Source organism: Sphaerisporangium dianthi, assembly GCF_042654065.1.
In the GTDB taxonomy this organism is placed as follows: domain Bacteria; phylum Actinomycetota; class Actinomycetes; order Streptosporangiales; family Streptosporangiaceae; genus Sphaerisporangium; species Sphaerisporangium dianthi.
Map to the genome: position 1 here is coordinate 1 of NZ_JBHSFP010000021.1, position 56,642 is coordinate 56,642.

Annotated in this window: 50 protein-coding genes and 1 tRNA gene (1 of these 51 running past the window's edge); 34 read left to right on the top strand and 17 right to left on the bottom strand. The window is 71.7% G+C overall.

Translation table 11 applies throughout. From position 1 onward, the window contains the following. Positions 1–720 (top strand): dolichyl-phosphate-mannose--protein mannosyltransferase (locus ACFO60_RS25840; RefSeq protein ID WP_465269888.1); only part of this gene is annotated, 720 nt, incomplete at its 5' end. A gap of 37 nt (positions 721–757) precedes the next feature. Here the strand turns inward: ACFO60_RS25840 and ACFO60_RS25845 are convergent. Continuing rightward, the gene (locus ACFO60_RS25845) at positions 758–2,296 is read right to left on the bottom strand and encodes a hypothetical protein (RefSeq protein WP_380844390.1); all 1,539 of its coding nucleotides are present in this window, start codon (positions 2,294–2,296) and stop codon (positions 758–760) included. Positions 2,297–2,425: 129 nt separating this feature from the next. Here ACFO60_RS25845 and ACFO60_RS25850 point away from each other — a divergent pair, with 129 nt between their 5' ends. The 4 genes from ACFO60_RS25850 (at position 2,426) to ACFO60_RS25865 (ending at position 7,727) form a co-directional block, all read left to right on the top strand. Then, positions 2,426–3,631: a glycosyltransferase family 2 protein gene (locus ACFO60_RS25850; protein WP_380844750.1), complete on the top strand. Its 1,206-nt coding sequence runs from the start codon at positions 2,426–2,428 to the stop codon at positions 3,629–3,631. A 114-nt stretch (positions 3,632–3,745) separates the two neighbouring features. After that, complete coding sequence (gene metG, locus ACFO60_RS25855; RefSeq protein ID WP_380844393.1) at positions 3,746–5,539, top strand: methionine--tRNA ligase; 1,794 nt, start codon at positions 3,746–3,748, stop codon at positions 5,537–5,539. 28 nt (positions 5,540–5,567) lie between these two features. Then, on the top strand, positions 5,568–6,422 hold the full coding sequence (locus ACFO60_RS25860; RefSeq protein WP_380844396.1) for a TatD family hydrolase: 855 nt from the start codon (positions 5,568–5,570) through the stop codon (positions 6,420–6,422). A 423-nt stretch (positions 6,423–6,845) separates the two neighbouring features. Then, entirely contained in the window at positions 6,846–7,727 is an 882-nt protein-coding gene (locus tag ACFO60_RS25865; protein ID WP_380844399.1) for a resuscitation-promoting factor, read from the top strand. Here the strand turns inward: ACFO60_RS25865 and ACFO60_RS25870 are convergent. Together ACFO60_RS25870 and ACFO60_RS25875 are read right to left on the bottom strand one after the other, a co-directional pair. Further along, on the bottom strand, positions 7,717–9,300 hold the full coding sequence (locus tag ACFO60_RS25870) for a hypothetical protein (RefSeq protein WP_380844402.1): 1,584 nt from the start codon (positions 9,298–9,300) through the stop codon (positions 7,717–7,719). The genes ACFO60_RS25865 and ACFO60_RS25870 overlap by 11 nt on opposite strands. Positions 9,301–9,371: 71 nt before the next feature. Further along, complete coding sequence (locus tag ACFO60_RS25875) at positions 9,372–11,513, bottom strand: protein kinase domain-containing protein (protein WP_380844405.1); 2,142 nt, start codon at positions 11,511–11,513, stop codon at positions 9,372–9,374. A gap of 144 nt (positions 11,514–11,657) precedes the next feature. On the opposite strand from ACFO60_RS25875, the gene rsmA reads away from it, so the two are divergent. Further along, a complete protein-coding gene (gene rsmA / locus ACFO60_RS25880) occupies positions 11,658–12,518 on the top strand; it encodes a 16S rRNA (adenine(1518)-N(6)/adenine(1519)-N(6))-dimethyltransferase RsmA (protein WP_380844753.1) in 861 nt (286 codons plus the stop codon). Between the two features lie 30 nt (positions 12,519–12,548). On the opposite strand, the gene ACFO60_RS25885 is transcribed toward rsmA, so the two are convergent. Together ACFO60_RS25885 and ACFO60_RS25890 are read right to left on the bottom strand one after the other, a co-directional pair. Then, positions 12,549–14,240, bottom strand: coding sequence for a hypothetical protein (locus ACFO60_RS25885; RefSeq protein WP_380844408.1), 1,692 nt, complete (start codon positions 14,238–14,240; stop codon positions 12,549–12,551). Between the two features lie 17 nt (positions 14,241–14,257). Continuing rightward, on the bottom strand, positions 14,258–15,847 hold the full coding sequence (locus ACFO60_RS25890; protein ID WP_380844756.1) for a serine/threonine-protein kinase: 1,590 nt from the start codon (positions 15,845–15,847) through the stop codon (positions 14,258–14,260). 142 nt (positions 15,848–15,989) lie between these two features. On the opposite strand from ACFO60_RS25890, the gene ACFO60_RS25895 reads away from it, so the two are divergent. Continuing rightward, the gene (locus tag ACFO60_RS25895; RefSeq protein WP_380844758.1) at positions 15,990–17,048 is read left to right on the top strand and encodes a 4-(cytidine 5'-diphospho)-2-C-methyl-D-erythritol kinase; all 1,059 of its coding nucleotides are present in this window, start codon (positions 15,990–15,992) and stop codon (positions 17,046–17,048) included. 183 nt (positions 17,049–17,231) lie between these two features. Then, positions 17,232–19,055 (top strand): ABC-F family ATP-binding cassette domain-containing protein, encoded by a 1,824-nt coding sequence (locus tag ACFO60_RS25900; RefSeq protein WP_380844411.1) that lies wholly within the window; start codon positions 17,232–17,234, stop codon positions 19,053–19,055. A gap of 189 nt (positions 19,056–19,244) precedes the next feature. Here the strand turns inward: ACFO60_RS25900 and ACFO60_RS25905 are convergent, their stop codons facing one another. Beyond that, positions 19,245–19,787: a MarR family winged helix-turn-helix transcriptional regulator gene (locus ACFO60_RS25905; protein WP_380844414.1), complete on the bottom strand. Its 543-nt coding sequence runs from the start codon at positions 19,785–19,787 to the stop codon at positions 19,245–19,247. A 55-nt stretch (positions 19,788–19,842) separates the two neighbouring features. Between ACFO60_RS25905 and ACFO60_RS25910 the strand changes: the two genes are divergently transcribed. Together ACFO60_RS25910 and ACFO60_RS25915 are read left to right on the top strand one after the other, a co-directional pair. Next, complete coding sequence (locus tag ACFO60_RS25910; RefSeq protein WP_380844417.1) at positions 19,843–20,634, top strand: trans-aconitate 2-methyltransferase; 792 nt, start codon at positions 19,843–19,845, stop codon at positions 20,632–20,634. Positions 20,635–20,671: 37 nt separating this feature from the next. Further along, positions 20,672–22,180, top strand: coding sequence for a CYTH and CHAD domain-containing protein (locus ACFO60_RS25915; RefSeq protein WP_380844420.1), 1,509 nt, complete (start codon positions 20,672–20,674; stop codon positions 22,178–22,180). Between the two features lie 78 nt (positions 22,181–22,258). Here the strand turns inward: ACFO60_RS25915 and ACFO60_RS25920 are convergent, their stop codons facing one another. The 4 genes from ACFO60_RS25920 to ACFO60_RS25935 all read right to left on the bottom strand — a co-directional run bounded on the left by ACFO60_RS25920 (position 22,259) and on the right by ACFO60_RS25935 (position 27,540). Continuing rightward, a complete protein-coding gene (locus ACFO60_RS25920; RefSeq protein WP_380844423.1) occupies positions 22,259–23,149 on the bottom strand; it encodes an NUDIX hydrolase in 891 nt (296 codons plus the stop codon). Next, positions 23,142–25,235: an RNA degradosome polyphosphate kinase gene (locus ACFO60_RS25925; RefSeq protein WP_380844426.1), complete on the bottom strand. Its 2,094-nt coding sequence runs from the start codon at positions 25,233–25,235 to the stop codon at positions 23,142–23,144. Before ACFO60_RS25925 ends, ACFO60_RS25920 begins: the two co-directional genes overlap by 8 nt. Positions 25,236–25,292: 57 nt before the next feature. Further along, entirely contained in the window at positions 25,293–26,432 is a 1,140-nt protein-coding gene (locus ACFO60_RS25930) for a TetR/AcrR family transcriptional regulator (protein ID WP_380844429.1), read from the bottom strand. A 163-nt stretch (positions 26,433–26,595) separates the two neighbouring features. Further along, the gene (locus tag ACFO60_RS25935) at positions 26,596–27,540 is read right to left on the bottom strand and encodes an acyl-CoA desaturase (RefSeq protein ID WP_380844432.1); all 945 of its coding nucleotides are present in this window, start codon (positions 27,538–27,540) and stop codon (positions 26,596–26,598) included. Between the two features lie 638 nt (positions 27,541–28,178). Here ACFO60_RS25935 and ACFO60_RS25940 point away from each other — a divergent pair. The 5 genes from ACFO60_RS25940 (at position 28,179) to pth (ending at position 32,780) form a co-directional block, all read left to right on the top strand. Beyond that, positions 28,179–28,251, top strand: a tRNA-Gln gene (locus ACFO60_RS25940). 204 nt (positions 28,252–28,455) lie between these two features. After that, complete coding sequence (gene glmU / locus ACFO60_RS25945) at positions 28,456–30,093, top strand: bifunctional UDP-N-acetylglucosamine diphosphorylase/glucosamine-1-phosphate N-acetyltransferase GlmU (RefSeq protein WP_380844435.1); 1,638 nt, start codon at positions 28,456–28,458, stop codon at positions 30,091–30,093. Positions 30,094–30,192: 99 nt separating this feature from the next. Further along, entirely contained in the window at positions 30,193–31,170 is a 978-nt protein-coding gene (locus ACFO60_RS25950) for a ribose-phosphate diphosphokinase (RefSeq protein WP_380844761.1), read from the top strand. A gap of 217 nt (positions 31,171–31,387) precedes the next feature. Beyond that, positions 31,388–31,981, top strand: coding sequence for a 50S ribosomal protein L25/general stress protein Ctc (locus ACFO60_RS25955; protein WP_380844438.1), 594 nt, complete (start codon positions 31,388–31,390; stop codon positions 31,979–31,981). Between the two features lie 202 nt (positions 31,982–32,183). Then, the gene (gene pth, locus ACFO60_RS25960) at positions 32,184–32,780 is read left to right on the top strand and encodes an aminoacyl-tRNA hydrolase (RefSeq protein WP_380844441.1); all 597 of its coding nucleotides are present in this window, start codon (positions 32,184–32,186) and stop codon (positions 32,778–32,780) included. A 19-nt stretch (positions 32,781–32,799) separates the two neighbouring features. Here pth and ACFO60_RS25965 read toward each other — a convergent pair whose 3' ends face one another. Then, positions 32,800–34,383, bottom strand: coding sequence for an FAD-dependent oxidoreductase (locus ACFO60_RS25965; RefSeq protein WP_380844444.1), 1,584 nt, complete (start codon positions 34,381–34,383; stop codon positions 32,800–32,802). 637 nt (positions 34,384–35,020) lie between these two features. Between ACFO60_RS25965 and ACFO60_RS25970 the strand changes: the two genes are divergently transcribed. The 4 genes from ACFO60_RS25970 to ACFO60_RS25985 all read left to right on the top strand — a co-directional run bounded on the left by ACFO60_RS25970 (position 35,021) and on the right by ACFO60_RS25985 (position 39,584). Continuing rightward, positions 35,021–36,382 carry a sugar transferase gene (locus ACFO60_RS25970; protein WP_380844764.1) on the top strand — a complete coding sequence of 454 codons (1,362 nt, stop codon included), beginning with the start codon at positions 35,021–35,023 and terminating at the stop codon, positions 36,380–36,382. A 40-nt stretch (positions 36,383–36,422) separates the two neighbouring features. Then, entirely contained in the window at positions 36,423–37,298 is an 876-nt protein-coding gene (locus ACFO60_RS25975; protein ID WP_380844767.1) for an inositol monophosphatase family protein, read from the top strand. Between the two features lie 23 nt (positions 37,299–37,321). Continuing rightward, the gene (cysD, locus tag ACFO60_RS25980) at positions 37,322–38,236 is read left to right on the top strand and encodes a sulfate adenylyltransferase subunit CysD (protein WP_380844447.1); all 915 of its coding nucleotides are present in this window, start codon (positions 37,322–37,324) and stop codon (positions 38,234–38,236) included. 85 nt (positions 38,237–38,321) lie between these two features. Beyond that, positions 38,322–39,584: a sulfate adenylyltransferase subunit 1 gene (locus ACFO60_RS25985; protein ID WP_380844450.1), complete on the top strand. Its 1,263-nt coding sequence runs from the start codon at positions 38,322–38,324 to the stop codon at positions 39,582–39,584. 125 nt (positions 39,585–39,709) lie between these two features. Here ACFO60_RS25985 and ACFO60_RS25990 read toward each other — a convergent pair whose 3' ends face one another. The 3 genes from ACFO60_RS25990 to ACFO60_RS26000 form a co-directional block, all read right to left on the bottom strand. Further along, complete coding sequence (locus ACFO60_RS25990; protein ID WP_380844453.1) at positions 39,710–40,153, bottom strand: type II toxin-antitoxin system VapC family toxin; 444 nt, start codon at positions 40,151–40,153, stop codon at positions 39,710–39,712. Beyond that, on the bottom strand, positions 40,123–40,365 hold the full coding sequence (locus ACFO60_RS25995; protein WP_380844456.1) for a ribbon-helix-helix domain-containing protein: 243 nt from the start codon (positions 40,363–40,365) through the stop codon (positions 40,123–40,125). Before ACFO60_RS25995 ends, ACFO60_RS25990 begins: the two co-directional genes overlap by 31 nt. Positions 40,366–40,665: 300 nt before the next feature. Continuing rightward, entirely contained in the window at positions 40,666–41,223 is a 558-nt protein-coding gene (locus ACFO60_RS26000; protein WP_380844459.1) for an ATP-binding protein, read from the bottom strand. A gap of 236 nt (positions 41,224–41,459) precedes the next feature. Between ACFO60_RS26000 and ACFO60_RS26005 the strand changes: the two genes are divergently transcribed. The 8 genes from ACFO60_RS26005 (at position 41,460) to ACFO60_RS26040 (ending at position 47,551) form a co-directional block, all read left to right on the top strand. Beyond that, positions 41,460–42,296 (top strand): helix-turn-helix domain-containing protein, encoded by an 837-nt coding sequence (locus ACFO60_RS26005; RefSeq protein ID WP_380844462.1) that lies wholly within the window; start codon positions 41,460–41,462, stop codon positions 42,294–42,296. Continuing rightward, on the top strand, positions 42,284–42,496 hold the full coding sequence (locus tag ACFO60_RS26010) for a DUF397 domain-containing protein (protein ID WP_380844465.1): 213 nt from the start codon (positions 42,284–42,286) through the stop codon (positions 42,494–42,496). The genes ACFO60_RS26005 and ACFO60_RS26010 overlap by 13 nt, the downstream gene beginning before the upstream one ends. 171 nt (positions 42,497–42,667) lie before the next feature. Next, on the top strand, positions 42,668–42,988 hold the full coding sequence (locus tag ACFO60_RS26015; protein WP_380844770.1) for a TetR-like C-terminal domain-containing protein: 321 nt from the start codon (positions 42,668–42,670) through the stop codon (positions 42,986–42,988). A gap of 547 nt (positions 42,989–43,535) precedes the next feature. Further along, positions 43,536–44,156: a TetR/AcrR family transcriptional regulator gene (locus ACFO60_RS26020; protein ID WP_380844468.1), complete on the top strand. Its 621-nt coding sequence runs from the start codon at positions 43,536–43,538 to the stop codon at positions 44,154–44,156. Next, complete coding sequence (locus tag ACFO60_RS26025; protein ID WP_380844471.1) at positions 44,153–44,353, top strand: ferredoxin; 201 nt, start codon at positions 44,153–44,155, stop codon at positions 44,351–44,353. Before ACFO60_RS26020 ends, ACFO60_RS26025 begins: the two co-directional genes overlap by 4 nt. A gap of 1 nt (position 44,354) precedes the next feature. Next, positions 44,355–45,626: a cytochrome P450 gene (locus ACFO60_RS26030; RefSeq protein WP_380844474.1), complete on the top strand. Its 1,272-nt coding sequence runs from the start codon at positions 44,355–44,357 to the stop codon at positions 45,624–45,626. 222 nt (positions 45,627–45,848) lie between these two features. Continuing rightward, a complete protein-coding gene (locus tag ACFO60_RS26035) occupies positions 45,849–46,451 on the top strand; it encodes an RNA polymerase sigma factor (protein ID WP_380844477.1) in 603 nt (200 codons plus the stop codon). Continuing rightward, positions 46,439–47,551, top strand: a complete 1,113-nt coding sequence (locus ACFO60_RS26040; protein WP_380844480.1) for an LCP family protein — start codon at positions 46,439–46,441, stop codon at positions 47,549–47,551. Before ACFO60_RS26035 ends, ACFO60_RS26040 begins: the two co-directional genes overlap by 13 nt. Before the next feature lie 177 nt (positions 47,552–47,728). Here ACFO60_RS26040 and ACFO60_RS26045 read toward each other — a convergent pair whose 3' ends face one another. Beyond that, positions 47,729–48,589 (bottom strand): nitroreductase/quinone reductase family protein, encoded by an 861-nt coding sequence (locus ACFO60_RS26045; RefSeq protein WP_380844483.1) that lies wholly within the window; start codon positions 48,587–48,589, stop codon positions 47,729–47,731. A gap of 579 nt (positions 48,590–49,168) precedes the next feature. On the opposite strand from ACFO60_RS26045, the gene ACFO60_RS26050 reads away from it, so the two are divergent. From ACFO60_RS26050 to ACFO60_RS26060, 3 genes are read left to right on the top strand one after another with little or no spacing between them, the layout of a single operon-like run. Next, entirely contained in the window at positions 49,169–50,128 is a 960-nt protein-coding gene (locus ACFO60_RS26050) for a sulfotransferase (RefSeq protein ID WP_380844486.1), read from the top strand. Then, positions 50,125–51,021 (top strand): glycosyltransferase family 2 protein, encoded by an 897-nt coding sequence (locus tag ACFO60_RS26055; protein WP_380844489.1) that lies wholly within the window; start codon positions 50,125–50,127, stop codon positions 51,019–51,021. The genes ACFO60_RS26050 and ACFO60_RS26055 overlap by 4 nt, the downstream gene beginning before the upstream one ends. Next, entirely contained in the window at positions 51,021–51,956 is a 936-nt protein-coding gene (locus ACFO60_RS26060) for a WecB/TagA/CpsF family glycosyltransferase (protein WP_380844492.1), read from the top strand. The genes ACFO60_RS26055 and ACFO60_RS26060 overlap by 1 nt, the downstream gene beginning before the upstream one ends. A 9-nt stretch (positions 51,957–51,965) precedes the next feature. Here ACFO60_RS26060 and ACFO60_RS26065 read toward each other — a convergent pair whose 3' ends face one another. Together ACFO60_RS26065 and ACFO60_RS26070 are read right to left on the bottom strand one after the other, a co-directional pair. Next, on the bottom strand, positions 51,966–53,312 hold the full coding sequence (locus ACFO60_RS26065; protein ID WP_380844495.1) for a sensor histidine kinase: 1,347 nt from the start codon (positions 53,310–53,312) through the stop codon (positions 51,966–51,968). Further along, positions 53,309–53,959, bottom strand: coding sequence for a response regulator transcription factor (locus tag ACFO60_RS26070; protein WP_380844498.1), 651 nt, complete (start codon positions 53,957–53,959; stop codon positions 53,309–53,311). Before ACFO60_RS26070 ends, ACFO60_RS26065 begins: the two co-directional genes overlap by 4 nt. 122 nt (positions 53,960–54,081) lie before the next feature. Here ACFO60_RS26070 and ACFO60_RS26075 point away from each other — a divergent pair, with 122 nt between their 5' ends. The 4 genes in view from ACFO60_RS26075 to ACFO60_RS26090 are tightly spaced (each overlapping or abutting the next) and all read left to right on the top strand, a layout consistent with a single transcriptional unit that may run on beyond the window. Then, entirely contained in the window at positions 54,082–54,621 is a 540-nt protein-coding gene (locus ACFO60_RS26075; RefSeq protein WP_380844501.1) for a hypothetical protein, read from the top strand. After that, positions 54,618–55,751, top strand: a complete 1,134-nt coding sequence (locus tag ACFO60_RS26080) for a peptidoglycan-binding protein (protein ID WP_380844504.1) — start codon at positions 54,618–54,620, stop codon at positions 55,749–55,751. Before ACFO60_RS26075 ends, ACFO60_RS26080 begins: the two co-directional genes overlap by 4 nt. Next, positions 55,748–56,563, top strand: coding sequence for an ABC transporter ATP-binding protein (locus tag ACFO60_RS26085; RefSeq protein ID WP_380844507.1), 816 nt, complete (start codon positions 55,748–55,750; stop codon positions 56,561–56,563). The genes ACFO60_RS26080 and ACFO60_RS26085 overlap by 4 nt, the downstream gene beginning before the upstream one ends. After that, positions 56,560–56,642, top strand: the 5' portion of a protein-coding gene (locus ACFO60_RS26090) for an ABC transporter permease (RefSeq protein ID WP_380844510.1). 1,135 nt of this gene lie beyond the right edge of the window; 83 of the gene's 1,218 nt are visible here — the first part of the coding sequence; it begins with the start codon at positions 56,560–56,562; its stop codon lies off the right edge, out of view. The genes ACFO60_RS26085 and ACFO60_RS26090 overlap by 4 nt, the downstream gene beginning before the upstream one ends.

Sequence of the window (56,642 nt, forward strand, 5' to 3'; positions counted from 1 at the left end):
ACCGGTCTGCTGGGTTTGGCGGCGGCTCCGGCCATCGCCTACACCGCCAGCTGGGCCGGCTGGTTCGCCAGTGCCTACGGGTACGGCCGCAACTGGGACCAGGCCACCTCCAGCGGATGGCGGTACTGGGTGTTCAGCTCGGCGCGGTCGTGGGTGGACTACCAGTTGCAGGTGCTCACCTTCCACACCGGCCTCGCCCGGCCGCACGCCTACCAGTCGTGGCCCTGGGAGTGGCCGCTGCTGCTGCGTCCGGTCGCGTTCTTCTACGAGAGCCCGAACGGCTGCGGGGCCGCCAAGTGCTCGCAGGCGGTGCTCGGGGTGGGCACGCCGGTGATCTGGTACGGCGCGCTGGTCGCGTTGATCGCGCTGGTGGCCTGGTATGTGGCCACCCGCGACTGGCGGGCCGGCGCGGTGCTGCTGACCTACGGCGTGGGACTGCTGCCGTGGGTGTACTACGCCATCACCGACCACCGCACCATGTTCCTGTTCTACATGGCACCCATAGTGCCCTTCATGATCCTCGCGCTGGTGCTGGCCGCCGGGCTGCTCATCGGGCCCGCGCGCGCGCAGGGGAGGCGCAGGGCCGTCGGGGCCGCGGTCACCGGGGCGCTCATGCTGCTCGCCATCGCGAATTTCGCCTGGCTGCACCCCGTGCTGTCGGCCGAGCTGCTGCCCTACGACGAGTGGTACCGGCGCATGTTCTTCCCCCGCTGGATCTAGCCCGGCGGATCCAGCCGCGTCTGGAAGGACGGCGAGGCTACGCGGCGGGGTCCAGGCGCGCCTCTTCGGACGGCGCCGCTTCGCGGGAGCGGGACGGGCGCAGGCCATGGCGTACGACGATGGCGGCGGACAGGAAGGCCAGCGGCGCGGCGGGCAGCAGGTAGCGGTAGTCGAACTCGGCGGTGGCGGCCGGAGCGACCACCAGGGCGGCCGCCGCCACCAGCGGCAGCAGCGCGGGCCCGCCCAGCCGGCGCCAGCGCACGACCACCCCGGCCGCGCCCACCAGCATCACCAGCCCGAGCACGAGGCCGGGCATGGCGGCGACGCGCTGGTAGCGCTCCATGAACGTCGCCCACGGCCAGTACACCTTGGTGCTGGCCCTGCCCTGCTCGTAGGCCACCATGTCGCGGTCGGTCCAGCCCAGGTAGCTCGGCCAGTGGGGCAGCGACGTCAGCAGCCGCACCGGGTCTCTGCCGCTCACGCCCTTGCTGTCGAACTGGTACTGGTTCCAGGTGATGGGGTCGGGGAAGACGGCGGCCTGCGAATGGCGGTCCCAGCGGAAGCTCCGCAGCAGGTCGCCGACGACGGCGGACAGGTAGTCGCCGGGCTGGGCGAGGATCGCCCGCCTGGCGAACCTGCTCGCCGCTTCGTTGATCGAGCGGTCGAACTTGTCGGTGCCGTAGCGGTGCAGGACCTCGCCCAGCCCGTTGTTCCACAGATAGAGCTGGGAGAACTTGCTGCGCTCGACGTTGGGGTTGTTGCACAGCGGGATGAGGTCCTGCTCGCGCTGGAGATCAGGCTTGATCTTGGTGCAGTCGGCGAACTTGGCGGTGCGCATGTACAGGATGAGCCCGTCGCTCTGCGTCATCGCGAACTGGCCGTTGACGGCGTTGAACCACCCCATGTAGGCGACCACCGGCACCGCGCAGGCGATGACGACGGCGGCCACGGGTTTCCAGTGGGTGCGTTTGATCAGCAGGAAGACCACGACGACGGCGAGGATCGGCAGGCCGATGCTGCGCGTCAGCGCCGTGAGCGCCAGCAGCAGGCCGATGGCGGCGCCCGCCTTCCACGACAGCCGCCTGTGCCACAGGATCAGCGTGACCACGCCCACGATGAGCAGGGTGAACATGGTGTCCGACATGATCATGTGTTCGAGCTGGATCTGGTAGGCGTCGAACAGCACGGGCACGGTGGCCAGGGTCGCCCCCCAGTCGGGGAGCCCAAATTTGCGCCTCAGAAGCGCATAGACGAGGACCGCCGTCGCCAGGCCCATGAGGTGCTGGGTAAAGACCACCAGTGCGAAGCTGTGGAACGGTTTGAGCATGAGCAGCCAGAACCCGTACCCGTCCGGGCGGATGGGGTGCGGGCGGGGGTGCAGGGCGACCGAGACGTACTCATAGGAGTCGTTGAACCACATCGCCGGCCCGTAGCCCAGCATGGCGATCACGCGCAGGACCGCGCCGAGCGCGCAGGCGATCACGAAGAGCCGCCGCCGCCTCAGAAACCCCAGGAAGCGCGCACCCCTGCGCGGCGTCGGCAGGCCGGCCTGTGCCGGGTCGGCAACGGTCACCATGGATTACAGGATGCCAGCCCTTTCGACGTCTTGACCCGAGCACCGGGGGGCAGAGGGCATCATGGTTGAACTACGCAGACGATGATCGAGGCACGAACGAGGGGTTTCGACGTGGAACTGACCGTGGTCATGCCATGCCTGAACGAGGCGGAGACCGTCGAAACGTGTGTCCGCAAGGCAGTGGCGTGCATGGCGGAGCATGGCATCGAGGGTGAGGTGGTGATCGCCGACAACGGCAGCACCGACGGATCCCAGCAGCTTGCCCGCGACGCCGGAGCCCGGGTGGTCCACGTGGACGCCAAGGGGTACGGCAACGCTCTCATCGGCGGCATCCGCGCCGCGCGCGGCCGCTACGTGATCATGGGCGACGCCGACGACTCCTACGACTTCACCGCGCTGCTGCCCTTCGTGGAGGAGCTGCGCGCCGGCGCCGACCTCGTCATGGGCAACCGCTTCCGCGGCGGCATCGCCCCGGGCGCCATGCCCCCGCTGCACCGCTATCTCGGCAACCCGGTGCTGTCGTTCATCGGCCGGCTGTTCTTCCCCAGCGCCATCCGCGACTTCCACTGCGGCCTGCGCGGGTTCCGCCGCGACTCCATTCTCAAGCTCGGCCTGCAGACCGGCGGCATGGAGTTCGCGAGCGAGATGGTCGTCAAGGCCACCCTGCAGGGCCTGGCCGTGCGCGAGGTGCCGACGACGCTCAGCCCCGACGGCCGCTCCCGCCCGCCGCACCTGCGCTCCTGGCGCGACGGCTGGCGCCACCTGCGCTTCCTGCTCCTGTACAGCCCGCGGTGGCTGTTCTTCATCCCCGGCCTGGTCCTGATGGCCATCGGCCTGACCGTCGGCACGGCGCTGACCTTCGGCCCGGTCTACATCGGCAAGCTCGCCTTCGACATCGACACCCTGGTCGGCGCGTCGGCGGGGGTCGTCATCGGCTTCCAGGCGGTGCTGTTCGCGCTGTTCACCAAGGTGTACGCCGCCGAAGAGGGCTTCCTGCCGGAGGACAGGCGCATCGCGCGGCTGGTCGACGTGGTGACGCTGGAGAAGGGCCTGGTGGCGGGCGGCCTGCTCGCTCTCGCCGGCCTCGGGGGCCTGGTGGCCTCGCTGGCCCACTGGCAGGTGCGCAACTTCGGCGCGCTCATCCCGGCCGAGTCCCTTCGCCTGGTCGTCCCGTCGGCGACCGCGCTCATCATGAGCTTCCAGACCATCTTCGCGTCGCTGTTCATCAGCATCCTCGGCATCCGCCGCACCAAGGAGACCCCGGTCGACGTCGCCGCCTCCGCGGCCGAGGAGGCCGCCGAGGCCGTGCAGCGCGAGGCCACTCCGGCCGCCTGACCCGCCGTTCCTCCGCCAGAGCCGCCCGGCAGCGTGCCGGGCGGCTCTGCGGCGTCTTGGCGCCACTCGTGCAAACGGTTCGAGACGTTCCGCCGGGGCATCTAGGCTTGTGCCATGTCCCAGCACATCTTGACCGCCGTCGCGTGGCCGTACGCGAACGGCCCCCGCCACATCGGGCACGTCTCGGGTTTCGGCGTGCCGTCCGACGTCTTCAGCCGCTACCAGCGGATGGCGGGCAACAAGGTGCTGATGGTGAGCGGCACCGACGAGCACGGCACGCCCATCCTGGTGCAGGCCGACAAAGAGGGCGTGAGCCCCCGCGAGCTCGCCGACCGCTACAACCGGGTGATCGCCGAAGACCTCACCGCCCTCGGCCTTTCCTACGACCTGTTCACCCGCACCACGACCAGCAACCACTACGCCGTCGCCCAAGAGATCTTCAAGGGCCTGTACGCCAACGGCTACGTCTTCCCGAAGACCACGATGGGCGCGGTCTCGCCGACCACCGGCCGCACGCTGCCCGACCGCTACATCGAGGGCACCTGCCCCATCTGCGGGTACGACGGCGCGCGCGGCGACCAGTGCGACAACTGCGGCAACCAGCTCGACCCGATCGACCTGATCAACCCCCGCAGCAAGGTCAACGGCGAGAAGCCCAAGTTCATCGAGACCGAGCACTTCATGCTCGACCTGCCGGCCTTCACCGAGGCGCTCGGCACCTGGCTGCAGTCCAAGCAGGGCGAGTGGCGCCCCAACGTGCTCAAGTTCTCGCTGAACCTCCTCGGCGACCTGCAGCCGCGCGCCATCAGCCGCGACCTCGACTGGGGCGTGCCGATCCCGCTGGACGGCTGGAGCGACCGCGGCGACAAGCGGCTGTACGTCTGGTTCGACGCCGTCATCGGCTATCTCAGCGCCTCCGTCGAGTGGGCCCGCCGGTCCGGCGACCCCGACGCCTGGCGGCAGTGGTGGCAGAACCCCGACGCCCGTGGCTACTACTTCATGGGCAAGGACAACATCGTCTTCCACTCCGAGATCTGGCCGGCGATGCTGCTGGGCTACAACGGCGAGGGCGCGCGGGGCGGCACCCCGGGCTCCCTCGGCAAGCTCGCCCTGCCGTCCGAGGTCGTCTCCAGCGAGTTCCTCACCATGGAGGGCCGCAAGTTCTCCTCCAGCCGCCAGGTCGTGATCTACGTCCGCGACTTCCTCGAGCGGTACGACGCCGACGCCCTGCGCTACTACATCGCCGTGGCCGGCCCCGAGAACCAGGACACCGACTTCACCTGGTCCGAGTTCGTGAACCGCAACAACGGCGAGCTGGTCGCCGCCTGGGGCAACCTGGTCAACCGTTCGATCTCGATGGCCGCGAAGAACTTCGGCGCGGTGCCCGAGGCCGGCGAGCTGACCGACGCCGACCGCGTGCTGCTCGAGCGCAGCCGCGCGGCGTTCCCCGCCGTCGGCGCCGAGCTCGGCAGGTCCCGGCTGAAGAACGCCGTCACCGAGGCGTTCGACGTCGTCCGGGACGCCAACCGCTACCTGGCCGAGCAGGAGCCCTGGAAGCTCAAGGACGACCCCGAGCGGGTGAAGTCCATCCTGCACGTCGCGCTCCAGGTCGTCGACGACGCCAAGACCCTGCTCACCCCGTTCCTGCCCGGCTCGTCGAACAAGGTGCACGCCATGCTCGGCGGCGAGGGCGTGTGGTCGGGCATGCCGCAGATCCGCGAGGTGGACGACGAGGACGGCCGTCACTACCCGGTCATCACCGGCGAGTACGACGGCGCGGCGACCTGGGAGTCCAAGCCCATCCGGGCGGGCGTCCCGCTGGCCCCGCCGACGCCGCTGTTCGCCAAGCTCGACCCCAAGGTCGTGGACGAGGAGCTCGCCCGCCTCGACACCCCGCCGTCCGAGTGACGCGCCGCAGCACGATGGGGGAGCACCGGTGACCGACCTTCCCTCCGCGCCGAGACCGCTCGGCGCGGAGGTCTTCGACAGCCACTGCCACCTGGACATCATGGTCGGCGACCGCAAGGCGTCCTCCGGAGACCCGGTGGCGCTCGCCGCGCAGGCCGCGAGCGGCGGGGTCGAGCGCATCCTCGCCGAGGCGCGGGCGGTCGGCGTCACCCGGCTGGTGACGGTCGGCTACGACCTGCGCTCCTCACGGTGGAACGCCGAGACCGCCCGCCGGCACGAGGACGTCTACGCGGCCGTGGCGATCCACCCCAACGAGGCGCACGCCGCCACGCCCGAGGTCCTCGCCGAGATCGAGAAGCTCGCCGGCGAGCCGCGGGTGCGCGCTGTGGGCGAGACGGGCCTCGACTACTTCCGCGACTGGGCCTCGCATGACGACCAGCAGGCGTCCTTCCGCGCGCACATCGAGATCGCCAAGCGCACGGGCAAGGCCCTGGTGATCCACGACCGCGACGCCCACGACGACGTCCTGCGCGTCCTCGCCGAGGAAGGCGCCCCCGACGTGGTGGTGTTCCACAGCTTCTCCGGGGACGCCGCCATGGCCAGGCGCTGCGTCGAGGCGGGGTACGTCATGTCGTTCTCCGGGCCCGTCACCTACAAGAACGCCGCCAACCTCCGTGAGGCGGCCCGGGTGGCGCCGCCCGAGCTCATCCTGGTCGAGACCGACGCCCCCTACCTGCCGCCCACCCCGCACCGCGGCAAGCCGAACGCGCCCTACCTCATCCCGCTGACGCTGCGCTGCCTGGCCGAGGTGAGATCCGCGGACGTGGACGAGCTCGCCCGCACCATCAGCGCCAACGGCGAACGCGTCTTCGGCGCCTGGTGACCCCGGGGGCAGAACGACGCCTCGGCGCCTGATGACCGCAAGGCAGAGCCGCCGCTCCGGCGCCTGGTGATCGCGAGGGCGGAGCGCCGTTCCGGTGCCTGGTGACCGGCCTGGCGCGCCAGGTGGTGCGAGACCGCGGGCGATTCGGTGCGTTAGGCGGCTCGTGTACCCGTCGGCCGCATTCGACGACCTCAAGCCGAGCCAATGTCACGGATTGGTTTCGGTGTTCTGGTTGAGGGGCGTGACGCCCCCGCGCTAGCGTCGGCAGCCGGTCTCCGGTGGGGCCTGACCGCGCGGCCCACCGGCCCCTACCGGGTCTTCGGTCTACCTGAAGGACGCGCTGTGGTTCGATCTTCCGCCTCGAGACGAGGCGTGCGCCGTGCCGGGTCGCGTGGCGCCCGCCGCCGGCGCCCGCCTCGGCGGGTGTGGGCCAGGGTGGCGGGCGCGGTCGTGGCGGGCGTCGCGGCAGGCCTGCTGACCGGCCACGGGCTGACCAAGGAGGTACGGCTGGCCGTGGACGGCAGCGAGACGACGGTCCGCAGCTTCGGCGGCACGGTGCGGGACGTGCTCACCGCCGTGAAGGTCGAGGTCGGCCCGCACGACGAGGTGTCCCCGCCGCCCGCCGCCCCCGTCGCGGACGGCGGGTCCATCGTCGTGCGCCATGCCCGGCCGCTCGCGCTCACCGTGGACGGCAGGAAGAGCATGCACACGGTGACCGCGCTCAACGTGGGGGAGGTGCTCCAGCAGTTCGACCTGAACGACCGCAAGGCGACCCTGTCGGCCTCCCGGATGCGGCAGATCCCGGTCTCGGGGTTCGCGCTCGACGTCCGCACGCAGCGCCGGGTGACGGTCGTGCGGGGCGGGGTGCGGCTGGAGGCGGTGACCACAGGGCGCACGGTGCGCTCGGTGCTGGCCCAGGAGAAGATCACCCTGGGCAAGGGAGACCGGGTGCGTCCCCCCATGGACGCCTTCCCCGAGGACAGCGAGGTGATCCGCATCATCCCGGCGGCGCCCGCCGCGCCGGTCCACACGGTGGCCGTCAGCCCCGCCGTGGCCGCGCTCAACTGGGCGGCCCTGGCGCGGTGCACGACCTTCGCCAATGTGAAGGCGTTCGACCCGGCCGGACCCTACTACGGGATGTACCTGTTCAGCCTGCCCATGTGGCAGACGGTCGGGGGCACAAGGACGCCGCTCGACTGGCCGGCGGCCGAGCAGACCTACCGGGCCCAGCTCCTCTACCAGAGGCTCGCCGGCCGCTGGCGCGTCCAGTGGCCGATCTGCGGCTACCGGCTGTTCACCCGCTGACGGCGGCGCCGAAGTCGGCGGACCCGCCGCCGGGGACGACGGGCACCCCGTCGCGTCCCGGGACGAGAAGCCGGGCCGCCGCGCCGTCGCGCAGCACCGCGACCGCCCCGCCCGGAGCGTCCCGCCGGTCCGGAACCCCGGCCAGCAGCCCCACACCGGGACCGAAAGAGTCCGCGGCGCCGAAGGCGGCGATCGACCAGCCGAAGTGGTCGTACGGACGTTCCGGGCTCCCTCGCAGCACCCCGGCGGCGGGCCCTCCGCTGAGCGGCACCTGCCTGATCGCGCCCGCCTGGGGCGCGCCGGCGGAGTCGAACGGGCCGCCGATCGCCAGCCGCAGCGCCGTGGCGGACCCGACCATGGCGAGCGACCAGCCGAGCGCGGCCCCGGCCTTGGCGGGCTGGTCCGCGAGGCCCTCGCCGCCGAGCCGGATCGTCCGTGCGGGAGCGGGCTTGCCGTCCTTGCCCAGGCCGAACACCTGCACCAGACCGGCGTCCTTCACCCCGCCCACGTCGGCGAGCGGGGCGCCGGCCGCGAGGTACGGCCTGCCGCCGGACTCGGCGTAGGCCAGGGCGTACCCGTACCGGTCGCCGGCGTGCTCGGCGACGCCCCGCACCGAGTCGGGGATGCTCCACTTGATGCTGGTGTAGGTCTTGCCGGCCTCGGCGGCGTCGAAGATGATCTCGACCGCTCCGGTGTCGGCCTTACCCGCGTCGCCGACCTGCTTGCCGGCCCCGTCGTCGTTCTCGTACGGCGTGCCCACGACGAGGTCGACCGAGTCGGCGCGCCCGCCGAAGCGGCCGAAGACCAGCGACCAGCCGTACATGTCGCCTTCCTCGCTGTTGCCGACGATGCCCTCCGACTGCTGGGTGACCCGCATCGCGGGCTCGGTCCCGCCCTCGGGCTTGGCGCAGTACAGGTAGACGGCGCCGGAGTCGCCGGTGCGGTCGGCGTTCTCGTACGGCGCCCCGACCGCGATCACCCCCGCCGGGCGGCCGGCGGACCGGGCGGCGGCCAGTGACCAGCCGAAATGGGCGTCGCGCTCGGGCTCGGGAGCGGAGATCTCGGTGATCGCTCCGGCCGGCACCCGGTCGTCGTAGGCGCCGCCGCGGATGACGTACACCGCTCCGGCGTCGGCGGCGCCCCCGGCGTCCGCGTACGGGGCGCCGACGATGACGTCCAGGCAGCGGTCACCGTCGTAGTGCGTCGTGCGCACGGTCCAGCCGAAGGCGTCACCGGGGTGAGGGACGGGCGCGGTGATCACCAGGCCGCCGCCGGGGCCGTCGCCGCCGCCGATCGGCAGGATGTGCACCGCTCCGGCGCCGCTGACGCCCCCGGCGTCGGCCAGGGGGTCGCCGGCGACCACGTCGTCGCGGCCGTCGCCGTCGAAGTCGGCGGCGCTCGCCTTCGCGCAACCGGCCGCGGCCTCGGCGCGCTGGGCGGCCGGCGCGGTCAGGGAGGCGGCGAGCAGCCCGGCCGCCAGCAGCGCGGCCGATAAGGACCGCCGGCCCCCGGCCGTCAGACGGGCGGCCGGCAGGCAACGCGAGGCCCTGGCCGTCAGGCGGGCGGCCGGCAAGGACCGTAAGACGATGGATAAGGAGCGCGAGGCCCTGGCCGTCAGGCGGGCGGCCGATAAGGAGCGCAGGGTCACAGCCGCACCTCGATGGTCGTCGTGTCGGAGATCGGCACCTTCAGGGTGGCCGGCCCCCGGGCGGGCGGCAGGTCGTAGACGAGCACGCCGTCGAGCCGGCCGCCGGGCGCCAGAGTGCCGGGCGCCGGGGTGGCCGCCGGGAGCGGATCGTGCTCGCCGCCGCGGTCGTCCACCAGCACCGGCGGCGTGGCCGCGACGGCCACGGGGAGGCCGCCGGGGTTGACCAGCGTCCACCTGATCACGCAGAACCGGCCCTCGTCGGGCGTGGCGTCCTCGTAGGAGGTCAGGCCGCACCGGGGCCGGGCGGGGACGACGAACTGCGCGCCGTCGAGCGTGTCGCCCGTCGTGTAGCGCCGGTCCACGTCGGTCTCGCGGGTGGGAGTGGGCGCGGTGACGGCGGCCACTCCGGTCGCGCGGACCGCGGTGCGGTCGGGCAGCACCATCACCAGCACGCCCGCCGTGACGATGAGACCGCCCAGCACCGTCAGCACCGGCACCAGCCACTTACGGCCCCTCGACCTACGCGGGGACTCGGCCGCGGTCGCGGGCTGCAGTGAGGGCACCGTGGCCCCGGTCCCCTCCGCGGAGGGACGGGTGTCCTCGTTCCGCGGCCCCATGGATGCGCCGGAGGGCGCCACGCCGGGGGATGCCACTCGGGCGGCCGCTACGCCGGAGGGCGTGACGGCCGAGGGCGCCACGCCGGAGGGTGCCGTGCCGGAGGGTGCCGTGCCGGAGGGTGCCATGCCGGCAGGCGCCACGGATGAGGGAGGCACGGATGAGGGCGCCACGCCAGACGGTGCCGTTCCGGAGGAGCCGGGGGCGGTGAAGGGCGAAGGACGCGGCGGCAGGGCCAGGCCAGGGAGCGACAGGCCGGGGTTGGTGTCGTCGTCGTCCCCGATGCCCTCGGCGGCCCCGCCGGGGCCCCTGGACCCCGTGGCCCCTTGCGGGAGAGCGCCCTCCACGAGGGTGCGCTCAGGGGCCGGGGACGCCGCGGGGCCGGCCGCGGAGGGGGTGCGGCCGAAGGGTGAGGGCTGGGGCCTGGACGGGGGGCGGCCGGAGGGGGAGGGCTCCTCGGGAACGGGCTCGGAAAGGGGGCGCTCGGCGGCGGGACGCTCGCCGGGGCGTCCGTCAGGGCGTCCTTCAGGGCGGTCATCAGGGCCTGCGGCGGGGAGGGCCGCGGCTGCGGGGTCTTCGGCGGACGTGGCGGCGGCGACGTTCGCGGGGGGTTCCCAGGACTCGTTCAGCATCTCGCTGGCCACGAGCGTCGGCGGGTCCACCGGCACGGCCCGCGAGGGCGGCGGCGTGGCGCCGGTCGGGTCGCCGCCCACCAGCGCGATCAGCAACTCCTGCGCGGAGGGCCTGTGCCGCGGGTCGGGCTCGGTGGCCTGCCGCACGAGCCGGTCCAGCGGCGCGGGGAGCGTGCCGAGATCGGGGCGGCCGGTCAGCACGCGGGAGGCCAGGGTCATCAGGTCGCCGCGCCCGTACGGGTGCCGCCCGTTGCCGGCGTAGGCGACCAGGCACCCCCAGGCGAAGATGTCGGCGGCCGGGGTGATCTCTTCGCCGCGTACCTGCTCAGGCGCCCACCAGCCGGGGCTGCCGAGCAACTCGCCGGACCGGGTGACACCCTGCGTGGCGTCGAGGGCGCGGGCGATGCCGAAGTCGATCACTCGTGGGCCGGACATCGACAGGATCACGTTGGCCGGCTTGAGGTCGCGGTGGACCAGCCCGGCCACGTGGATGGCGGCGAGCGCCGCGGCCACGCCGAGGGCGACGCCGTGCAGGGTGCCCGCCTCCAGCGCGCCGTAGCGGGAGATCTGCTTGGACAGCGGCGTCCCGGCGATGTACTCGGTGATCATGTACGGCCGGCCGTCGTCGGCGTTGCCGTTGTCGAGCACCGCGGCGGTGCAGAACGACGCGACGCGACGGGCGTTGGTGACCTCGGCGTGGAACCGGACGGCGAAGCCCTCGTCGATCGTGAACTCGGCCTTGACCACCTTCACGGCGACGAGCCGCCCCGTGGGCGCCTCGGCGAGATAGACGGTGCCCATGCCGCCCTGGCCGAGACGGCCGAGCAGCCGATAGGGCCCGATGGCCGGAGGGTCGGCAGGGAGCAGCGGGTCCGCACCGGTACGGTCCATTGACGACGCCTCCTCACTCCCTGGCGTGGCCACACTACCCATGCCCACTTTCCTTCCGCTTGAAGATCGGTTACGGCTCGCAGGGCGATTGAAGGCGGTTCGTCCGCCGACTCTGGGGAGTGTTCGGTGCGAGACACTGAATGGATGGGGAGTTCAATTGTGGGCTTGCTGGGCCCGGCCGAAATACGTAATTTGGCGCACAAGCTCGACCTTCGTCCGACAAAACGGCTCGGACAGAACTTCGTCATCGACGGCGGCACGGTCCGGCGCATCGTCAGAGTGGCGGAGGTCACCTCCGCCGACACCGTGATCGAGGTGGGGCCGGGGCTCGGGTCGCTCACTCTCGCACTGCTCCCCGAGGCCGCCCAGGTGATCGCGGTCGAGATCGACCCGGTCCTCGCGACCCAGCTCCCGCTCACCGTCGCCGAGCGGGCGCCCGAAGTGGCGGCCCGCCTCACCGTCGTCCAGGCGGACGCGATGCGCGTCCGTCCCGAGGAGCTCGGCGGGCAGCCCACCGCCCTGGTGGCCAACCTGCCGTACAACGTGGCGGTGCCCGTCGTGCTCCACCTTCTGGAGGTGCTGCCGTCCCTGAGCAAGGGCCTGGTGATGGTGCAGAGCGAGGTCGCCGACCGCATGGCCGCGGGGCCGGGGTCCAAGGTGTACGGGGTGCCCTCGGTCAAGGCGGCCTGGTACGCCGACGTGCGCCGAGCGGGGCCGGTCGGCCGCACGGTCTTCTGGCCGGCGCCCAACGTCGACTCCGGGCTGGTGGCGATGACCCGCCGGGAGCCCCCGCGGACCACCGCGTCACGCAAGGAGGTGTTCGCGGTCATCGACGCGGCGTTCGCCCAGCGGCGCAAGACGCTGCGGGCCGCGCTCGCCTCCTGGGCGGGCACGGCCGCCGCGGCCGAGACGGCGCTGCGCGCCGCGGGCGTGGACCCCTCCGAGCGCGGCGAGCAACTCCACGTGGAGGACTTCGCCCGCATCGCCGAACACCGCCCCACCTGACCCCCGCGCGTCGTTCCTGCGGGTGTCCGGTCATCCGGCGACGGCGGCGCCGAAGTCCATGCCCTGGTACGGGGTGCGGTCGCTCTGGCCGGACGGCTCGGTCCTGCCGTCGCCGGGACGGAGGGGCACGGCGTCCGCGCCGCCCAGCGGCACCAGGCCGATCGCTCCCGTCCCGTCCCGGTCGGGGGCGCCGATGACCGCCCAGCCGTCGCCCGCGCCGCTCACCGCCCAGCCGAAATGCTCGAAGCTCTGCGGGTTCCGCGCCCGCGTCAGGTGCCCCGCCCGTGCCAGCGGCCGGCCGGGGTTCACCGGCTCCCCGCTCGCCGGGTCGGTCTCGCCGAGCGTCAGCATGTGCACCGCCCCTGTCTCGGGGTGGCTGCCGTCCCCGTCGTACGGCGCGCCCACCAGCAGGTCACGGCTCCCCGAGAACGCCAGCGAGAAGCCGAAGGCGTCGTGCGGCTCGCTGACCTCCGTCGCCTCCGTCTCCTGCCAGAGCGTTCCGGCCGGGCGGGGATCGCGCGCGGACCGGCCGCCGGAGAAGAGCTGGACGAGCCCGGCGTCTTCGACGGACCTCGGGTCGGCGTACGGGGCGCCCGCGGCGAGCCGCCCGGGGCCGCCGCCGGCGCCGTAGGCGAGGGAGTACCCGAACAGGTCGCCCTCGCGGGCCGGCACCTCGTCGGTCAGCTCCGACAGCTCCCATCCCTTGCCGCGATACCAGGTCCCGGCGCCGTCCGCCGGGTCGTACAGGACCGTCACGGCCCCCGCGTCCCGCACGGGCGCGCCCTTGCCCGGGGTGTCCTCGTACGGGGCGCCGATGGCGAGCTCCGCGCCCGGTCCTCCGACGAGCGGGCCGAGGGCGAGCGACCAGCCGAACAGGTCGCCCGCCTCCCCGTCGCCGGGCACGCCGGGCGACTGCTGGGTGATGCGGCGCGGCACGCCCGCCTCGCGGCCGTCGGCGCCGCCGAAGCGGTACAGGTAGACCGCGCCGGAGTCGGGGATGCCGTCGGCGTCCTCGTACGGCGCCCCGACGGCGACGACGCCGGAGGCGACGGCCAGGGACCAGCCGTAGTGCGCGCCGTTGCGGGGCGCGGGGGCGCGCAGGTCGAGCCGGTCACCGGGGCCGGAACGGCCGAAGCCGCTGCCGCCCCAGTAGACGGTGACGCTGCCGGCCCCCGGCACCGGGGTGACGCGGCCGCTGGACTTCTCGGTCACGTGACCGATCCAGTGCGGGTTCGCGACCACCAGGTCCAGGCACCCGTCGCCGTCGATGTGCCCGGCGCGGGCCGTCCAGCCGCTCAGGCCGCCGCTCCGGTCGAACGGCCGGCTGATCACCTCGGGAAACCCCGCGCGGGTGCCGCGCAGGAAGAACAGGCCTCCCGAACCCGACCACTGGTCGGCGGGCTCGCCGAAGGGGTCGCCGACGACGACGTCGTTGAAGCCGTCCCCGTCGAAGTCCGCCGTCCCGGCGTCCGCGCACTCGTCCGGGGCCACCCCGGACACCGGCGGAGTCCCGGACGTGAGAGGCGTTCCGGGCGCCCCGGACACGATGGGCGCACCGGCCGTTCCGGGCGCACCTGACACGGTGGGCGTATCAGGCGTGCTGGGCGCGCCGGGTGTGGAAGGCGTCCCGGACGCGGAGGGCACGGCGGGGGAGCCGTACGAAGGCGCGGCGCCGAGAGGGAGCAGCACCAGCAGCGGCAGCGCGACCGACAGACGTCTCATCCACGCCCCCCGGCCGTTCACAGGCGGATCTCGACCGGGGCGTCGCCGGCGACGATCCGGCCGGCGAGGGCGACGGCGGCGCGTTCCGCGGCCAGCTCGTATGTTCCGCCGAAGGTCAGCACCTGTCCCGGCTGGAGGTCGACGGGCCGGTTCGGCGGGCCGGGATCGGGGGCCCCGAGAGCGAGCTGGAGGCTCGTGGTGAGGACGCCGGCCATCTGGTGCCGTTGCGCCGCGTCGTCGACCAGGTCCAGTCGCCCGGTCAGCCTGATCGGGGTCCCTCCCATGTTGAGCACGAACCAGTAGGCGCGGCACTGTTGCCGGCCGGGCACGCTCTTGCCGTCCGCCACGACCGGGGAGCCGCAGACGGGCGGGGCGCTGACGAGGAGCTGGAGGCCGCGGTCGCCGACGGCGATGCGCCGTCCGATGTCGTTCGCCTGGCCGGGGCCCGCCCGTCCGGTCTCCGTGTCTCCGCTCAGGGCTCCCCACCGGGCCACGAGGACGGCGCCCGCGCACACCGCGAGCGTCACGACGACCGCGATCGACACCCGTCGCGTCCGCCGCCGGCTCCATCCCCGCCACAGTCCCGAACCAGGAAGCGGCGTCCCGAACGGCCCTCGCCCCGTTCCCCGGTACGAGCTCCGCTCCGGGTGCGGGCCCTGGCCCGGCTCCCCGTCCCGTCCGGCCGAATGCCGGGAGTCAGGGGCTCCGCCCGGGTCGTGCAGGTTCTTCGGGGGCTCCCACAGGGCTTCGAGCACGCGCGTGGACGGCCCGTCCCCGGCGTCGTCGCCGCCGATGAGGGCGAGCAGCAGGTCACGGGCCGTGGGGCGGGCGGCCGGTTCGCGTTGGAGCGCGCGGCGGACCAGCCGGTCCAGCGGCTCGGGCAGTCCGCTCAGCCGTGGTTCCTCGTTCAGGATGCGGTACGCGACCGTCATCGGGTCGCCCTCGCCGAACGGATGCCTCCCGCTGCCGGCGTAGGCGACCAGGCAGCCCCAGGCGAAGACGTCCGCGGCCGGGGTCACCGGCCCCCCGTCGATCTGCTCCGGAGCCCACCAGCCGGGAGTGCCGACGACCTCGCCGGTCAGGGTGGGCCCGGTGAGGCCGCCGAGCGCGCGTGCGATACCGAAGTCGATCACCCGTGGACCGGTCATGGAAAGGATGACGTTGCCCGGTTTCAGGTCGCGGTGGACCAGCCCGGCGGCGTGGATGGCGGCCAGCGCGGCGCAGATCCCGAAGGCCATGCCGACCAGGGGCGACTCCTCCAGCGGGCCGTAGGCCGTGATCTGGGTGGAGAGCGAGGTGCCGGAGATGAAGTCGGTGACCATGTACGGCCGCCCGTCCTCGGCGACGCCGTCGTCCAGCACCCTGGCCGTGCAGAACGAGGCCACCTTGCGAGCGCTCGCGACCTCGGAGCGGAAACGCGCGGCGAACCCGGTGTCCTCGGTGAACTGCCGCTTCACGACCTTGATCGCCACCTGCCGGCCGGTCGCGGACCTGCCCAGGTAGACCGTGCCCATGCCGCCTTCGCCGAGCCGTCCGGTGAGCGTGTACGACCCGATCGTGGCGGGATCGCCGTCCCGCAGCGGGGAGGAGACGCCCTGACCGTCGATGGATCTCTCCTTAACCGTTCACCCCGTGTCCCCCGAACGGTCACCGTACAGATGATGGACGTGCTTTGTACGACTATTTAGTTACATATCCGGCACCATGCCCTCGGCGTTCCGCACTGGGCCGCAGGGGGACGCCGAGGGCATGTGGCATGGGACGTTACGATCGGATCCCGTGACTTCCGTGACCGTCCGGGTGCCCGCCAAGGTGAATCTCCAGCTCTCCGTCGGCCCTCGGCGCGACGACGGCTACCACGACCTGGTGAACGTCTTCCACGCCGTCTCCCTCTTCGACGAAGTCACGGCGACCGACGAGCCCGCGACCGACGAGCCGGCGGCCACGGGGACCGACGGTCCCGCGGCCACCGCGGGCGACGCCCCCGCGGCTGCAAGCGGCACGGCTGCAAGCGGCACGGCGGCCGGCGGTTCGGCGGCCTGCGAGGTCACGGTGAGCGTCCACGGCGACTCCGCCGGGCTGGTGCCCCTCGACGGGGAGAATCTGGCGGTCAAGGCCGCCCTCGCCCTGGCCGCGCGCGCCGGGCGGCCGCTGCGCGTCCACCTGGCCATCCGCAAGGCCATCCCCGTCGCCGGCGGCATGGCGGGCGGCAGCGCCGACGCGGCCGCCGCCCTGGTCGCCTGCAACGAGCTGTGGGGCCTTGGCCTGAGCCGGGAGGAGCTGATGGACATCGGCGCCGGCCTCGGCAGTGATGTCCCCTTCGCCCTGTTCGGTGGCACGGCCGTCGGCACCGGTCGCGGCGAGAAGCTCACCTCCATCCCCGTCGGCGGCGAGTTCCGCTGGGTGTTCGCGCTCGCCGAGGGCGGTCTGTCCGCGGCCAAGGTGTACGGCGAATGCGACCGGCTGCGGGAGGCCGCCGGTGAGCAGGTCGCCTGGCCGCGGGCCGACGAGGCCCTCACGGCGGCGCTCGCGGGGGGCGACGCGAGGGCGCTCGGCGCGGCGCTGGTGAACGACCTGCAGCCCGCCGCGCTGATGCTGTGCCATCCTCTGGTGCGCACCCTGGCCGCCGGGCGGGAGAACGGCGCGGTCGGCGCCCTGGTCTCCGGCTCCGGCCCCACCTGCGCCTTCCTCGTCGACTCCGAGGCCGGCGCGGTCAACCTGGCATCGGCTCTGCGGGCGGCGGGCGTCTGCCGCACGACCGTCACCGCCCACGGCCCCGTCCCCGGAGCCATGATCGTCCCCGCCTGACGATCATCACCCGCGCGTGGCCCGATGACCCGAGCCTTGATGACCCGAGCGCTGACAACCCGAGCCCCGATACCCGGCCCTTATGTCCGAGCTCTGATGACCCTGAGGTCTGTGGGGCCGATGGGGGGCGGGGCGAGTTGGGGCGGTGCGTTGGGGGGTGGGCGCAGATAGGCTTTGGGGGCGATGAATCTGGTTAACCTCGAATCGGTCTCCCATGCCTACGGTCCCAAGCCGCTGCTCGGCGAGGTGTCGCTCGGCATCGAGGCGGGCGACCGCGTCGGTGTCGTGGGGCGCAACGGCGACGGCAAGACCACGCTGATCTCCGTGATCGCCGGCACGCTCAAGCCCCATGCCGGCCGGGTCACCCACACCCGCGGGCTGCGCATCGGCTTCCTCTCCCAGCGGGACGACCTCGACCCCGCGATCACCGTGCGTCAGGTGGTGCTGGGCGAGCGCGCCGAGCACGAATGGGCCGGCGACCAGGCGGTCAGAGAGATCCTCGCCAACCTCATCGGCGACATCGAGCTGTCGGCGCGGGCCGGTGAGCTGTCCGGCGGCGAGCGGCGGCGCACCGCGCTCGCGCGCCTGCTCATCGAGGAGCACGACCTGGTCATCCTCGACGAGCCCACCAACCATCTCGACATCGAGGCCATCGCCTGGCTGGCCGGCCACCTGTCGCAGCGCCGTTCGGCCCTGCTCGTCGTGACGCACGACCGGTGGTTCCTGGACGCGGTGTCCACGCGCACGTGGGAGGTCGTGGACGGCACGGTCCAGCGGTACGAGGGCGGGTACGCCGCCTACGTCCTGGCCAAGGCCGAACGGGCGCGCATCGCGCAGGCGGCCGAAGAACGCCGGCAGAACCTCATGCGCAAAGAGATCGCCTGGCTGCGCCGGGGTCCGCCCGCGCGCACGTCCAAGCCCAAGTTCCGCATCGACGCGGCGCAGGCGCTCATCGCGAACGAGCCGCCGGCCCGTGACACCGTGGAGCTCGTGAAGTTCGCCTCCGCGCGGCTCGGCAAGACGGTCTACGACCTCGACCAGGTCACGCTGCACGCCGGCGGCCCAGGGGAGGGCCCGCTGGTGCTCGACAGGTGCACCTGGCAGTTCGGCCCCGGCGACCGCGTCGGGCTGATAGGCGTGAACGGCTCGGGCAAGTCGTCGGTGCTGCGGTTGCTGGCCGACGGCGTCGAGCCCGACTCCGGCACGGTCGTCCGCGGCAAGACGGTGCGGCTCGCGCACCTGTCGCAGGAACTGGCCGAGCTCGACCCTGGCCGGCGTGTCCTCGAGACTGTCGAAGAGATCCGCAAGTTCATCCAGGTCGGCAAGCGCGAGTGGACCGCCTCGCAGCTGCTGGAGCGCCTGGGCTTCCGGGGCGAGGCCCAGTGGAAGGTGGTCGGCGACCTTTCCGGCGGCGAGCGGCGGCGGCTGCAGCTGCTGCGGCTGCTCATGGACGACCCCAACGTGCTGCTGCTGGACGAGCCGACCAACGACCTCGACATCGAGACGCTGAACGAGCTGGAGGACCTCCTCGACGCCTGGCCGGGCACGTTGGTGCTGGTCAGCCACGACCGCTACTTCCTCGAGCGGGTGACCGACCGCTGCGTCGCCCTGCTGGGCGACGGCCGGCTGTCGCTGCTGCCCGGAGGCGTCGACGAATATCTGCAACGACGTTCGTCCGGCACGGCCCTGACCGCCCGGGCGGGCTCGGCCCCGACCGGCGCGGGCACGTCCGCCGCCGGTGAGGCGGCCGGCGCGCAGGCGGACGGCGCGGCCGCCCCGGGCCTGTCGGCCAAGGAGCTCCGCGAGCTGCAGAAAGAGCTGTCCCGGCTGGAACGCCAGCTCGACAAGATCGGCGGGCGCGAGACGGCGCTGCACGCCGCCATGGCGGACGCCGCCTCCGACTACGGCAAGCTGGCCTCTCTGGACGCCGAGCTGAAGGAGCTGGCGGCGCAGAAGGAGACCGTCGAGCTCGAGTGGATGGAGCTGGCCGAGAAGCTGGGTGAATGACCCGTCCGCGTCTTCGCGGGGCGGGTCACGCCGGGTCGGCCGGGCGGGTCACGCCGGGGTGGCCGAGCATGTCATGCCGGCTTGGCCGAGCAGGTCACGCCGGGGTGGCCGACCGGGTCATGCCGGCTTGGCCGAGCGGGTCGGCCCCGGGGGCCGCGTTCTGGGCGATCAGCTACCCGGCGGCACCCGTCAGGCGCCGTTCTGGGCAGAGTCGAACGGGACGAGAATCGTGCGGAGCAGCGCGGCCAGGGTGTCGCGGTCGGCGTGGTCGAGCCCGGCGAGCAGCTCTCGCTCGCGTCTGAGCAGGTCGGCGAACGCCTCGTCGACGCGGACCCGTCCTTGCTCGGTGAGCGAGACCAGCACGCCGCGCCGGTCCTCGGGGTCGGGCCGCCGGCGCACCAGGCGGGCGGCGGCCAGCCGGTCGATGCGGTTGGTCATCGTGCCCGAGGTGACCAGGGTGGCGCGCAGCAGGGCCCCGGGGCTCAGCTCGTAAGAGGGGCCCGAGCGGCGCAGGGTGGTGAGGACGTCGAACTCCCACGGTTCGAGGCCGTGCTCGACGAACGACGCCCGGCGGGCGCGGTCGAGGTGGCGGGCCAGCCGGGACACCCGGCTCAGCACCTCCAGCGGCGAGACGTCGAGGTCGGGACGTTCCTGGCGCCAGGACATGACGAGCTGATCCACCTCGTCCCGCGCGGACTCTTCGGCGGTCCCGTCGCTGCGGCGCGTCGTCATGCGCAGAGTCTATCTCTCTTGACATCGAGAGATCTCGCCGAGTATGAATATCTTGATGTCAAGAGATATGTGGGATCCCACCGTTTACGGCCGGTACGCCGACGAGCGCGCCCGGCCCTTCTACGAACTGATCTCCCGCGTCCGCGCCGAGAGCCCAGGCTACGTGGTCGACCTCGGATGCGGCACCGGTGAGCTGACCGCCGCGCTCGGCGAGCGCTGGCCGGGCGCCACGGTCCACGGGGTCGACTCCTCGCCCGCGATGATCGCCAAGGCCCCCGAGGGGCCCACGTTCAGCGTGGGCGACGTCCGCTCCTGGCGCCCGGAGCGCCCGGTCGACGTGATCGTCTCCAACGCGCTGCTGCAGTGGGTGCCCGAGCACCGCGAGCTGCTGCCCCGCCTGGTGGAGGCTCTGAGCCCGGGGGGCTGGCTGGCCTTCCAGGTGCCCGGCAACTTCGACGCCCCGAGTCACGCCCTGGTCAGGCGGCTGTGCGGCGGCGCGGCCTGGCGCGACCAGCTCGGCGACCTGGTGCGGTACACGCCGGTCGGCGACCCTGAGGAGTACGTGGCGCTGCTCGCCGCGCTGGGGTGCGAGGTCGACGCCTGGGAGACGACCTACATCCACCTGCTGCAGGGGGAGAACGCCGTGCTCAACTGGATCATGGGTACGGCCCTGCGCCCGATGCTCGACCGCATCGGCCCTGACCAGCGCAGGCGCGAGGCGTTCCTCGCCGACTGCGCGAGCCTGCTCGCGGAGGCCTACCCGCGCGCGCCGTACGGCACGGCCTTCCCGTTCCGCCGCGTCTTCGTGGTCGCCAGAACGGCGCAACCCGCCGTTAAGGTGAGATAGGGGATGATGGCCACATCTGGCTGACTGCGAGGTGAGCATGGCGCTCGAAATCGAGGACAAGTTCGATGTGCCGCGAGACTTCGCGACGCCCGGCTTCGACGGTGTGCGCGGCTGCGCCGAGGCCGTCGACCAGGTGCCCGAGAAGCTGGTCGCGGTGTACTTCGACACCGCCGATCTCCGGCTGGCCGCGCGGGGCATCACGCTGCGACGGCGGCGGGGCGGCCACGACGCCGGGTGGCACCTCAAACTGCCCAAGGCCAAAGGCGTGCGCAACGAGGTCACCCACCCGCTGACGCGCAGTGCGAAGATCGTGCCGCGCCGGCTGTCCGATCTCGTCCTGGCGCTGACCCGGGGCGAGCCGCTCATCCCGGTCGCCGAGCTGGAGACGGTGCGCAAGGTCATCAGCCTCCGGGACGCCGACGGGCGCCGGCTGCTCGAGGTCGCCGACGACAACGTCAAGGGGACGGTGCTCGCGACGGCGTTCGGCGAGGACAAGCACGTCGAGCGCTGGCGCGAGATCGAGGCCGAGCTGACCGGCGGCGACGAGGCGCTGCTCAAGCGGGTGGGCAAGGCGTTGCGCAAGGCAGGGGCGACCACGGCCGGCACGCAGAGCAAGCTGGCGCGCCTGCTGGGCGACCGCGTCCCCGTTCCCGTCCTCAGCGAGCCGCAGGAGGGGACGGCGGGCGCCGTCGTGGTGGACTACCTGAGGTCACAGCTCACCGCGCTGCTCGCCCAGGACCCCCGGGTGCGCCAGGTGGAGGAGGACGCCGTCCACCAGATGCGGGTGGCCTGCCGCCGCCTGCGCAGCGCGCTCCAGTCCTTCTCCGACGTGATCAGCGAGACCACGGGCATCCAGGAGGAGCTGCGGTGGATCGCGGGCGTGCTCGGCGAGGCCCGCGACCTGGAGGTCATCCGCGACCGGTTCGCCCGGACGCTGGAGGAGCTGGACGCCGATCTCGTGGCCGGGCCGATCCGCGCCCGCCTCGGCGAGGACCTCGAACGCCGCGAGGGCGAGGCGCTCGCGCGGGCCACCGAGGCGATGAAGGGCGAGCGCTACTTCGCCCTGCTGGACCGGCTGGACACGATGGTCGCCAAGCCGCCGCTCACCCCGCTCGCCGCCAAGAAGGCGGAGACGACGCTCGCCAAGGTGGCCGACAAGTCCTGGCGCCGCGTGGTGAAGAAGTACGACTTGGCCCAGGCCATCGAGGACGCCGCCCAGCGCGAGACGGCCATGCACGACGTCCGCAAGGCCGCCAAGCGGGCCAGGTACACCGCCGAGTCGCTCAAGCCGCTGCTCGGAGACCAGGCGTCCTGCCTCGCCAAGCGGGCCAAACTCGTCCAGGAGACGCTCGGGCTCTATCTCGACGGCGTCGTGGCCCAGGGCATCCTGCTGGAGGAGACCGGACGGGCTCGCGAGGCGGGGGAGGACACCTTCACCTACGGCCTGCTTCTCGGCCTCGAGCGCACCGCCGCCGAGCGGTCCCGCGAGGCCTTCCCCGAGGTCTGGGACGAGATCGTGGGCAAGGTCGTCCCGGCCGCGCGCTGACGTCCGCGCCGGGCGGCGGGTGAGGCGCCCGGGACCGGCGCGAAGCGTGGGGCTGTGGGGGCCTGTGGAGGGTGGAGCTCAGGTGAGGTAGCGGTCGATGGCGGTGATGCGCCCGCGGGAGTGATGCAGCACCGCGACCGCGCCCTTGCGCAGGTGGAAGTCCTCAGGCCGCCCGTCGAACCGGCGCTCGCACAGCGCGGTGATCAGCTCGGGCAGCACCTTGCCGTGGCTGCACACCGCCGTGGAGGCGCCCTCGTCCACCAGCGACAGGGTCGCCTTCAGCGACAGCGACCGGTCGAACCGGCTCTCGCTCAGCACGGCCTCGGCGTGGATCGGCAGCGCCTGCCGGGCGGCGTACGGCAGCAGGGTCTGCACGCACCGCCTGCTCGGCGAGCTGATCAGCGACGCAGGGCGGTAGCCGTACAGGATGTCGCGGACGGTGATGGCCTGCGCCAGGCCCTCCCGGTCGAGCGGCCGCAGGTCGTCGTCGCCGTCCCACGCCTGCCGGGAGCCCGCGTAGGCGTGCCTGACCATCACCAGCGGCGTGGTGTCCAGCGGCGCCGAGGTCAGGGCCCTGAGGAGCCCGGCGTCCCAGTCGTAGCTGAGCAGCCCGCGCGCCTGCCGTACGGGAAGCCATTCGAGCCGGTCCACCTCGTCGGTGGGGTCGTGCGTCACTTCCGCGACGACCTGGGCCGTCCAGTAGTCGACGCGCTTGAGCCGTCCGCCCTTCATGTAGTGGACGGGGGGAAGGCGCCGGCCGAGCACGGCGCTCACCCCGGTCTCCTCGGCGATCTCTCGCAGCGTGCCGGTGACGACGTGCTCGCCGGGCTTCAGCTTGCCCTTGGGGAAGGACCAGTCGTCGTACTTGGGCCGGTGCACCAGGGCCACCTCGGGGTCGCCGGGGTCGCCCCGCCAGACGACGGCGCCGCCGGCCCTGATCATGCCGCCGTGCGGCTGGCCCTCAGTCATCGATGGTCCTCCACCGCCGGGTGCCGACCAGGTGCGACTGCAGATCGAGCAGCGGTTCGCCGTTCTCCCCGAGGTGGTGTCGCACCCAGGCGCCGTCGCCGTTGAGCCACCAGCTGCTGGTGGCGTCGGCCATGGACAGGTCGAGCAGCTCGGAAAGGTAGGCCCGGTGCTGGGCGCTGTTGACCTTCACCAGTGTCTCCACGCGGCGCTCGATGTTGCGGCGCATCATGTCGGCGCTGCCGATCCAGATCTCCGGCCGCCGCCCGGCGCCGAACTCGTAGATCCGCGAGTGCTCAAGGAAGCGTCCCAGGATGCTCCTGACCCGAATGTTCTCCGACAAACCGGGGATGCCGGGCCGCAGCGTGCAGACGCCGCGCACCACCAGGTCGACCGGCACGCCGGCCGTGGACGCCGCGTACAGCGCGTCGATCACCGGCTCGTCCACCAGCGAGTTGGTCTTGATCCGGATGCGCGCCGGCCGGCCGGCGGCGTGGTGGGCGATCTCGCGCTCGACGCGGGCCAGCAGGCCCGAGCGCAACGAGTGCGGGGCCACGAGCAGCCGCCGGTACGCCGAGTGGTAGGAGTAGCCGGTCAGGTGGATGAACAGGTCGGTGAGGTCCTCGCCGACCATCGGGTCCGCCGTGAGCAGGCCGAAGTCCTCGTACTGCCGGGCGGTCTTGGGGTTGTAGTTGCCGGTCCCGATGTGGCAGTACTGGCGCAACTCGCCCGACGACTCCTGCCGGACGACCAGGGCGAGCTTGGCGTGGGTCTTCAGGCCGAGCACGCCGTAGACGACGTGACAGCCGGCCTTCTCCAGTTTGCGCGCCCAGCTGATGTTGGCGTGCTCGTCGAACCTGGCCTTGATCTCGACCACGACGACGACCTGCTTGCCGGCCTCGGCGGCGTCGATCAGCGCGTCGACGATGGGGGAGTCGCCGCTCGTGCGGTAGAGCGTCTGCTTGATGGCCAGCACGTTCGGGTCGGCCGCCGCCTGCTCGATGAACCGCTGCACGCTGGTGGAGAACGAGTCGTAGGGGTGATGCACGAGGATGTCGCGCTCGCGCAGCACCGAGAAGATGTCGTCCTCGGCGTGGACCGCCTCGGCGGGGACGAACGGCGGGAAGCCGAGCTCGCCGCGGTCGAGGTCGGCGATCTTGTGCAGTCCGGTGAGGTCGAGCGGGCCGGGCAGCCGGTAGATCTCGTGGTCGGCCACGTCCAGCTCGTCGACCAGCAGGTCCAGCACGGCGGGGGTGATGGTGTCCTCCACCTCCAGCCGCACGGGCGGCCCGAAGCGCCTCATCAGCAGCTCCTTCTCGAGGGCCTGCATGAGGTTCTCGGTGACGTCCTCGTCGACGTCGAGGTCCTCGTTGCGGGTCACCCGGAAGACGTGGTGCTCCAGGATCTCCATGCCCTTGAAGAGCTGCCCGAGGTGGGCGGCGATGACGTCTTCGAGCGGGACGAAGCGGTTCGGCGAGGCGGCGACGAAGCGCGGGAGCTGGGAGGGGACCTTCACCCGGGCGAACACCGTCTGCCCGTTGCCCGGGTTGCGCACGGTGACGGCGAGGTTGAGCGAGAGGCCGGAGATGTAGGGGAACGGGTGCGCGGGGTCCACGGCGAGCGGGGTCAGCACCGGGCGGACCCGCTCGCGGAACAGCTTGCGCATCGCCGTGCGCTCGTCCCGGTCGAGGTCGTCCCAGCGGACCACGTCGATGCCCACCTCGGCGAGCTGGGGGCAGACCTGCTTGTGGTACGCGGCGGCGTGCCGCTGGGCGAGATCGTCGGCGATCGCGGCGATGCGGGCCAGTTCCTCGCGAGGCTTGAGCCCGCTCTTGGTGCGCAGCAGCAGGCCGGTCGCCATCCGCCGTTTCAGGCCGGCGACGCGTACGCGGAAGAACTCGTCCAGATTGCTGGCGAAGATGGCGAGGAAGCGCACCCGTTCGAGCAGGGGCACCGAGGGGTCCTCGGCCAGCTCCAGCACGCGTTGGTTGAAGTGGAGCCAGCTCTCCTCACGGTTGAGGAAGCGTTCCTGGACAGGAAGCGGCTCGTCGTGTCCTTCAGGGGTCGGCTGCACGATCTCGGCGGACATATGTCCAAAATGCCCTACTCGATTGAACGCCACGTTAACTTTTCAGCAACGAGGGTTTTACTTCGCCCGATGCTCGGCATCCGCGCTGGTGGGGGGCTCTGTGATCTGAACCTCATGCCCCTGGAGCAGCTCCGCCGGCTCGGTCTGCACCACCAGCGGCACGCGCTCGACCCGCTCGATGCGCTCGACCCTCTCGACGAGTTCGCCGCGCTGGGCGCGTTCGGCCCGCTCGGCGGCGAGCTTGGCCCGTCTGGCGGCCTCCCGCTCGGCCTGCCGGGCCTGCTGCTCGGCGAGCTTGGCCTCCTGGGCGCGCAGCTTCTCGCGCTCGCGCTGCTCACGTGCCAGCAGCTTCTCTTCCTCGCGGCGCAGCTTCTCCTGCTCGCGCAGGTCGCGGGCTCGAACCTTGTCCTGCTCGCGCAGGAACCTCTCCTGCTCGCGCAGCTCGCGGGCGCGGGCCTTCTCCTGCTCCTTGAGCTCTCTCTCCCTGATCTTCTCCAGGTCCTTGAGCTCTTTCTCGCTGGGACGCGAGATGCCGCGCAACTCGACCATGGCCGACATCGCGGGCAGGCCGCGGGCGGTGGCGGCGGTGAGGGCGGGGCGCGGCTCCAGGCCGGTCAGGCCGTTCCAGGCGAGGTTGACCAGGTGGGCGGCGACCTCCTCCCGGTCGGGCTGGCGCGCGTCCAGCCACCACTGGCCGGTGAGGGCGACCATGCCGACGAGCATCTGGGCGTACATCGGGGCGAGCGTCGGGGCGTACCCGCGGTCGGCGAACTGGTCGGCGAGGACGTCCTCGACCTGGCTGGCGATGTCACTGATGAGGCTCGCGAACGTGCCGGTGCCGGAGGCGGCGTGCGAGTCGCGCACCAGGATGCGGAAGCCCTCGCTGGACTCCTCCACGTACTGCAGCAGGGCCAGGGCGGCGCGTTCGAGGCGGACCCGCGGGTGGCCGGCGTTGAGCGCGACGGCGACCAGGCTGAGCAGCCGCTGCATCTCGCGGTCGACGACGACGGCGTAGATGCCTTCTTTGCCGCCGAAATGCTCGTACACCACGGGCTTGGAGACCCTGGCGCTGGCGGCGATCTCTTCGATGGACGTGCCGTCGAACCCCTTCTCCGCGAAAAGGGTGCGGCTGACGCGGATGAGCTGCTCTCGGCGCTCCTTGCCGGTCATGCGCACGCGGGAGCGGGGTTCGGTCATGGTTTCAATAATGGCTGGCCCGGAGGGGCGGGCAACGGTCGATACCCCACTTTGGCGAGCTATTTCGCTTTTTCGGGGGGTTGAGGGGTACGGGACGAGCGGGGTGGGGGGAGAGGAAATGAGAGATCGGGCCGCCGTCGGGCGGCCCGACATGGGGGCTGGATCAGCCAAGCCGCTTCGCCGCCAGACGCTCGGCGGTGGGCCACCGGACGTCGGTCGCCCAGCCGGCCTGCTCGAACCAGCGGATCACGCGGGCACTCGGGTCGATCTGCCCCTTGAGCGCGCCGTGACGGGCCGCCGTCGGGTCGCAGTGGTGCAGGTTGTGCCAGGACTCACCGAAGGACGGGATCGCGAGCCACCACACGTTGCGCGACTTGTCGCGGACCTCGAAGGCCTCGTCGCCGAAGACGTGGCAGACCGAGTTGATCGACCAGGTGACGTGGTGCAGCATGGCGATGCGCACGAGGCTGCCCCAGAAGAAGGCGGTGATCGCGCCGGTGATGGACCAGGTGACCAGGCCGCCGATGACCGCCGGCAGCGCCAGAGAGGCGAAGACCAGCCACGGGAACAGCCGGTGGATGCGGGCGACGTCCTTGTCGCTCATCAGGTCCTTGGCGAAGCGCTCCTGGTTGGTGCGCTCGGAGGAGAACATCCAGCCGATGTGGGCGAACAGCAGGCCCTTGGTCAGCGCCTTCCAGTCATTGCCGAAACGCCACGGCGAGTGCGGGTCGCCCTCCTTGTCGGAGTACTTGTGGTGGCGGCGGTGAGTGGCCACCCAGTCGATGACGCCCATCTCCAGCGACATGCTGCCCGCGATGGCGAGCACGATCTTGAGCGGGCGGTTCGCCTTGAAGGACCCGTGCGTGAAGTACCGGTGCAGGCCCACGGTGACGCCGAGCCCGGTGAACACGTAGAAGAAGGCGGTGATCGCGATGTCGCTCCAGCCCAGGAAGCTCCCCCAGGCCATGGGCACGGCGGCCACCAGCGCCAGGAACGGGACGGTCACGAAGATGACGAGGAGAACTCGCTCGAAGTTGCTCTTGGGCTCGGGCTCGAGATCCGGCCGCGGCGGCGGCGGCGGGGTCGTGCGATCTGCGACGACTGTCATGGGCTACCTCACGTGGTTCGAGCGAAGTGTGGCTTAGCTACGTAACCGTAACCTACGCCATCGTAAGTTAGGAATCCCTAAGTCATAATGTGGGGAAGGTGACGGTTCGGTCGAGAACCCGTGGCGGATCCGCGCCTTGCGCATACATGCCCTCATCTGTTACAGGGATGCGCCACAACCCCCCGAAGATCAGGTTTGTTTCCCCTCCCCTGTACTGCTCTGACACCCCTTCCCCCCACTCACGCGCCGACTCCAGCCCCCGCCCCAAGGACGCCCAAACACCCGCGCGAGCGGAGCGAGCGCCATGAGCACTGTGCTCGGGCGCGCCGGTGTCGTGACGAGGAGGGAGCGAGTGCGAGGGACGAGCGCTCGTGAACGACGAGGAAGGGCGCCGGCTCAAGGGCGCCCGGGCACCGCGTGAGCGGAGCGAGCGCCGACAACACGGGCTCGGGCGCGCCGGTGTCGTGACGAGGAGGGAGCGAGTGCGAGGGACGAGCGCTCGTGAACGACGAGGAAGGGCGCCGGCTCAAGGGCGCCCGAGCACCGCGCGAGCGGAGCGAGCGCCATGAACACTGTTGAGCGGGGAGGGTCCCTCGTGGGTATTCTTGTCAGCGCGGTTGAGGAAGTTCTCGCACCGGTCCGGCGTAGGGTAATTGGCAGCCCACCTGCCTTTGGAGCAGGGTTGTCCTGGTTCGAGTCCAGGCGCCGGAACTTTTCTCTCATGCGCGTCGCCCTCGTCCTCCTCACCAGTCGTCTTCTCGCGGTGTGACTCTTCCGCGAGGGGGCTGGAGCCCATCGGGGAGGCGGCGGGTATTCTCACGGTGTCGAGTGGGTGGCCGGGCGGTGCCTGAACGGTGGCCGTTCGCGAGCCCGCTCGCCAATGTCTCAGCCGCGACGCCGAGGGAGCCTCAGTCCGTGAGTGTGCCGCGCCCGGCAGCCGTCATCGTCCTCGCCGCCGGCGAGGGCACCCGGATGAAGTCCACCAAGCCGAAAGTCCTCCATGAGCTGTGCGGCCGCGCGCTGGTCGACCACATGCTGGAGGCCGCCAGGGGCCTTTCGCCCGAACGCCTGATCGTCGTCATCGGCCACGCGCGCGAGCTGGTCGAGGCGCATCTCGCCGCGACCGGGCCCGACGCCCACCCGGTCGTCCAGACCGAGCAGAACGGCACCGGTCACGCCGTGCGCACCGTCCTGGAGGCGGTCGGCACGATCAACGGAACCGTCCTGGTGACCTACGGCGACACGCCGTTGCTGCGCACCGAGACCCTCGCCGAGCTGCTGGCCACCCACGCGGCCGAGAGCAACGCCGTCACGGTGCTCACCGCTGAGGTGCCCGACCCGTCCGGATACGGCCGCATCGTCCGCGACGCCTCGGGCGCCGTGCTCGCGATCGTCGAGCACAAGGACGCCACCCCTGAGCAGCGGGTGATCAACGAGATGAACTCGGGGGTCTACGCGTTCGACGGGCTGCTGCTGGCCGACGCCGTCAAGCGGGTCTCCACGGCGAACGCCCAGGGCGAGGAGTACCTCACCGACGTGCTGTCGATCCTGCGCGAGGACGGGCACCGCGTCGGGGCGTACATCGCGGCCGACCACGTCGAGGTGGAGGGCGTCAACGACCGCGTCCAGCTCGCCTTCGCCCGCGGCGTGCTCAACACCCGCGTCCTGCACGCCCACATGCGCGCCGGGGTCACCGTCGTCGACCCCGCCACCACCTGGATCGACGTCGGCGTGACCATCGAGCCGGACGTCGTCGTCCACCCGGCGACCCAGCTCCACGGGGGCACCAGCATCGCCTCGGGCGCCGAGGTCGGGCCCGGCACCACTCTCACCGACACCGTCGTCGGCGCCGGCGCGGTCGTGCGCAACGCCGTCTGCGAGGGCGCCGAGATCGGCCCCGGCGCGTCGGTCGGCCCGTTCTCCTACCTGCGGCCCGGCACGGTGCTCGGCCCCAAGGCCAAGGCCGGCAGCTACGTGGAGCTCAAGAACGCCCGCGTCGGCGCCGGTTCTAAGGTTCCCCACCTGTCGTACGTGGGCGACGCGACCATCGGCGAGGGCAGCAACATCGGCGCCGCCACCGTCTTCCTCAACTACGACGGCGTCCAGAAGCACCACACGACGGTCGGCGACCACGTCCGGGTCGGCGGCGACAACATGCTCGTCGCCCCGGTGACCATCGGGGACGGCGCGTACACCGCCGCCGGGTCGGTCATCACCTCCGACGTTCCGCCGGGGGCGATGGCGGTCGGCCGGGCGCGCCAGCGCAATATCGAAGGGTGGGTCGTGCGCAGGCGCGCGGGCACCGCTTCGGCCGAGGCCGCGACGCGCGCGACCGGCGAACACGGCGAACAAGACGGTCAGAGCGCACACGACGGTCACGACGGTCACGACGGTCAGGGCGCGTACGACGGCCATGACGGGCGGCGCGACGGTCGCGGCGATGAGACCGGCGGCCAGGACGCGCAGTCCGGGCGAGCGGAGAACGGCGGACTGGGTACACCCTCCCAGCGGGCCGAAGGCAGCGAGCGGGCCGAACCGGCCGGCGAACGATAACGGGGAGCTTTCGAAATGAACCAGCGCGGCGAGCCAGCGGGAATGCGCGAGGAGCCCTTCACGGCTCCGTCCGGCGAGCAGGCGGCCGAAGAGGGCAACATGACCGGCAAGAAGACCACGGGCGAGAAGCACCTGATGTTCTTCTCCGGCCGGGCCTACCCCGAGCTGGCCGAGGAGGTCGCGCAGCACCTCGGCATCGAGATCACGCCGACGAGGCTGCACGACTTCGCCAACGGCGAGATCTACGCCCGCTACATGGAGTCGGTGCGCGGCAGCGACGCCTTCGTGATCCAGAGCCACACCGAGCCGATCAACACGTGGATCATGGAGCAGCTCATCATGGTGGACGCCCTGAAGCGGGCGTCGGCCAAGCGCATCACCGTGGTGCTGCCCTTCTTCGGCTACTCGCGCCAGGACAAGAAGGGGCGCGGCCGCGAGCCGATCACCGCCCGGCTGATGGCCGATCTGTTCAAGACGGCCGGCGCCGACCGGCTGATGTCGGTCGACCTGCACACCCCGCAGATCCAGGGCTTCTTCGACGGGCCCGTCGACCACCTGTTCGCGCTGCCCGTGCTCTATCGCTATCTCAGCGGCAGGCTCGACCCGGCGAACACCACGATCGTCTCGCCCGACACCGGCCGCGTCCGCCTCGCCGAGCGCTGGGCCGACCAGCTCGGCACGCCCGTCGCGTTCATCCACAAGCGCCGCGACCTCGACGTGGCCAACCAGGTGAAGGTGCACGAGGTCGTCGGCCAGGTGCGCGGCCGCACCTGTGTGCTGATCGACGACATGATCGACACCGGCGGCTCGATCTGCAAGGCCGCTGACGCGCTGTACGAGCAGGGCGCGACGAACGTCGTCGTGGCCGCCACCCACGCGATCTTCTCCGAGCCGGCCGTGGACCGCCTGAAGAACTCGCGCATCTCCGAGGTCGTCGTCACCAACACGCTTCCCATCCCGCAGGAGAGGCGGTTCGACAAGCTGACCGTGCTGTCGATCGCCCCGCTGATCGCCCGAGCCATCAGCGAGGTCTTCAGCGACGGCTCGGTGACCAGCCTGTTCGAAGGCGACGCCTGATCCCGCGCCCCCCGGCTCGGTTCCGGGGGGCCGGCTTGGTGAGCTGGGCGCGCGACTCGCGTCGCGCGTCCCGGCCGGACCGGCCGTGGAGCCGGGGGGCCCGCGCGGTCCGGTAAGCTCTGAGAGTTCATCAAGGTTCCGCGCTCGTAACGCCTTCCGCTAGGGCGGGTGAGGGTGAGCGCCTTCCGATTCCTTCCGTTTCCCTAGGAGACATGCCGTGTCCGAAGTACGCATCCCGACCGAACAGCGTTCCGAGTTCGGCAAGGGCGCCGCGCGCAAGATCCGCCGCGAGGCCAAGGTTCCCGCCGTCCTGTACGGCCACGGCATCGAGCCCAAGCACCTGACCCTGCCGGGTCACGAGCTGATGATCGCTCTGCGCACGCCCAACGTGCTCATCCGCCTCCAGGGTGAGGGCGTGAACGAGCTGGCGCTGCCCAAGGGCGTCCAGAAGGACCCGATCAAGGGCTTCCTCGAGCACGTCGACCTGCTGCTGGTGAAGAGCGGCGAGAAGGTCACCGTCGAGCTCCCGGTCACCACGACCGGCGACATCGCCCCCGGCGGCCTGTTCGACCAGCAGCTCCTGTCCATCGCCGTCGAGACCGAGGCCACGCACATCCCGACGGGCGTCGAGGTCGACATCGAGGGCCTCGAGATCGGCGCGGTCGTCACCGCAGGCGACCTCAAGCTGCCGAAGGGCACCACGCTGGCCGCCGACCCTGAGACGGTCATCCTCCAGGTCACCGGGGTCCCGACCACGGCCGAGAGCGAAGAGGGCGGCGAGGGCTCCGCCGAGGGCGAGTCCGCCGAGTAACACCGCCCATCATCGGGCAGTCCCGTATCGTCGGCAGGGCAGCCGGGCGGCCGTTCACCGGCCGCCCGGCTGCCCTGTCCGGCATGCGGGCCCCACCCCACATGGTCGGCGATGCCGGCATCCCAGGCGGCACCGCAGGCCGGTCAGGCAGGCGGGTGCGGCCCGCAGGCCGTCAGACGAACGGAAGACGGAAGAGGTCGTCGTGGACCGCTGGTTGATCGTCGGACTGGGCAATCCCGGCCCCGAGTACGCCGGTAACCGGCACAACGCCGGGTTCATGGTGGTGGACGAGCTCGCCGCGCGGGTCGGCGGCCGTTTCAAGGCCCACAAATCGCGTGCCGAGATCATCGAAGGCCGCCTCGTGGGCGTGCCCGTCGTGCTCGCCAAGCCCCGCTCGTACATGAACCTCTCCGGCGGTCCGGTGAAGGCCCTCGCCGACTTCTACAAGGTCGTCCCGGCGAACATCATCGCGATCCACGACGAGCTGGACATCCCCTACGGGGCGCTGCGCGTCAAGCTGGGCGGCGGCGACAACGGCCACAACGGCCTGCGCTCGCTCACCAAGTCGCTCGCCACCAAGGACTATCTACGGGTGCGCTTCGGCGTCGGCCGCCCGCCGGGCCGCATGGACCCGGCCGACTTCGTGCTCCGCGACTTCGCCACGGCCGAGCGCAAAGATCTCCCGCTGCTGGTCGACCGCGCCGCCGACGTCACCGAGTCCCTGATCACCTCCGGCCTGGAAGCCACGCAGAACAGCGTCCATGCCTCCGACCTCAAGCCCCTGAAGCCTCCGCGCTGACCTCGTCGCCGGGGCGTGATCACGGGCGGCGGCGGGCGATCAGTACGGCGTCGTGGATGGTGGAGACGCGTCCCTCCTCGTCCTCCACACTGCGCGGCCGGGCCTCGGCGGCCAGCACCTGCCAGCCGACGGGGTCGAGGGAGGACGCGACCTCCTCGGCGGTGAACATCATGTCCGGGAAGTGCATGCGGTGGGCCGTGGTCCGCAGGTCGGCCGGATGGTGCCCGACGATCAGCAGGGTGCCGCCCGGCGCGACCGCGGCGGCCAGCCGGGCGAACAGCTCCCGCCGCTCCACACCCGGCAGGTGCATGAACTGGGACGACACCAGGTCGTACGCGCCTTCGGCGGGCTCGTGGCCGCGCAGGTCCGCGTGCGTCCACTCGATGCGGCCGGCCACGTGCGCGCCGGTGGCGGCGGCGTGGCCGGCGGCCCGGCGCAGCGCGACGGTGGAGATGTCGACCGCCGTCACCCGCCACCCCCGTTCGGCGAGCCAGACGGCGTCGGCACCCTCGCCGCTGCCGACGTCGAGCGCCCGGCCGGGGGTCAGCCCGACGGCCTCGGCGACGAGCTGCGGGTTCGGACGTCCGCTCCACAGCGCGGGGCGGGCACGGTACCGCTCCTCCCAGGCGTCCTCCTCGAACATCGTGCTCACCAGGTGCCGGTAGGCGTCGACGGCGTCGCGGGTGTCCTCGGCGACGAGATCGGCGTTGATCGCCGCGCCGGCGTTCAGGCCCGCGGCGGCGGCCGTGATCACCTGGGCGCGCAGGTCGGCGACGTTGCCCGCCGCCCACACGCCGGGCACGGCGGTCGCACCGCTCGGGTCCACGGCGATCTGGCTGCCGATCACGTGTCCCTGCATCTCGACGTCGACCGGCTTCAGCCCGAGCGATTCCAGCACGGCCGAGCGGGCGGTGAGCCGGGACGCGACGACCACGGCGTCCAGCGCGACGACCTCGCCCGAGGTCAGCCGCACACCCGAGAGCGTGTCGCCGGAGGTCTCCACGGAGGCGACCGCGCCGTCCACGACGATGATCCTGCGGGCGGCCAGCCGCTCGGCCTGCTCGGCGTCAGGGGCGGAGGTGCGGTCGAGCAGAAGCAGCACCTGCGTGCTCCACTGCCGCCACAGTTCCGCCTGGTGGATGGCCAGTGGGCCGGTCGCGAGGATGCCGATCCGCCGGTCGCGCACCTCCCACCCGTGGCAGTAGGGGCAGTGCAGCACGTCACGACCCCAGCGCTCGGCCAATCCGGGGACGTCGGGAAGCTCGTCGACGAGCCCGGTCGTGACGAGCAGCCGACGAGCCCGCACACTGCGCCCGCCGTCCAGTGTCACCGTGAAGCCGTCGTCCTGCTTCGCGGCGGCCTCGACGCGCCCGGCGACGATCTCGCCGCCGTACCGGGCCACCTCGTCGCGCCCGGCCGCCAGGAGCTCCGCGGGAGGCGTCCCCTCCCGGGCCAGGTAGTTGTGCACGTGCCCGGCGGGGGTGTTGCGCGGCTCCCCGGCGTCCACCACCAGCACCGACCGCCGTGCCCTCCCCAGTGCCAGGGCTCCGCTGAGGCCGGCCGCGCCGCCGCCGACCACCACCACGTCATATGTCGCTTCCACCGTGTGTCTCCTTCGGGTCTCGGTATGCGCCTACGGTGCGGTGCGGCCCGCCGAAACGCCAACAAACGTTGCTGAATCGGCAAACCCTCGCCCTGCCCTGCAGGACGGAACGGCGCCCGGCGGGGCGAGGAGACTCTCGGCGTGCCGGGCGGTGGGCGAGTGCCGTAGACGCCGGCGGCGGAACACGGGGAAGTCCGCGACAAGGCTCCGGAATGGCGACGAAAGGCTCGCGACAAGGCTCCGGAATGCTTCGAAGAGGCTCTGACAAGGCTCCGGACCATGTCCACCCGGCACCCTTCGCTCGCCTATGTGAGAGATCACCTCGTCGGTGATGATCGGGCCGCACGGACCCGGGAGTGCGCCGAGCGCCTCGGGTGATGACCGGGCCGCGCGGACCGGGAGTGCGTCGAGCGCCTCGGGGAGCGTAAAGAGAGTTACCGGATTCCCCCAAGACCGTCGCAGGCGGCCGCTAGCATCCTCACGGAAAGTATCCGATCGGTCACGAGGAGGATGCGTGCGCGACGGCGAGAGCTCGGCGGCGGTCGTCAAAGGGCCCGGCGCGGCCTTCCCGCGCGCCGGGGCCCGTGCCGGCGGGCATGGTTCCGCTTCCCTCCCTCGATGGGTGCGGCGCTACCGCATGTGCGCCATGGCGGGTGATCTCGGGTGCGGGCTGCTCGCGGGCGCGACGGCGATCGTGGTGCGGTTCGGCGAGGTCACGCCGTATGTCGCGCCATACCTCCTGCTCAGCCTGGTGATGCCCGTGCTGTGGGTGGCCGCCGTGGCGCTCAACCGGGCCTACGAGGCGCGGCTGGTGGGCGTGGGGTCAGAGGAGTTCCGCCGCATCACGCAGTGCGGGTTCTTCCTCACCGCCGGGGTGGCGATCGCGTCGTACGTCACCAAGACCGACCTTGCCCGCGGGTACGTCGTCCTCGACCTGCCCCTCATGACCGGTCTCACCCTGTTCGCGAGGTACGCCTTACGGCTCCGCTTACACGTCATGCGCGCACGAGGGCTGTGCATGCGCCGGGTGGTGGCCGTCGGCCACCGGGCGTCGACCGCCGATCTGGTGCGTCGTTTCCGGCGCGAGCCGTACCACGGCATGCACGTCGTCGGAGTGTGCCTGCCGCGGGGCGACGCCTCGGGCGTCGTCGGGGGCGTCCCGGTGCTCGGTGACTTCTCGGACGTCCCGCTGGTCGTCGGCCAGGTCGCGGCGGACACCGTGGCCGTTCTCGCCTGCCCCGAGCTCGACGGCACCGCCCTTCGCCGGCTGGCCTGGCGACTGGAGAAGACCCGCACCGACCTCGTCGTCGCCCCGGCGCTCATGGAGGTCGCCGGGCCGCGCACCACGATCAGGCCGGTGGCGGGGCTGCCGCTGCTGCACGTCGAGCATCCCGAGCTGTCCGGGGTCCGCCAGTTGCTCAAGAACCTCTTCGACCGGGTCGTCGCGGGCCTGGTCATCGTCGTCCTCGCCCCCGTCCTCGCCGTGCTCGCGGCGGCCGTCCGGGCGAGCGGCCCCGGGCCCGCGCTGTTCCGGCAGACGCGGGTCGGCAGAGACGGCGTGGAGTTCACCATCCTCAAGCTGCGCACGATGAGCCCGGACGCCGAGCGGCGCAAGGTCCACCTCGTCAGCGACGGCGACGGCGTCCTGTTCAAGATCAGGGAAGATCCTCGGGTCACTCCGCTCGGAGCCTTGTTACGGCGTTACTCTCTTGACGAGTTGCCCCAGCTGTTCAATGTGCTTCGCGGCGACATGTCCCTCGTCGGGCCGAGACCGCCGCTCCCCGCGGAGGTCGCCGGGTACGGGGACGACGTCCGGCGGCGGCTGGTGGTCCGTCCGGGCATGACGGGCCTGTGGCAAGTCAACGGCAGGTCTGACCTTTCCTGGGAGGAATCGGTACGGTTGGACCTGCGTTATGTCGAGAACTGGTCTCTCACTTTGGATCTACAAATCCTGTGGAAGACCTGGTCGGCCGTGGCACGTGGCTCGGGCGCTTACTAGCCTGAGGTGACCGATTACCCGGGTGCGCACCAGGAAGGGCATCGTGACGATACGCGACGACCACGCGCTCGCCAGAGATCTGGCGGCTGAGGCCGGTGAGAGGCTGCTGGCCCTGCGGTCCCGTGAGGGGTTCGGCGACCCGGTGGCGCTGCGCCACGCGGGCGACCACGAGTCACATGACCATCTGATCGAGTCGCTGTCCCGCCTGAGGCCGAGCGACAGCGTCCTGTCCGAGGAGGGCACGCGCGAAGAGCGGCTCGATCCCCGCCGGCAGGCCGCCGAGCGTGTGTGGATCATCGACCCGCTCGACGGCACCCGCGAGTTCGGCGAGGAGGGCCGCGCCGACTGGGCCGTCCATGTGGCCCTCTGGCAGCGCACGTCCGGCGGAGCCCTCGGCGCCCCGGCGACGGGCGTGGGCTCGTCCGCCGATCCGGCGGCAGGCGATCCGGTCGCCGGCGGGCCGCTCGGTGGTGGCGGCGGTGCCGGCGGGCTGGTCGCCGGGGCCGTGGCGCTGCCCGCTCAGGGGGTCACGCTGAGCACGGCGTCCCCGCCCGCGCTTCCCGCCCCGCGCGAGGGCCGCATCCGCATCGCGGTCAGCCGCACCCGCCCGCCCGAGTTCGTCAGGAAGCTCGCCTACCTCGTCGGCGCCGACCTCGTGCCGATGGGCTCGGCCGGCGCCAAGATCGCAGCGGTGATCACCGGTGAGGTCGAGGCGTACGTCCACGGCGGCGGGCAGTACGAATGGGACTCCGCCGCCCCCGTGGCCGTCGCGCTGGCCGCCGGAGCCCACGCGAGCCGCATCGACGGGTCGCCGCTGATCTACAACCAGGAGAACCCTTCATTGCCGGATATCCTGGTCTCCCTACCGGATCTGGCGCCAACGTTGCTCGCCGGCATCCGCGACGTGCACCGTTAGGGCCCACACCGGAGGAAGAGCAGATGCTCCAGAGCGATTACACGACATCGCAGCTCGATGTGCTCGAAGCCGAGGCCATTCACATCATGCGCGAGGTCGCGGCCGAGTTCGAGCGTCCGTGCCTGCTGTTTTCCGGCGGCAAAGACTCCATCGTCATGCTGCGCATCGCCGAGAAGGCGTTCTGGCCGGCGCCGATCCCGTTTCCGCTGATGCACGTCGACACCGGGCACAACTTCCCCGAGGTGATCGAGTTCCGTGACCGGCGGGTCGCCGAGCTGAGCGCCCGCCTGGTCGTCGCGTCCGTCCAGGCGTCGATCGACGCCGGCCGGGTGGCCGAAGAGACCGGCCGGCGGGCCAGCCGCAACCGGCTGCAGACCACCACGCTGCTCGACGCCATCGAAGAGCACGAGTTCGACGCGGTGTTCGGCGGCGCCCGGCGCGACGAAGAGAAGGCCCGCGCGAAGGAGCGCGTGTTCTCCTTCCGTGACGACTTCGGCCAGTGGGATCCGAAGAACCAGCGTCCCGAGCTGTGGAACCTCTACAACGCGCGCATCCGCAAGGGCGAGCACATCCGGGTCTTCCCGCTCTCCAACTGGACCGAACTGGACATCTGGGACTACATCCGGCGCGAGGGCATCGAGATCCCGTCGATCTACTACGCGCACACCCGCAAGGTGTTCGAGCGCGACGGCATGCTGCTCGCCGACGCCGACGTGGTCAACCGCGGCGACGACGAGCCGGCCTACGACACCGTCGTGCGCTACCGCACCGTCGGCGACATGACCTGCACCGGCGCCGTCGAGTCCACCGCCGCCACGGTGGAGGAGATCATCGCCGAGATCGCCGCCACCCGCATCACCGAGCGGGGCGCGACCCGCGCCGACGACCGCACGTCAGAGGCCGCCATGGAGGACCGCAAGAAGGAGGGCTACTTCTGATGCCCCTTCTCGTCGCAGCCCAGGGCACGTCCTTCTCGCGGTCCGCGCGCACGGCCCGCCGCACAATCGATGGAGAGCAGTTCTGATGGACATCCTGCGTTTCGCCACTGCGGGTTCGGTCGACGACGGCAAGTCCACCCTCATCGGACGGCTGCTCTTCGACTCGAAGGCGATCTTCGAGGACCAGCTGGAGGCCGTCGAGCGCACCAGCCGTGACCGCGGCACCGAGTACACCGACCTGTCGCTGCTGACCGACGGCCTGCGCGCCGAGCGCGAACAGGGCATCACCATCGACGTGGCCTACCGCTACTTCGCCACGCCCAAGCGCAAGTTCATCATCGCCGACACCCCGGGCCACATCCAGTACACGCGCAACATGGTCACCGGCGCGTCCACCGCCGACCTGGCCGTCGTGCTGATCGACGCGCGCAAGGGCGTCGTCGAGCAGTCGCGCCGCCACGCGTTCCTCACCACGCTGCTGCGAGTGCCCCACCTGGTGCTGGCGGTCAACAAGATGGACCTGGTCGACTACGGCAGAGACCGCTTCGAGGAGATCCGCGAAGAGTTCACCGCATTCGCGGCCAAGCTGAACGTCTCCGACCTCACCTTCATCCCGATCTCCGCCCTGCACGGCGACAACGTCGTGACCCGGTCGGAGAACATGCCGTGGTACCAGGGCACCTCCCTGCTGCACCACCTGGAGAACCTCCACATCGCCTCCGACCGCAACCTGGTCGACGTGCGGTTCCCCGTGCAGTACGTCATCCGCCCCCAGCGGGCCACCGACCCGGCGTTCCACGACTACCGCGGCTACGCCGGCCAGGTCGCGGGCGGCATCCTCAAGCCGGGCGACGAGGTCATGCACCTTCCCTCGGGCCTGACCACGCGCGTCGCGGCCATCGACTCCTTCGACGGCCCCGTCGAGGAGGCCTTCTCGCCCATGTCCGTCACCCTCCGCCTGGAGGACGACATCGACATCTCGCGCGGCGACATGATCTGCCGCCCGCACAACCGGCCGGAGGTCGCCCAGGAGCTCGACGCGATGGTCTGCTGGATGACCGACGGCCTCAAGCTCGGCCCGCGTTCCAAGCTGGTCATCAAGCACACCACCCGCACGGCCCGCGTGCTCGTCCGCGACCTGCACTACCGGCTGGACGTCAACACCCTCCACCGCGACGAGTCGGCCGGGTCGCTCGGCCTCAACGAGATCGGCCGGGTGTCGCTGCGGGTCACCCAGCCGCTCTTCGTCGACGACTACGCCAGGAACCGCATGACCGGCGGCTTCATCCTGATCGACGAGGCCACCAACGGCACCGTCGGCGCCGGCATGATCGTCGACGCCCGCTGACCCTGCCTTGTCGCACGTGATCGGTCTTGGGCGACGGTGACGGTGACGGTTGCGGGCACTTCGGTGCTCGTAGCCGTCACCGCCCCTCGCACAGGCCATCCGGCATGACCGCGTCTCACGCTCCGCTATGGCAGGAGTGTCATCACCATGGCGTGACGGGGACGAACGACGGTGAAGTGCCGACGATCCAAAGTGGCGATGTCGGTGATGCCAAGTCGTTCAGCACACGCGAGAACCGAAGCGTCCGCGGTGCCCAGGGGGAGATTGCGGTAGGTGGAGACGAGTTCCGCCATCCGAAGCCAATCCGATGGATGCACCGGCTGGACCGCGAAGATGCCTCGAGCGAAGTCTCCGAGGAATTTCACTTCTGCTTCGGCGCCGAGACGAGTCGAGATGAGGTAAGCCGCCTCCGCCACCACCAAGGTAGGGACGATCAGCGGGCCGGGATGGGATTCAAGTAGCGTGAGACAGGGTTTGTGATGCTTGTCGTCCGCATCGACATAGGCGTACAACGGTCCCGCGTCTACGACGAGAGCGCCTATGACGCCTCCCGATGGCGCCGCGCCCACTCGCGGTCGAGGATTTCATGGATCCGTTCGGAGATGTCGTCTTCTCCGCTGTGGCCTGCCCCGGCCGCAAGCAACTGCCGACGCCCATCACCGGGCAGGTGAGCCATTATGGCCTCGCGAGTCCACTCGGACACCGTCATGCCCCGCCGCTCCGCTTCATGTCGCACGCGGGCATCAAGATCATCTGACAGTTTAATGGTGGTGCGTTTCATGTATGCCAGCATACCCATGTTACTGATCGCTGACATGATGTAACGCAAAGTAAATGAATGTCGCCGGTTCGGCGAGCCGGTCCAGGGGGTGAACAAGCTCGTGCTGGGCAACGCGGCGTCGCCATCGTCGGCATACGCATGCGCGGCGCGGAGATCTTCAGGGTGAGCACCGCAGCGCGCCCTGCCTGCGTGCTGGATTCTGTTCGCCCGTGGGGCGCGGTCGGTATGGCTGGAGTACTCCGGTGACGGATCGCGCCGCGTCTACGAACGCGTCGGCTTCCAGCCCGAGGGCACCCGCCCCTATATGTCGCTCGAGGTGACGGCAGAGATCGACTGCTCGGCCGGCGGGTAGGGGGCGCCCGGCGGGCGCGGCGCCTCCAGGTGCTCCGGGGCGATCTCGCACCAGACGGTGCGGCCGAGGCCGTCCGCGTTGGGATGGAAGCCCCAGCGGCCTCGGGAGAGCATGTCGACGATGGCCAGGCCGCGCCCGCCCTCGGCGAGAAGGAACGCCGGGTCCGCCGGAATGCTCTCCGCGAGGAGCGCGACCGTGTCCGGGCGGACGCGGGGCGTTCCAGCGGTGAGGCCTCTGTCGGTGACCTCGACCCGTACCCGGTCGCCGTCGTCGCACTCCGACACCCGGAGCACCAGAGGCTCGGAGCCATGCTCGTCGGCCCCCTGAGCGCTGACCCCATGCCGGCCATGACGGACGGCGTTGGTGACCAACTCGCTGACGGCCAGCCGTACGGGCTCGTAGGCCGGATGCGCTTCCCCCAGCCAGGCATGGACGGCGGCGCGGGCACGCGAAGCCGATTCAGGACTATTCGGCAGGCGAAGCTCTTTCAGCGTTTCCGGTGCCATCGGCGGGCCTTTCGCCGGTCGTTTATGTCTGCATTCTCGTTTCACCCGGCCGGGTCGGCCGGGGCGCCGCCATGAGGTCGGCGCGGTCCTCACACCGTGGCAAAGAACAAGGAGTCGTTATGGCGATTCGGCGTTCGCACTGTGTTCACAATCGTGTGAACCTTCTGGCCGAAGTGTGCGAACCCCCAGCATGATGGCGTTGACGCGCCGGTCGGCGACGGGAAAGGAGTTCGGCGATGAGCACCCCCCTGGAACCGGATCCGTCCATATCTCCGCGCATTCAATTCGGTACAGAACTGCGCAAATTCCGACTTTCTTCGGGGTTCACCCAGCGGCGGCTCTGCGATGCGATTCATCTGTCGGTCAGCCAGCTCAGCATGATCGAGAACGGCCACCGTGCACCCACCATGGATCTGGCGCGGCGGGCGGACGAGATCCTTGGTCTTGGCACCACGCTCACCGGCTTCCTCGACCGCCTCAACCGCGCCGCCGCCCAACTACCCCGCTGGTTCCGCCCCTGGCTCGACTACGAACGCGAAGCCGAGGCCCTGCGCATGTGGGAGCCGCTCATGGTTCCCGGCCTCCTCCAAACCGAGGCCTACGCCCGAGCCATTTTGAGCCGCAAGCCCGGCATCACCGGCGAGGATGTGGAAGAGCAAGTCCGAGCACGAATGGACCGACAGAGCATTCTCGAACGCACCGTTCCTCCAATGCTCTGGGTCATCCTGGAGGAGGGCGTCCTCCATCGTGCCGTGACGGAAGCCGAGGTGATGCGAGGGCAAGTCGAGCACCTTATCTATATCAGCGAGAACCCTCATATATCCCTTCAGATCCTTCCTTTCAGCGCTTGCAGCGTGGTTGGCTTGATGGGTGGCTTCGTCATCGCCGACATGCCGAAGGGATCGCCTCCGGCGGCTTATATCGAATCCCAGAGCACAGAAGACCGGGTGAGCGACCGGTCGAATGAGGTCCAAGGTTTGGCGCTCAGGTACGACCTGATTCGAGCGGACGCACTGCCACGTTGCGAGTCCCTGAAAATGATCAAGGAGATGATGCGGAGATGGGCGGCGTGATTCAAGGACCCGGGGCCGTGCAGTGGTGTAAATCCACGTTCTCCGGTGACGACGGCAGTAATTGCGTAGAGGTGGCTCGCCTGCAGAGAGGCCTGAGAGGAGTGCGCGACAGCAAGGATCGTGCTCGACCGGCACTGGTCGTCGACGCGGAGGCGTGGGCTGCCTTTCTCGGGCTGGTGAAGGCCGGCCGTCTCGGCTGAACGGCGGCCGGTACTGGTTGCTCGCCGTATGACGGCGCCGATTTCGCCGTACCCCGTCCCGCCGACCCGGCGCCGATTGGGGGCCTCACCCCAAGCGAGGGGGAGAGCCACCTGACGGGATGGGGGAGGCGTCCGACGGGATGGGGGCGTCCGACGGGGTGGGAGAGCCACCTGACGGGATGGGGGAGGCGTCCGGCGGGATGGGGGAGGCGTCCGGTCCTCGGCGAGACCGGCCGTGACCCCGCCGTGGCCGACCTCGTTCGCACGAGCATGCGCGACCGGATGGCGCGCACCTGGGCGGTCTACGACCGGGCGATCGGGCGCGGCGAGCTCCGCCCGGACGGTGACCTGTGGCTGCTGACCGACCTGTTCGCCGGGCTGGTGGCGTACCGGGGACTGCTCGGCCTGGAACTTCCCGACCCCGACGAGGTCGTCCGCTCCCTGCTCCACGGCTTCGCGGCGGCGACGGATGGCCGGCGTCACGGGACCTGAGAGCGGAAGACCTCGCCGGCCTCGCGGGTGGACGGCCGGTCCGTGCCGGCCGGCGGCGCCTGATCGGGACCTTGGCCGGTCCGTGCCGGTCCGTGCCGGCCGGCGGCGCCTGATCAGGACCTTGGCCGGAGACGTGGTGCCCACGTGGCCCTTTCCGGTTCCCGTGAAGCCGTGCACCTTGGCCGGGCGGTCGCCCGAGGCCGCGTCATGCCGATTCGTCGATGACCGTAGAGAGGATTGAGCAGGACAGGGCAGGCGGTCGTCGCTCAGCCGTTCCGCGGCGGCCGCCTGCTCATCCGCCGTCATGGGGTGCTCGCAGACGACAAGGACGTCGATGTCGCTGCGCCGCGCGTCGAAGCCGCCGAGCACCGCGGATCCATGGAGGTAGACGCCCACCAGGCGCGAGCCGAGCACCGCGGCCATCGCGGACGCGACGTCGCCGATGTAGTGGTCCGACAGAGAATCCATGATCTGGACTATAGGAATGCCGTACGAGCGCGGCGGCGTAGCTCTTGACGAATGAAATGAACGATCATTTACTTTCTGGGTGGGGCGAATCGCGGGCGTCACCGCCGCCGAGACCCGGGAACGGCTGCTGCGCGCGGCGGCGGACGTGTTCGCCGCGCGCGGGTACGACGGCACGCGCGTGGCCGACATCGCCGCGGCCGCGGGGGTGAGCAACGGCGCGCTGTACGCGCACTTCGGCTCCAAGGCCGAACTGCTCGTCGCCGCGCTCCGCGCCCATGGGCCCAGCCTGCTCGCCGACCTGCTGGCCGCCGAACCCGGCCTGTCGGTCACCGAGCTGCTCGTCGCCATCGGCCGCCGGCTGCCCCGCCGGCGCGAGACCCGCGGCTACCTCATCGTCGAGGCGCTGGTCGCGGCCCGCCGGGACGAGGACGTCGCCCGGCCGATGCGCGACTACATCGACGAGCGCTCCGGCTGGCTCGCCGGGCTGGTGCGCGTCGCCCAGGCCGGCGGCGAGCTGGACCCCGCGCTGGCGCCCGGCGCGTTCGCCCACTTCTGCCTCCTGCTCGCGATGGGCAGCGCGCTCGTCACCCCCGACCTGCACTCGGTCGACGACGCCGAGTGGAACGCGCTGCTCGCCCGGGTCGTGGCGGCACTCATCCCTCCCGAAGACACCACCGCACAGAGCGGAGCACCGCAGTGAGAGTGCAGTTGGACCCCGCACGTTGTCACGGCCACGGCCGCTGTTACGACCTCGCCCCCGAGGTGTTCTCCGAGGACGGCGAAGGCTATGGGCACGTCATCGCCGGCGGCGTCGTACCGCCTGATCAGGAGCACGACGCCCGGCTGGCCGTGGCCAACTGCCCCGAACGCGCCATCGACATCGTCCAGGAGAGCTGACATGACCGTCGACGACCGCTTCGCGCGGGACTACCGGGAGACACGGGCGGACCAGTCCCTCGGCACCCGCAACGAGATCATCACCGGTCCGGTCTCCGACTGGGCGACCGACTTCTCCCACCTTGAGCCCGAGTGGGCCGCCGACCCCTATCCCATCCAGGACGACCTGCGGCAACGCTGCCCGATCGCGCACACCGGCCGGTTCGGCGGCGGCTGGCTGCCCACGCGCTACGAGGACGTCGCCGCCATCGCCTACGACACCGAGCACTTCTCCTCGCGGGCGGTCGTCATGAGCAACTTCCGGCCGCCGCGCGAGCTGGCGCCGGTGGGCGGCACGCCGCCCATCTCCTCCGACCCGCCGTTCCACCACGACGCGCGCAAGCTGCTGCTCCCGGCGTTCACCAAGAGCGCGGTCGTCAAGCGCGAACAGGCGACCAGAACGTTATGCCACTCGCTCATCGACGCGTTCGAGGGGCGGGATGTCGTCGACGCCGCCCACGACTACGCGCAGTACATCCCGATGCGGGTCATCGCCGACATGCTCGGCTTCCCGATCGAGGACGCGCCGCTGTTCCGCGAGTTCATCGAGAACACGCTCGAAGGCGTCAACCTGCCGCCGGAGGAACGGTCGGCGCGGATGGGGAGCCTGTTCGACTACCTGCTCGCGCAGATCCGCGACCACGTCGACAACCCGCGCGACGACCTGACGAGCTACCTCATCGACGCCGAGTTGTACGGCCGCAAGCTCGAACCCCCGCACGTCGCCGGCACGATGGCCCTGCTGCTCGTCGCCGGCATCGACACGACATGGAGCGCGATCGGCGCGTCGCTGTGGCACCTCGCGAAGACCCCGCGCGACCGCGAGCGCCTGGTCGCCGAGCCCGCGCTGCTGCCCACCGCGATGGAGGAGTTCCTCCGGGCCTACGCGCCGGTGACGATGGCGCGGCTGGTGAGGGAGGACGTGGACTGGCGCGGCGCCGACATGAAGGGGGACGACTGGGTCCTGCTGTCGTTCCCGGCCGCCAACCGCGACCCGTCCCAGTTCGAGCGGGCGGACGAGGTCGTCATCGACCGCGAGGTCAACCGGCACGCCGCGTTCGGTCTCGGCATCCACCGCTGCGTGGGCTCGCACCTCGCGCGCATGGAGCTGCGGGTCGCCCTGGAGGTCTGGCTCGAGCGGATCCCCGACTTCAGCCTGCACGACCCGGCCGCGGTCACCTGGTCCACCGGGCAGGTACGCGGGCCGCGCGCCCTCCCACTCCGCATCGGCTAGGGTCCCTCCGCTCTCCTCGCGATGCCATCGGCCGGCGTCCTCTTCCCCTCCCCGCCCGCATCGGCCGGGGTTCCCTTGCCCTTCGCCCGCATCGGCCGGTGTCCTGTCCCCTGTGCGCTCCCGGGGCCGCAGGGGAGGGCGTGAACTCCTGCGGGGACTTGTGGCGATATATCCGCGACAAGTCCCCCATGGGAAGGCCGGCTCGATGCCATGGTGCCGACGATGAGCGCTCCCCCCACCGCCGGGAGCATCCTGGACTCGGATCTGATCGCCGAGTCCAGAGGGCGACCTGAGGCGTTCGCGACGCTCTTCGACCGTTATGCCGCGATGCTCTACCGGTACATCTCCCGCCGGCTCGGTCCCGAGGTGGCCGAGGACCTGGTCGGCGAGACGTTCCTGGTCGCCTTCGGGCGCAGGGACCGCTACGACCTGACCTACGCCGACGCCCGGCCCTGGCTGTTCGGCATCGCGACCAAGCTGATGTCCCGGCATCACCGCTCCGAGGCGGCCCGCTACCGCGCCTTGACGCGCACCCCCGTGGACGCCGTGGTGGAAGGCCACGCGGAGCAGGTCGCCGGCGAGGTGACCGCGAGGGCGTCCAGGTCGGTGCTGGCCCCGGCGCTCGCGAGCCTGTCCCAGGGCGACCGTGACGTCCTCCTTCTGATCGCCTGGGGTGACCTGTCGTACGAGGAGGTCGCCCAGGCCCTCGGCATCCCGATCGGCACGGTCCGCTCCCGCCTCAACCGCGCCAGGCGCAAGGTGCGCGCCGCCCTAGGCGACATCAACCCGATGCAGGAGCAGGAGGAGCGGCCATGGACGACCTGAAGGTGCTTCGCGACTTCGGGCGCGGCCTGGAGCACGAGCCTCCCGCGACGCTGGCCCGGCAGCGCCGCCGGCTTCTCGACGCGGCCACCGCCACCGCCTCCGCGGACGCGGGAGCGGCAGCGGGTCCTGGTAGGCGCCGGCGCTTTCCCGGGGCGGGCCGCCCGCGGCGCCGGATCGGATGGGCGGCACTGGCCGGGGTCGCGGCGGTCACCGCCGCGCTGGTGGTCGTGCCGACGGTGCTGCTCCGCGGCACGACGCCCGCCGGCTCCACCGTGGCCGCGCCCACATGGCACCGGCCGGCGAAGCAGGACGGCGTGCTGAACGTGCTCGTCGTGGGCTCCGACGAGCGGCCCGCCCCGAAAGGCGCCCCTGGCCTCTCTCTTGGCGAGCGGAGCGACGTCATGATCCTGGTGACCGTTCCCGAGGACGGCAGGAAGATCAGCGCGGTCAGCCTGCCGCGGGACTCCATGGTGCGCATCCCCGCCTGCCAGTCGCCGGACGGGACGACCGCTCCCGCCCGCACCGACATGATCAACTCGGCGTTCACGACAGGGGGCCTGCGCTGCGCCTGGAAGACCGTCGAGAGCTTGACCGGCGTCCGTGTGGACCACGCGGTGGAGATCCGCTTCTCGGGGTTCAAGGACATTGTCGACGCGCTCGGCGGGGTGGAGATCACGCTGCCCATGGCGGTGAAGGACCCCAAGTCCAAGCTGGACCTGCCGGCAGGCCGGCACCTGCTCAACGGCGAGCAGGCCCTGGCGTACGTGCGGACCCGCTACGCGCTGGGGGCCGGGTCCGACATCCCGCGGATCAGGCGGCAACAGGTCCTCATGGCCTCTCTGCTGGACAAGATCCTGCACATCGGCGAACCGGACAGGCTGCGGCTTCTGTTCCAGGCTGTGCGCAAGTCCGTCATCACCGATGTCGACCTGGACCTCGGCACTCTCCTCACCGTCTTGCAGGGCGCCCAGCCGGGCAGCACCGATCCCGTCCGCTTCTTGATCGTGCCCGTGCGGCCTTACCCTGCCGACCCCCACCGCCTCGAATGGCTCCAACCGGACGCCGGCCGCCTGTTCGCCCAGCTCAGGGGCGGCGGCTAGGCGAATGAGCGATCAGCACGCGCGTCGTCGGACGTACCCCTGAGCCGACCGGCGCGCTGTCCGCGGACGCCGGCCGGCGCGCTGTGCACGGACGTGTTCCGGCCGGTCGCGGTACGGCGGCGCCGGTCCCGCCGTACCGCGACGGTTGGAGCGTGGGCAGGGGCGGTCGGAGGACGGTCAGGGGGTGAAGGCGTGCAGGACGGGGAGGAGGTGCTCCTCCTCGTTGTCCAGGTGCGCCTCGACCTCGGCGGTGAGCCGCTCCACCTCGGCGAGCACGGTCGCCGGGTCGGCCCCTGCCCCGCCCTCGGTCCCGGCCTCGGCCCCGTCGCCCGAGAGCAGCTCCTGCAGCTCGTCGACCAGCCGCTTGATCGTCTGGTGTTCCTCCCGTAGCCGGGCCAGCGCCGAGGACAGCTCCGGATGCCGCTCGCCCAAGGTCGGGAACATGTACGCCTCCTCGATCGAGTGGTGGTGGTGGAGGCCCTGGCACACGGTCAGGCAGTTGACCCGCAGCTGCGCCCCGAGGCTCCGGCCCGACGCGGCGACCTCCTTGCGTACGAGCGCGAGTTCGCGGCGGAAGGCGTCGTGGACGGCCTTGAGGAAGTCCGCGGGAGAGCCGGCGACGGGCGGCGGGCCGATGGGGTGCAGGGCGACGACGGGGATCACCCGGGCCGTCTTGGCCTGGTAGGCCGCCCAGCCCGGGTTCGCCTCGGCCGCCCGGGCGAAGACGCGGTCGCGCTCCTCGCCCTCCAGCGCGATGGCGTCCGCTTCGTAGGTGAAGATCCCGTCCTCGACGGTGACCCTCGGGTTGGCGAGCAGGTTGTGGTACCAGGCCGGATGGGACGGGGCCCCGCCGGCCGAGGCGATGATCAGCTGGCGCTCGCCGTCCGGCAGGTAGGCGACCGGGGTCGTGTGGCTGGCCCCGGTCCTCGCTCCGGTGGTGGTCAGCAGGAGGAGCCGCCCCCCTCCGAAGGGGCCGCTCACCTGTCCGCGGTTGGCTCGGAACTCCTTGATGATCTGCTGGTTGAAGTCTTCGGGCATGCTCGGTTCTGCTCCTGGCGTGAGTGTGCCCGCGGGCGCGCCGCGGGGATGGGGGCCGGCGGACCACGACGTGACCGGCGGCGAGAGCGCGTCCGTCGAAGGCGACGGGTGCGCGTCCGTGGCCGACGGCGCGTGGAACCGCGGAATGGGGTGGAACGGTGGGACGTCACCGCGCGCGAGGTCCGGCCCCGGACCGGCAGGTCATCGCCGATGGGTCAAGGGCTGAAGCGACTCGTGAAAAGGGCGGCGCTCGATGCCGCTGGAAGGGGGGACGACGCGCGGGGCGCGATCAGATGATCAGGCGCGGCCTGTTGAGTGTGAACTCACGACATCATCCCCTATAGGTCGGGTGCGGCCCGCACGCCGACCGTTTGGTCCGTCGTGCCGACAACACGCCGATCATTACAGTTCGTCCCCACGATCCTTGTCAAGGGAGGCGCTGGGCCCGCCTTGGGAGAACCGGGAGCAGCAGGTAGATCCTTTACTGTTTCGGCATCCGATGATTACTCTCAGCGATAATGTCGGCACGTTATGTATCGGCCTTTCCCTCGGGGGTCCGTCTCAGTGACTGTTCGTGTGGTGTTCATAGGTGGGCTGGGACGCAGTGGCACGACCCTGCTCGAGCGGATGCTCGGTGAGACGCCCGGCGTCACACCTCTCGGCGAGGTCGTCCACCTGTGGGAACGCGGGGTCTGCTCGCGTGAGCCCTGCGGGTGCGGTGAGCCGTTCACCTCGTGCCCCTTCTGGCGCAGGGTCGGCGTCCGAGCGTTCGGAGGGTGGTCGCCGGGGCTGGCCGACCGCGTGCTGACGCTGCGGCGCCGGGTCGACCGCACGCGGCACATCCCCGCCCTGGCGAGCCGCCGCTGTCGCATCGACCTCAGCGGCTACACCCGGGCGTACTCCCGCGTCTACGAGGCGGCCGCGCAGGTCGCCGCCCGCCCGGTCGTGGTCGACTCCAGCAAGCACGCCTCGCTCGCGTTCTGCCTGAGCACCTCCCCGGTCGTGGACCTCAGCGTGGTCCACGTCGTCCGCGACCCCCGCGCGGTCGCCCACTCCTGGGGCCGGCGCGTCGACAGGCCTGAGAACGGCGCCCGCATGACCCGGTGGCGGCCGTGGCGCACCTCCCTCCACTGGGTCGTGCAGAACCTCGCCTTCGAGCTGCTCGCACGCCGCGGCGGCACGGTGGTCCGCGTCAGGTACGAGGACCTGCTGGCCGATCCGCGCTCGGTGCTGGCCGCGCTGCTCGCCCACCTGCGGCTCGACGGGGGCGATCTGGCGTTCCTGCGTCCCGGGCTCGCCGAGCTCTCAAAGACGCACACCTGCGCCGGGAACCCGATGCGCTTCACCGCCGGCCCGCTGCAGCTCAGCAGGGACGACTCCTGGAGCGACCACCTGGCCCGGCGGCACCGGTGGCTGGTCACCGCGCTGACCTGGCCGCTGATGCTCCAGTACGGCTACCGCATGCGCGAGCGGCGCGCCGCCGAACCGGTGCCGGGGGCGTGGATCGCCGCCGGTGTCGCGGCTCAGGAGTGCCGATGAGCCCATCGGTCGGCGTGGTCATCCCCACACGCGGCGACCGTCCCCATCTGCTCCACGCCGCGGTGGACGCCGTCCTGGCGCAGAGCAGTCCGCGGGCCGCGGACGTCGTCGTGGTCGTCGACGGCCCGGCGCAGGTGGCGGCGGTCGCCGGGCAGCTCACCGCCGGCGGGGCGCGGGTGGTCGCCAACCGTTTCAGCCCCGGGCTGCCCGGAGCACGCAACACCGGCATCTCGGCGCTGGGCACCGATCTGGTGGCCTTCTGCGACGACGACGACGTGTGGCTGCCCGGCAAGCTGACCGCCCAGCTCGCGGCGCTCGAGGCCGCTCCGGGCGCCGAGTTCGCCGGCTGCGCCATCGAGGTCGAATACGGCTCGCGCCGCGTCGTCCGTCTCGCCGGCACCGACCAGGTCACCAAGGGGCATCTCACCCGTTCACGCATGGTGATGGTGCACTCATCGACGTTCCTGTTCAGGCGCGGGTCGATCTGGCCCGACGAGAGCGCGCCCGGCGGGCAGAACGAAGACTGGGATCTGGCGCTGCGCGCCGTCGGCCGCCATCCGATCGCCTATGTCGACCGGCCGTTGGTGCGGGTCCGCTGGGGCGGCTCGGCTTACGCGACGCGCTGGGCCGACCGCATCGCGGGCCTCGAGTGGATGCTGGCCCGTCACCCCTACCTGGTCACCGACCCGCGCGGCGCCGCGCGCATCTACGGCCAGCTCGCCTTCCACCACGCGGCGCTGGGGCGGCGCGCGGCGGCGTGGCACTGGGCTCGCCGCGCGTTCGCCGCCCGCTGGGGCGAGCCGCGCGTGCCCATCGCGCTCGCGGTCGCGCTGGGCCTGGTCCCCGCCGACACGATGCTCGGCCTGCTGCACACCCGAGGGCACGGCATCTGATGGCACGGCATCCTCTGCCGGCACGGTCCCCGATCGCGCCCCGCGGGCGTTCCGGACGAGCCCTCGCCGCCGCCGCCGCCGACGCCGACATCGACGCCGACGCCGTCACCGGCAGCGCCACCGGTGCCGGTGTCGCGGCGCGAGGGAGGGTCACGGTCGGGGGCGTCGCGGTCGACACCCTCACCGAGCAGGCGGTGGTCGGCCACGTCATCGCCGCACTGCTGCAGGGGCGAGGCGGGCATGTCGTCACCCCGAACGTCGACATCTGCCGGGCCTGCTCCCGCGACCCCGAGGTGCGGGCGATCGTCGCGGGGGCCGACCTCGCGGTGCCCGACGGCATGCCGCTGGTCTGGGCGTCCAAGCTGCTCGGAACCCCGGTACCCGAGCGCATCACCGGGGCCGACCTGATCTGGTCTCTCTCGGAGGCGGCGGCGTCCGGCGGGCTGTCCGTCTACCTGGTCGGAGGGCCTCCCGGCGTCGCCGTACGCGCGGCCGAGGTGCTGGGCGACCGCTACCCGGGGCTGCGCGTCGCGGGGGTGGTGTCCCCTCCGTTCGGGTTCGAGACCTCAGCGGAAGGCCTGGCCGCCGTACGCGAGGCATTGATGCGGGCACGGCCCGACCTGGTCTTCGTCGGGCTGGGCTTCCCCAAGCAAGATCGCCTCATCGGGCTCCTGCGGGGCGATCTGCCCCGGGCGTGGTTCATCGGCTGCGGCTCGGCCATCGGCTTCGCCGCGGGGTCGATGCGGCGGGCGCCCGAGTGGATGCGACGTTCCGGCCTCGAATGGCTGTTCCGCCTGGCCGCCGACCCAGGACGGCTCGCCCGCCGTTATCTGGTCGACGACCTCCCCTTCGCGCTGCGCCTGCTCACCGTGTGCCTCCTCCGGCACGCCGCCCGCAGGCTCCGGCGAAACCACCGAGAGGCCGATGGCCTGTGAGGTGGTGTGCTAGGAGGTGCGCACGGTGGTCTGCTGGGGTGCGTCGGTGGACGTGGGGCGGGCGGCTCCTGCCGGCAGCGTGATGGTGACGGCCAGCCCGCCCTCGGTGTTCGGCGCCGCCGTGACCGTACCGCCGTGCGCGCGCACGATGGACCGGACGATGGCGAGGCCCAGACCGGTCGATCGGGATCCTGCGGCGCGCCCGGACGCCAGCCGCTGGAACGGCTCGAACAGCCGGTCGACCTCCGCCGGAGGGATGACGTCGCCAGTGTTGCGCACCGTGACGAACGCTTCCCCGCTGCCGTTGGCCATGTCGTGACCGCCGGCCATGTCGTGACCGTTGGCCGCGCCGCTGCCGTTGGCCACGGCGTGACCATCGGCCGTGCCACTGCCGTTGGCCGTGCCGTGGCCGGTGACCACCTCGACCCAGCCGCCTTTCCGGTTGTGCCTGATCGCGTTGTCCACCAGGTTGCGCACCAGGCGTTCGAGCAAGACAGGGTCGCCGTCGACGGCAGCGGGGCGCAGGTCGGTGGTGACGTCCAGGCCGGCGCGCTCGGCCTCGTCGTCCGCCTCGCTCACCGCGACGGCCGCCGCCACCGCCAGGTCGTGCGGCTCGCGGGCGATGACGCCGCTGTCGCTGCGGGCCAGTGCCAGCAGGCCGTCCAGCAGACGTTCGGCCTGCCCGGCCGCGATCAGCGCGCGCTGCGCCATGGCCTCCCACTGGGCGGGCGTGCTCTCCCTCTTGGCCAGCAGCACCTCGGCGCCGGTACGGACGATCGCGAGCGGGGTGCGCAGCTCGTGCGAGGCGTCGGCGACGAACCTCCGCTGGCTGTTGAAGGAGGCCTCCAGCCTGGCCACCATCGCGTCGAAGGTGTCGGCCAGTTCCTTGAGCTCGTCGCGCGGCCCGGTGAGCGCGACGCGCTCGTGCAGCCGGTCCTGGGAGATCCGCCGGGTGGCGGCGGTGAGCGTCCGCAGCGGCCGGAGCATCCGCCCGGCGACGACCCAGGAGACCCCGAGCCCCACTATGGCGGTGATCGCCAGGGCGATCGCCGAGGTCCCGGCGGTGTTCAGCAGCGTGCCGGCGCGCAACCGGTCGAGGTCGGCCTGCTTGACCTCGTCGTACCCGTCGAGGTCATCGGCGCCGGACTTCTCGTCCCTCAGCGACGAGCCGTCCACGGTCGAGGCGTCGCGCGTCGCCCCCGCCGGGGGGAGGGCATCGGCGCTGCCGGTATAGAGGCTCTGGTAGAGCAGGGCATAGTTGAGCGCGAGCAGCGCCGCACACGTCGCCACGAGCACGACCGCGTACACCAGGGTCAGCCGCAGCCGGATCGACGGGTGCTCGCCGAGCGGCCTCACAGCCGGTATCCAGCGCCGACGACGGTCTCGATCAGCGGTGGGTCGCCCAGTTTGCGGCGCAGCCGGGCGATGGTGACCCGCACGGTCGCGGTGAACGGGTCGGCATGCTCGTCCCATGCCCGTTCGAGCAGGTCCTCGGCACTGACCACGGCGCCGTCGGCGCACATCAGGATCTCCAGCACGGCGAGCTCCTTGGTGGTCAGCGGGATGACGCGGCCGTCTCGGGTGACGACGCGCCGTGCGGTGTCGAAGGTCAGTCCTGCGCGCCGTAGGACCCGTGGAGCGTTGTTGGCCCGGCGGGCCAGCGCGCGTATGCGCAGCACCAGCTCGTCGAAGACGAACGGCTTGGCCAGGTAGTCGTCCGCGCCGAGGATCAGGCCGGCGACCCGGTCCGCCGCCTCACCCGCCGCGGTGAGCATGAGGATGCGGGCGTCGGCGCCTCCCGCGGCCAACGCGGTGCACACCTGGTCGCCATGGACGAGCGGCAGGTCGCGGTCGAGCACGACCACGTCGTACCGGTTCGCGCCGGCTTTGTGCAGGCCGTCGAGCCCGTCGGCCGCGAGGTCGACCGCGATGCCCTGATCACGCAGTCCGTCGGCGACCTGTTCGGCCAGCAGCACCTCGTCCTCGATCAGCAGCACTCGCACTCGTACATCCTCCTTGTCCGGAGTCTCCGCGATCGAGCATTACACCCGTGTTACAGGCGCTGTGACAGGGGCGTTGCCGGAATCCTGCTCCACTGGGCCGACCGAACCAGAGGAGACCGCCGATGAGAACGAGATTCCTGGTCGTCTGCCTGCTACCGCTCCTGCTGGTAGCGACGGCGGCCTGCACCGCTCCCGCCGACGGCAAGGGGGTCGCCTCGGCGGGCGGCTCCGCCGAGCCGAGCGCGACGGCGAGCCTCAGCCTCCTGGACCAGGGAATCAGGTGGGCGAGGTGCATGCGGGAGCACGGCGTGCCGCAGCCGGACCCGGTGGTGACCAACGGTGACGGAGTCCGGTACGAGGGGCTCACCAAGGACGCGGTGGACGGCAGCGTCCTTAAGAAGGCTCAGGAGGCGTGTGAGAAGCTCCGCCCCGTCCTGCCGGCCGACGTGCGGGAGATGAAGCAGGGGTTGTCGCGCCTGTTCGCCCGGTGCATGCGCGAGCAGGGGGTGGAGGACTTTCCAGACCCGGAGCCCGACGGCCGTTTCGTCATAGAACCGCCGGTCGAGAACGATCCGCGGTTCCCCGCGGCGAAGGAGACCTGCGACGCGCGGGAGGACGCGGCGGCCGCGTCGGCGCGGCCGAGCTCGCGGCCGAGCCCGTGAGCGACAGGACCAGAGCGGGCGACAGGGCGCCGGCGGCCGACACGGCGCCGGCTGACCGGCGCGCCGTTCGCCGGCGGCGTGCCGGGGGCGTCGCGGCGGCCGGTGAGGTCGTGCTCGCCGCGGGCACGGCGACCGCGGCCGCGGTCGGGTTCGGCGGGGGCGGCACGGGTGCGCCGGCCGCGGCGGCTCTGCCGCCGGGCGCCGCCCAGGTGACCCGGCGGACGATGCTGGACACCGAGGAGGTGCAGGGCGACCTCGGCTACCGCGCCGAGACCGCGCTGGCCGGCCGGATCGCGGGTGTCGTCACCAGGGTGCCGCTGCCGGGCGACGTCATCGTCCGGGGCCGGCGGATCTACCGGGTGGACGACACGCCGGTCGTGCTCATGTACGGCGACGTCGCCGCGTACCGGACGCTCGCCCCGGGCGTCAGCGGCGTGGACGTACGGCAGCTCGAACGCAACCTGAAGGCTCTCGGCTACGGCGGGTTCACGGTGGACAGGACCTACACGTGGGGCACCGCGATCGCGGTGCGGCGATGGCAGAAGGAGCGGGGCCTGCCGCAGACCGGCCAGGTCGAGCTGGGCCGGGTGGTGTTCGCCCCGGGAAGGATCCGGATCGCCGCCGTCACGGCGGGGGTGAACCGGTCCACCGGCGGCGGGCAGGAGGTGCTGCGGTACACCGGGACCGGCCGTCGGGTGACCGCCCGGCTGGAGGTGTCCAAGCAGCGGCTGGCCCGCAAGGGAGTCAAGGTGGCTGTCCAGATGCCGGGCGGCAGGAAGGTGGCCGGCAGGGTGGAACGGGTCCGCACGGTGGTCGAGCGGCCGGCCGGCCAGAGCGGCCAGGCGGAGACCTCGATCGAGACGGTCATCTCACTGCGCGACCCGAAGGCGGCCGCGGGCATCGAGGCGGCCGTGGTCACCGTGGTCTTCACCGCGGCGAAGCGCGAGGACGTGCTCACCGTGCCCGTCGCGGCGCTGGTGGCGCTGGCCGAGGGCGGCTACGGCGTCGAGGTCGTCGAAGGATCCGCCACGCGCTACGTCAAGGTGGAGACCGGCCTGTTCGCGAACGGCCGGGTCGAGGTCACCGGCGACGGGCTGCGCGAGGGCTCGACCGTGGGGATGCCGCGATGATCGAGCTGACCGACGTGACAAAGGCCTACCCCGGCGGCGTCCGCGCGCTCGCCGGCGTCACCCTCACCATCGGCGCCGGCGAGCTGGTCGCGGTGGTCGGCCCGTCCGGCTCGGGCAAGTCCACCATGCTGCACGTGCTGGGCACGCTCGACCGCCCCACCTCCGGCCGGGTGGTGGTCGACGGCCACGACGTGTCGCGGCTGTCCGACCGGCAGGTGTCGGCGCTGCGCGCGAGCCGCATCGGCTTCGTGTTCCAGCAGTTCCACCTGGCCTCGGGCGTGCCGGCGCTGGACAACGTGGCCGACGGCCTTCTCTATGCCGGGGTCGGCCTGAGCGAGCGGCGCCGGCGGGCCGCGGCGACGCTGGAGCGGGTCGGGCTCGGACACCGGCTCGACCACGAGCCGCACGAGCTGTCCGGCGGCGAGAAGCAGCGGGTGGCGATCGCCCGGGCGGTGATCGGCGACCCGGCGCTGCTGCTCGCCGACGAGCCGACCGGCAACCTGGACTCCGCCTCGGGCGAAGGGATCATGGCCGCGCTGCGGGAGCTTCACGCCGCCGGCACCACGGTCGTGGTCATCACGCATGACCTGGAGATCGCGGCCGGGCTGGACCGGCAGGTGCTGATGCGCGACGGCAGGGTCGTCAGCGACGGCGACGGCGACGGCGACAGTGACGGGAACGGCGACGGGGGCGGGAACGGCGACGGGGGCGGGAACGGTGACGGAGGCGGTGACGACGGCGGGGGCGGTGACGGCGACGGAGGCCGGGGCGGCGACACCACGCCGCGCGGGGCGGGGGTGACCGCGTCGTGACGGCGCGGCAGACCCGCTCCCGGCTCACGCCCGCCCGGCTGGCCCCGCGGGACGTGGTCCGGGTCGGAGCGGCCGGGCT

What these genes read in the sequence shown, in the direction of transcription:
- ACFO60_RS25845 (WP_380844390.1), bottom strand. Translation starts at nt 2,296, where the DNA reads ATGGTGACCGTTGCCGACCCGGCACAGGCCGGCCTGCCGACGCCGCGC.
- ACFO60_RS25850 (WP_380844750.1), top strand. Translation starts at nt 2,426, where the DNA reads ATGCCATGCCTGAACGAGGCGGAGACCGTCGAAACGTGTGTCCGCAAG.
- metG (WP_380844393.1), top strand. Translation starts at nt 3,746, where the DNA reads ATGTCCCAGCACATCTTGACCGCCGTCGCGTGGCCGTACGCGAACGGC.
- ACFO60_RS25875 (WP_380844405.1), bottom strand. Translation starts at nt 11,513, where the DNA reads ATGGACCGTACCGGTGCGGACCCGCTGCTCCCTGCCGACCCTCCGGCC.
- rsmA (WP_380844753.1), top strand. Translation starts at nt 11,658, where the DNA reads ATGGGGAGTTCAATTGTGGGCTTGCTGGGCCCGGCCGAAATACGTAAT.
- ACFO60_RS25885 (WP_380844408.1), bottom strand. Translation starts at nt 14,240, where the DNA reads ATGAGACGTCTGTCGGTCGCGCTGCCGCTGCTGGTGCTGCTCCCTCTC.
- ACFO60_RS25895 (WP_380844758.1), top strand. Translation starts at nt 15,990, where the DNA reads ATGTGGCATGGGACGTTACGATCGGATCCCGTGACTTCCGTGACCGTC.
- ACFO60_RS25900 (WP_380844411.1), top strand. Translation starts at nt 17,232, where the DNA reads ATGAATCTGGTTAACCTCGAATCGGTCTCCCATGCCTACGGTCCCAAG.
- ACFO60_RS25905 (WP_380844414.1), bottom strand. Translation starts at nt 19,787, where the DNA reads ATGACGACGCGCCGCAGCGACGGGACCGCCGAAGAGTCCGCGCGGGAC.
- ACFO60_RS25910 (WP_380844417.1), top strand. Translation starts at nt 19,843, where the DNA reads ATGTCAAGAGATATGTGGGATCCCACCGTTTACGGCCGGTACGCCGAC.
- ACFO60_RS25915 (WP_380844420.1), top strand. Translation starts at nt 20,672, where the DNA reads ATGGCGCTCGAAATCGAGGACAAGTTCGATGTGCCGCGAGACTTCGCG.
- ACFO60_RS25920 (WP_380844423.1), bottom strand. Translation starts at nt 23,149, where the DNA reads ATGACTGAGGGCCAGCCGCACGGCGGCATGATCAGGGCCGGCGGCGCC.
- ACFO60_RS25925 (WP_380844426.1), bottom strand. Translation starts at nt 25,235, where the DNA reads ATGTCCGCCGAGATCGTGCAGCCGACCCCTGAAGGACACGACGAGCCG.
- ACFO60_RS25930 (WP_380844429.1), bottom strand. Translation starts at nt 26,432, where the DNA reads ATGACCGAACCCCGCTCCCGCGTGCGCATGACCGGCAAGGAGCGCCGA.
- ACFO60_RS25935 (WP_380844432.1), bottom strand. Translation starts at nt 27,540, where the DNA reads ATGACAGTCGTCGCAGATCGCACGACCCCGCCGCCGCCGCCGCGGCCG.
- ACFO60_RS25950 (WP_380844761.1), top strand. Translation starts at nt 30,193, where the DNA reads ATGACCGGCAAGAAGACCACGGGCGAGAAGCACCTGATGTTCTTCTCC.
- ACFO60_RS25970 (WP_380844764.1), top strand. Translation starts at nt 35,021, where the DNA reads ATGTGCGCCATGGCGGGTGATCTCGGGTGCGGGCTGCTCGCGGGCGCG.
- cysD (WP_380844447.1), top strand. Translation starts at nt 37,322, where the DNA reads ATGCTCCAGAGCGATTACACGACATCGCAGCTCGATGTGCTCGAAGCC.
- ACFO60_RS25985 (WP_380844450.1), top strand. Translation starts at nt 38,322, where the DNA reads ATGGACATCCTGCGTTTCGCCACTGCGGGTTCGGTCGACGACGGCAAG.
- ACFO60_RS25995 (WP_380844456.1), bottom strand. Translation starts at nt 40,365, where the DNA reads ATGAAACGCACCACCATTAAACTGTCAGATGATCTTGATGCCCGCGTG.
- ACFO60_RS26000 (WP_380844459.1), bottom strand. Translation starts at nt 41,223, where the DNA reads ATGGCACCGGAAACGCTGAAAGAGCTTCGCCTGCCGAATAGTCCTGAA.
- ACFO60_RS26005 (WP_380844462.1), top strand. Translation starts at nt 41,460, where the DNA reads ATGAGCACCCCCCTGGAACCGGATCCGTCCATATCTCCGCGCATTCAA.
- ACFO60_RS26010 (WP_380844465.1), top strand. Translation starts at nt 42,284, where the DNA reads ATGGGCGGCGTGATTCAAGGACCCGGGGCCGTGCAGTGGTGTAAATCC.
- ACFO60_RS26030 (WP_380844474.1), top strand. Translation starts at nt 44,355, where the DNA reads ATGACCGTCGACGACCGCTTCGCGCGGGACTACCGGGAGACACGGGCG.
- ACFO60_RS26035 (WP_380844477.1), top strand. Translation starts at nt 45,849, where the DNA reads ATGAGCGCTCCCCCCACCGCCGGGAGCATCCTGGACTCGGATCTGATC.
- ACFO60_RS26040 (WP_380844480.1), top strand. Translation starts at nt 46,439, where the DNA reads ATGGACGACCTGAAGGTGCTTCGCGACTTCGGGCGCGGCCTGGAGCAC.
- ACFO60_RS26045 (WP_380844483.1), bottom strand. Translation starts at nt 48,589, where the DNA reads ATGCCCGAAGACTTCAACCAGCAGATCATCAAGGAGTTCCGAGCCAAC.
- ACFO60_RS26055 (WP_380844489.1), top strand. Translation starts at nt 50,125, where the DNA reads ATGAGCCCATCGGTCGGCGTGGTCATCCCCACACGCGGCGACCGTCCC.
- ACFO60_RS26060 (WP_380844492.1), top strand. Translation starts at nt 51,021, where the DNA reads ATGGCACGGCATCCTCTGCCGGCACGGTCCCCGATCGCGCCCCGCGGG.
- ACFO60_RS26075 (WP_380844501.1), top strand. Translation starts at nt 54,082, where the DNA reads ATGAGAACGAGATTCCTGGTCGTCTGCCTGCTACCGCTCCTGCTGGTA.
- ACFO60_RS26085 (WP_380844507.1), top strand. Translation starts at nt 55,748, where the DNA reads ATGATCGAGCTGACCGACGTGACAAAGGCCTACCCCGGCGGCGTCCGC.